The organism is [Chlorobium] sp. 445, from assembly GCA_002763895.1.
Lineage (GTDB): Bacteria > Bacteroidota > Chlorobiia > Chlorobiales > Thermochlorobacteraceae > Thermochlorobacter.
In genome coordinates this window covers 57,672-98,820 of record NSLH01000008.1, presented here as the reverse complement: position 1 = coordinate 98,820, position 41,149 = coordinate 57,672, and the positions used below count along the sequence as shown (strand labels likewise).

Below are 41,149 nucleotides of genomic sequence, written 5' to 3'. Positions count from 1 at the left end.
CACGCAAGATGCGTTTGACCTAAAGATTGCGATTCGTGCTGGAGGCACGTCACCTTCAGCCTTCCCAGACTTCATGGTCAATGCGGTGCGCAATGCAACCGAAACGGCAACCAATTTAACCAGACAAGCTGTATCTACGGTGCGCAGCTGGTGGAATCGGTTCCGTGGCGAGTAAGTCTAGAGCCATTGTTCTTTCAAGCAAGAGAGCCTGCATGAGCAGGCTCTCTGTGTTTTATGAGATTTTGTCTTACAAAACAATCTGACAGACGGGTGATGAAAGTGTTTTTATTTTTGGGGTTATGTGGGGTGCTGTGTGCGGATGTGCGTGCGCAGACCGATGCGGGGGAAGCCATTTTAGCGGTGCTCGAGGCGCAAGTAGCGGATTGGAATCGTGGAGATGTGCGGGCGTTCATGCGTGGCTACAAGGTCTCGGATTCAACGACCTTTGTATCGGCGCGGGGTGTGGAGCAGGGCTACGAGAAGATTTTGCAGCGCTATTTGAGAAGTTATCCTAACGCAGCGGCGATGGGAGAGTTGAAGTTTGAGGGCTTGAGAGTGTGGTTACTTTCTGAGAGGCACGCGGTGGTGAATGGTCAATTTGTGCTGACGCGGCGTGTGGCAAGTGGCAACGAAGAGCGGCTCAGCGGGTATTTTACACTGCTGTTTGAAAAGACGCACGAGGGGTGGAAAATTATTGTGGATCATACGTCTTGAGTTTCAAGGAGTCGGTGTGCGAGTTTGGGCATTGCGGTGGCGGCACTGTCTTTGTAGATTTCGAAGCCATGGAGCAGGCTTACGGCGGGGTTTGGGTCGATGAAGAATTTTTGAGGGGTATCAGCAAAGAGTGTCAGCAAGCCGGCGGCGGGATAGACTTGTGCAGAGGTGCCGATGACGATAAAAATTTTGGTGGTCTCAATAAGTTCGTCTAAGTAGGTGTGGCGCATATCGACGGCTTCACCGAACCAGACGACGTTGGGGCGGAGTTGGGCGCCGCATTTGGGGCAGCGATCGCCCCACTGAATGGGTTTTGTAATCGTGGATTTGAAGTCGCAGCGAAAGTGCGGGTTGCCATCGGCGAAGATATCGTAGTGGCGTTCGCACTTTTGCATGTCGGCGCGTCCGTGTAGATGCCAGACATTGTGGCAGCCGGCGCGTTCAAGCAGGTTATCGATGTTTTGGGTAATGTTGATGACCTCATACTTTTTTTCGAGCGCTGCGATGGCATAATGTGCGGCGTTAGGTTTGCAGGCTTGATAGGTGTTGAAGCGAGCGGCGTAGAAGTCGAGCACGAGTTGCGGATTGCGCTGCCAGCCTTCAGGTGTTGCCACGTCTTCGATGGCGTAATTTTCCCATAAGCCGCCGCTATCACGAAAGGTGGGGATGCCGCTTTCAGCTGAAAGTCCTGCGCCGCTAAAAATAACAACTCTTGATTTCATGGTCGAGACGGTCGATGTGGTCGATTTAATTTTAGCACGAAGAACAACTGTTGCATAGCGAAGCTTCAATACGCAAGAGTAGACTGAGAAGTTCTGGTTGCAAGTGCTAACTGCTGTTCATAGGCAAAGATACGGCAAATCGCCTAACAAGGTTAGCCTATCGGTGAAACAAAAAACAACAGGATAAGTCATTTGATTTTTTGTGCAAGAGAGCTGCTCAAGGCGGTGCGACAAGCACACCATGTGCGGCACTGAACTTGATGTGTGAGCGAAATTTCATTAAATTTTCTTTTGAGGCAGTACGAAGAGCAGTCAGAGTGAGAGTTCATCAAGGAAGTTTTAACCTTTGAGAAAGATGGGATTTTTATTCTACATCACGGACTTTTGGTATTGGCGTTGGCGCGATGTGTTAGCCTTGATTCGATCAAGGTCGCTAAGTCACACGGTGCTGCAAACGTACTATGTGAATTTTTATTTTGTGATTGCTGACACGCCGCCTTTACGGCGTTTAGCGTCGCTAATTGAGCGATGGGCATGAAGGCTTCGGCGTTGGGGCATGGGTTCATAGCATAATTCAAAGTGTGAGAACATTAAGGAGAAGACTATGAACAGACTATCAATAGGGCGATGCGAGCTCTACTACGAGGATAGTGCTGAGCGATTTGCGGAGCATCGTCATAAGCCGGCGATTTTGTTTATCAACGGCTGGGCGTTGTCGGGGCGCTACTGGCAGCCGACGGTTGAGGCGTTGCGTACGGAGGCACGCAGCATCACGTTTGACCAGGCTGGCACGGGGCGCACACGTTTTCGGGACAAGCGACCACCGTTTACGATTGAGGGTTTTGCTGAAGAAGCGGAGGCGCTGATTGAGCACCTGCAACTGGGCAAAGATGCGCCGCTGCATATTGTTGGGCACTCAATGGGTGCGATGGTTGCCGCAGAAGTCTTTCAGCGTCAGCGTCGGCGTGCCACGAGCTTGACAATTATCGCCTGCGGTATTTTCGAATACGGTGCAGTTGACTTGCGCTTTCAGTTAAAGATGCTTAGTGCTTTTATTCATGCCACGATGAAAGCCAAGAAACTCTTTCAGCTTGAGCCACTCAAGCGGGCGTTTGTGGCAAAAGCGACGGCGCGTCCGATTCCACGAGAGTATGCAGAGGTTCTGATTGAAGATTTTCTAACCGTCGATGATGAAGCGGCCACGGCGGTAGGCACCTTCTCGCTGCGCTATGATATTTCGCTGCACTACATCAAGAACTTGCTCACGGCAGAGGCGCCAATGTGCTTGATTGTAGGTGATAAGGACAAGACCATTCCGCCCGTAGGCATGAGCACACTGTTTGAAAAACGCAAGGCACATTCGGCTGCACCTACAACGTTTGTGCGGTTTCCGTCGCTGGGGCATTTGCCGATGCTGGAAGATACGCCAGCCTTTGCGCAGGTGCTACACCAATATGTGCTCTCTGGCTCAAATCAAACTGTGGAGCAAATCCATGCTGGGCATTTTCAGAATGTGTAAAGTATATTTGGGTACGAAAATCAGTTCAATAAGTTTTTTACGCTCTTTTGCGCCAGCATCAAACTATGAGTTCTTCAACATTAGAATCGCTCCCAGCGCTTTCGGAAGATGCGCGTCAAGCCCTGCGGTTAGAAATGGAGCGCGCAGGCATTGATGATGAAAAACTTCGCAAAATTCAACTGGCACTTGATAACGTCAACCGCGAGGGCTGGCGTTTAGAGCTCTCTGCCATTCCACGCCTGATGAAACCGGTTACATGGTTTCCACCAATGTGGGCGTTTCTGTGCGGTGCCGTCTCCACAGGCGCCAACTTGCTCGAGCAATGGCAAATTGTGCTGGCTGGATTGATTTTGGCAGGGCCGCTCATGTGCGCCATGTCGCAAACCATGAACGATTATTTCGATCGTGAGGTCGACGCCATCAACGAACCTGATCGACCGATTCCGGCGGGACTTATCTCGAAGTCAGCTAGCTGGATTGTAACCTTCACACTGATTGGGTTAGCGTTTATCATCTCGTACTGGATTCACCCTTATGTGCTTGTGATTTCTTTTGTGAGCGTGCTGCTTTCGCATGTCTATTCTGGACCGCCGCTGCGCGCCAAGAATAATGGCTGGTATGGCAACCTTGTTGTGGGTATCGCTTACGAGGGGGTGGCTTGGCTTACGGGCAGTTTTTCACTGACAAAAGGCTTACCCAGTCAAGAATCTATTGCAATGGCGCTAATTTTTTCACTCGGTGCTCATGGCATTATGACGCTAAACGACTTCAAATCGGTGGTAGGAGATCGAGTGCGCAAAGTCAAATCGATTCCTGTGCAACTTGGAGAGAAGCGTGCTGCCATGCTTGCCTGCGCCGTGATGAATGCCGCACAAGTTACAGCAATTGGTATACTCGTCTTCAAAGCCCAGTATGTTGCTGCAGCCATTGCACTTGGCTTGCTGTTTGTGCAGCAGCCCATGCAAGCATTGCTTATCCGTGAGCCGAAAGAGCGTGCAATTTGGTATAACTCTTTTGGCACATTGCTCTATGTGCTCACGATGATGGTCTCTGCATGGGGCATTCGTCCGTAGTGATCACTCATGTCGCAGAGGACCCTGACGGGTTTGCTTGAGCAGAAGGAGACCACATAAGGACGCACACAATAGAGATGAGCAGCACAAGTGTTGAGGCAATTCCGCCTTCAGGTCCAAATGCTCCGCCTGTAAACCAGTCTGGTCCGGCTTCCATGAGATCGAGCAGCGTACCGACTCCCATATTTTGTCCGCTGACGGCAAGCCCGAACAGATTGCCCTGCGCCCAATTCCAAGCGCTGTGAAAAGCACAGATGCCCCAGAGTGATGCTTCACGCAAGGCATACAGCGCTGCAAACACACCATAGAGCAAGAGATTGAACAGCGCAAGCAGGTCTAGATTCGGATTTATACCGTGCATCAGGGCAAAGAAAAGCGAAGAGAGCAAAATTCCTAACCAAGGGCGATAGCGTACGTTCAAGACTGGCAACATCCAGCCGCGTATGAGCACTTCTTCTGCTGCACCTTGAACGAGCCAGCCGGGCAGAAGGATAAGTAAGACGCTGGGGAGCGCCGAGAGTCCAACCCGTGAAGGATCGCTATCTTCAATTGACACATAGCCAAAGATCGCCATCAGTCCCACATTAGCGCTAAACACGAGCAAGCCAAGTAAGAAACCACGTGCATACTGCCAGAGCGCTTGGTGCCGTTCAAATCCCAAGGTAAAAAAGGGGCGTTTTTCGTAGCGCCCAATCCAAAGCCAAACGAACGCAATAAGAGCGCCAAACGACAGAGCCAGCGTCAAGCTCATCAGCAGTCCAGAAAGCCAGGGTGATAACGTGAGACTTGCATTTTCTTCCAATGCGTCCAAAGAGAAAGGGTTTGAAGAGGCGCTTAAAGCAAACCGCGCCAGTTCCACAGGCAGCGCAAAGAGAGAGGAGACAAGCACAAACACAACGCCTAAGCCAAAAACGCCCCACCAAGGAGTAAGCCGCTCGCCCTGTCGAGCTAAATCATACAACCGATTGTGTTGAATCCAGTCCAGCATGGTCTCAAGAAACGAAGAGAGGAGAAATAATCTGAAAGATAGTAAATGCGGATGACTATTCACGTAAGGTAGCGTAAAGACTGTGTTAAAAAATTTGTAGGGCGCTGCCGATGAGCTGAAGCCCTGACAGAACCAGCAGCAGTTCGACGAACAGGGTAAATTTTTCGCGACTTAATTTTTCGATGATTTTTTGCCAGTCCAGCTGCCTAAAATCATAGCGATGCCGATAAATAGTCCGTAATAGAGTTCGGTTGCGCCAAGTAGGGCATATTTGTTGTAGACAAGGCTTTTTAGGAAGTGCATCGTCAAAGCTGTGAAGGCTTCACTGGCGACGTAAGCCGTTGGAGTTAAGTTCAAGCTGAGAAAGAAGGCGGCACCAAGTGGACCGGCACTGCCTACTAACCCTGACAGGAAACCTGTCAAGCCGCCGCCCAGCAGCATGCCTTTGTCACCGAGCTCAAGTTTCTTGAGTGGGCTTCTGCGGTAGAGCACCAAAAGAATTAAAAAAATTCCGATGCCGAAGGTAATAATGCGGCTATCGCTTTTGCTAAATAAGAAACTGCCTAAGAGGGTTAGAGGGATAGCGGTGAGAAGAAAGAAAAGAATCGGGCGCCAGACGAGTTCATCTCTGCCGAACCAGACACGTGAGGCATTCCCGAAAAGTTGTCCAATGGTCAGAATCGGAACTGCAGCTTTAACGCCCACGACAGCGGTGAGGGCGGGCAGCAGAATTAAAGCGCCGCCGAATCCTGCGGCGCCAGAAAGGGTAGCGGCAAGAAAGGAAATGAAAAAAAGAAGAATCAGCTCTCCCATGTCAGCGTGGCATAAAAAGAATAATACAGGCGCCGACGATGCAGACCCCGGCGCCAATCACATCCCAAAGGTCGGGCACTTGCTGCTCAGCAAAGTATAGCCAGCATAGTGAGGCGGCGATGTAAATTCCGCCATAAATTGCATAGGCGCGCCCTGCAAACTCAACACCAACCTTCGTAAGTAAAAATGCAAACATCAAGAGAGAAAAAAGACCCGGCAGTAGCCAATACAGGGAGTGATCGAGCCGAAAGTATTTCCAGAATGCGAAGCAGCCAAAAATTTCAAAAAAGGCAGCTGCAGTAAAAATGAGAATATCTTTCATACAGATGAGTCTTGATTTTTCTCAATTGCGATGAATAAATCGCATTTGTGGTATTCAGAGCGCTGAATATAAGTTAGAACCAGATAATCCAGCCTTTTGAAGTGTGCGCAAGGTGAGCTGTAATGGAAATTCTATCGCGCTGACCTTCAAACGGCTGAATTTGATGTAAGGTATAGGCATCAATGATGACAAGGTCGCCGGTTTGATACGAGACCGTGAGATGTTCGGCTGCAAGCATCGCCGAGGTAAGGTTGCGCTGCTGTGGATAGCGAACTTGCCAGAGTTTCAAGCCGCCGCCCTGTTCAGGTGGTTGAAGCATGACAATCATGGTCAGTGCGGTGGTGTGCACAAGTGGAGTGGGGTATAACAAACCTTCGGTATCGAAGTGAATATCGCCGCCATGCTGTGCGCACCAGCCTGCTGCAGGGAAAATATGGATGCCTGGTCCGCACCAGCCAGCTCGCAATTGAACGGGCGCGCCAAGAGCTTGGCTCATCAAAGCGCAAATCTGTGATGGCATCCCAGAAAGGCATTGCTCGAGCAACTCATTAGACACCCGAGCCTGTTGAAAGTAGAGCCGCGCGCGCCGCTCTGCCCAGTGTGCATACCAAGATCGACCTAAGGAAAAATGTGCGCCATCAAAATCAGCATTCCAAAATGCACGTGCAGCGTACACCGCAGCGCTCAGAGCAGAGCATTGTTGCTCGGAGAAAACAGCCCGATAGTGAATGGCAAGATGATGGCGAAGAAGCAAAGTAACTGCGGTCTGACCAAGTGTCGAGCCGGGCAAAGAAAGAATGAGAGCGTCTGGCATGTTTAGTGGTGAGGTTCTTCAGGTGGTGGTTCAAAATAAGCGCGATGGCGTGCTTCGTAGAGGTTGCTGTGTCCGATGAGAATCAGTTGATTACTGTCTGCCAAGCGCTGCGTGCGTGAAGCCGGTAGCCCAGATTTCATACACACCGCTAGCGTTTTTGTAACCTCTTCGGCAATTGCCATTAAGAAAGGCATCGGACCAAACGGTTTCCCACGAAAATCGAGGTCTAAGCCAGCTACAATCACACGCTTGCCCTCGTTTGCCAGTTGCTCGCAGACATCGACGATACCCATATCGAAAAACTGTGCTTCATCAATGCCAACCACATCAGCGTGTTCCGACTGTGCTAAAATCTCCTGCGAATGCGATACCGCTGTTGAAGCAAGTTTTGCAGCACTATGCGAGACAATTTCATTAGCACTGTATCGATCATCAATTACTGGCTTAAAGATGGCTACATGGAGCTTTGCAATTTGCGCTCGTCGTAATCGGCGAATAAGCTCTTCTGACTTCCCACTAAACATACAGCCCGCAATAACTTCAATTCTTCCGGTGAGTGCCTTTGGACGAACGGGCTTTGCTTTTGGCTTGTGATGTATTTGTCGCATCGGCATTGATGTTCGAGTTTGTTGAGGCGTGCTTTGCGTTTGACTTATCAGAGCACGTTGAAATGGATGGCGACAAGTTGGCTGACGAAAAGGATTCTGGTAAAAGGTCGCTCAGTTTGAACATTTTTACTTGACCGCGCCGATTAGAAAGATAAACCACAAGATGCGGTGCAAAATCGATAAGCGTCTGCCGACAAGCGCCACAAGGCGGACAGAAGTTGCCGGAACTGGCAACGATGGCAATGGCTTCAAACTCGCGTTCGCCTTCACTCAGCGCTTTGAAGAGCGCAACACGCTCGGCACAAATGGTTAGGCTATACGACGAGGTTTCAATGTTGTGTCCAGTGATGATTTTGCCGTCTTTCGTTTGCAGCGCAGCACCAACCTTGAACCCAGAGTACGGCGCAATTGCACGCATCATGGCTTCCGTAGCCGCATCAAGCAAAGCATGTGGCTCTCTCATACAGTCATGGCAAAGGTTCGTCTCAAATTGAGCGAAGTTTTTCAGCAAATGCAAGCGCTAAATAAAGAAATTTGCATATTTTTTGCGTACCGTTACAAAATAAACACAATGTCGGAGCAAGTGAAACTCACCAGAGAAGCTCACGCAGCCGAACATTTTCCTAGAAAATCGCTTTACGACCATGTTCATCAAAGGCTTTGAGTGTGGACCGCTTTATACATTTGCTTACCTTGTCAGCGATGCGAAGAGAGATGAATCGGGTTTTGCCGCAGCCTGCGTAATTGATTGCTCCTACGGCTCAGCACCACTGATTTTGCAGGAAGCTGCCGTCCGACACTTCAAAATCGAGCGGATTCTCAATACACACGGACATTTTGATCATTCAGCAGATAACGCGGCACTGCAAAAGGCAACAGGCGCCCCGATTTTCATTCACCAAAGCGATGAGTGGCGACTGACAGAGCCATACAAAGAAAATTTCCCCATCCCTTTTCCGATGACCCCAACACGCGCTAGCGTATATTTGAACGACGGCGATATCATTCAAGTAGGGTCGCTGCAATTCGAAGTGCTCTACACACCTGGACACACACGCGGCGGTGTTTGCTTCTACGAAGCGCAGCATAAAGTTCTCTTTTCAGGTGATACCTTGTTCAACGGATCAGTAGGCAGATGGGATTTTGTGGATAGCGACCTTACTGCACTGGTGCGCTCACTGGCACGACTGATGAAACTGCCTGATGAGGTCAGGGTATATCCCGGTCACGGTGAGCAGACAACGATTGGGCAGGAGCGCCGAACAAATCCCATCATTCAGCAAGTATTGAGGGTCGTCAACGCGTGAAGATGAGATTTTACAAAGCGCGTTCAAGATCGTTGAGTGCATCAAGAATCTCTGCTGAATGCATCAAGCCTTGAATGAGAGGCTCAGGAATAGCATGCGCACCGTGCAACAAACCCATTGCGCCGCCCGCGATTGCACCCGTAAGACTTGCCAATCCGCCCATATTTACGGTTGAAAGAACTGTGGTTTCAAAATCGTCATGCGCTCGCAAAAACATGGCAATCGCAAACTGTGTGGCACTCTGCTCCTGCATGGCTTCGTCGAATTCTATCACCATGTCGCTGGGAAAAAATGCCATAGCAGAGAGAATCTTTTGCTGCACCTCGGGCTCGAAAATCTCGGCGAGAAGGTCGGGCGCTGAAAGTGGCAGGGCTAAGGTGCTCACGCGCTGAAAAAACTTGGAGAGTTGTGCTGCCGTCAGACTTTCTACTTGAAAGAATGCCATGGTAAAGTGCTCAAGGGCGCTGTCGAGAGCATGAGGCAAGGCACGCAAAATTGGGCGCGCATCGATAGAGTTTTGTCCTGCATGCAATCCCGTCGGTGAAGCTGTAGAGTAGTATTCGTCTGTATATCCCTTAATGCCTTTGAAGTACATGCGCACAATGTGATGCGGTTTTTTGTGCACGGGCAAGCCAAGGGCATCACCAACAAGCGCCCCAAGCACAAATCCACGCAGTTTAGAGCTGTTCATCGTGTTAGTGCGTTCATACATGCGTTTAAGACAAGGCGCGATAGATTGCCGAGACGATTAGTTTGCAAATTCATAGCCCATGTTGATGGTTTTCTCTATTGCAGGTATGCCCTCTTTCATCCAGCGTGGCATGGGTGCACCTTTAAGGTAGTGATCAAAAAATTGCTGCATGCGAATCGAAAGGTCTTTCATGTTCTTGCGTTGTGTCAGGTTATGTGCTTCGCCATTGTAGGTAAGCATCCAGACGGGCTTACCAAGCGTTTGAGCGCCATGAAGAGTTCAATGCCTTGATACCACGGCACAGCGCCATCGGCATCATTGTGCATAATGAGCAGTGGAGTTTCAATTTTGTCAGCTTTAAAGAGCGGTGAATTTTCAAGGTAAAGGTTTGGCTTTTCCCAAAGTGAGGCGCCAATGCGACTTTGTGTGCGTTCATATTGAAACATACGGCTAAGACCCGATTCCCAACGAATACCGCCGTATGCACTGGTCATGTTAGCGACAGGGGCGCCAGCCATGGCGGCAGCAAACATTTTCTTTGTGCGCGTGATAAGATATGCGGTTTGATACCCGCCCCAACTTTGCCCTTGCAAGCCTAAGCGCTGAGCATCAATATACTTGCGCTCCTTGAGCAGGGCTTGTACGCCTGAGACCACATCTTCGTAGGCGCTTTGACCAGGGTAACCAATCTTATAGGTGATGTCAGGAATAAACAGCAGGTAGCCATTGCTGGGATAGACGGTGCGGTTGACCGTTGAGCGGCTAGGCGCAGGCGGCGTGTAAAGATGCAAGCCATCGCTGCTGCGCTCGTAGTAATAGACAATCATTGGGTATTTTTTCTTAGGATCGAAGTCTTCAGGTTTATAGAGCAAGCCTTCGAGCCTCTCACCTGAAAACGACTTCCACTTGACCAGTTCGACCGTAGCCCAGTTGTACTCTTTTTGCTGCGGATTGGCATCTGAAATCTGCACAATGTTCTCAAATGCGGGTGTGGTGACGTAGAGATTAGGGAAGTCGGAGACAGTCATTTTTCGGAAAAGTAGCACATCACTGTCTTTTGCTTTGAGAAGCTCGAGCACGGCATAATCACCCATCATGAGGGCTTGAGGTGTGCCGCCTGTTGAAATGGTGAAACTGTAGTAGCCAGAGCCTTTTGTGCGTTCGTTGAAGGCTTGCAAAATGATGGGGAGGTTAGGGTTGATGCTCCGCTCTTCATCATTGAGCTTGACATATCGAAACCGAATGTTTTGTTCGCGTCCGTTAGTTAATCGTTTAGGTGTTGTTTTGCCAGTAGCATCAAATAACCAGAGATCGTAGCGGTCATAGATAAGTAGAGTATTTTCACCATCAAGCCAGCCAGCAAATCCGTAGGGATTAGGTGGACTTGGCGTATCGTGCAGTTCATTAGCAAATCGAGTGTTGATTTTTGCTGTCAAATTTACGGTGGTACCCGTCTCGAGGTGATAGGTAAGCCACGCATTTTGCAGAGCTGAATACCAGAGCAGATATTTTGCGGATGGAGAAAAATGAAGTTGGAAGGCACGCTCATTTTCACGTATCACTTTGCGTGAGCCATCTTTGAGATTCACAAGGTAAATGTCGTTGCGTACGGGTGCGCCTTCCCAGACTTTGAGATGTTTGTATTTATCATCAGAAAGTCCAATTGCAACTTCGGCATTAGCGTCTTCGGTCATGAGCAGTGTTTCCATCTCTTTTGAGGCAAGTTGCACAGCACGGGCGTCATCTAAATGAAAGACCGCAAGATAGGATCGTTCGCGCTCGCGGCTAAGGTTGCGCACTTGTTCGGGCTGCAAGTCGTTATCGCGCCAGTGCCAGATATCGACGCTGACAATTTCTTCGGGAAGTTTCGTGGTATCAGGCAAAAACGGCTTAGGCGATGTACTGTAATAGAGTTTCTTGCCATCTTTGGAGAAGCGAGGCGTAAAGAATTCGCTGACGAGCATGCCTTTCGGGATAGCAGCGTGTAGTGTGTCGAGCAACTTTACTGCAGAGTCCATACCGGTTTTCCAGTAGCACAGTGCAAAAGCACGCAAGCGCGATTTGCTGGTATCCAAGTCAGTCAGAAACGCGGCTTGTTCGCCTTGTTCATCGAGCGCAAGTCTTTTGTATCGAGCTTTAGCACGAAAGAGCGGTTGCAGGCGTTCTGTTTCCAGATCAACGGTATAGACGCCTGCTTGAAAAAGGGAGTCATCACCGGACGAGGCGAAGATGAAGCGCTTACCGTACTTTGCAAATTCATATTCCGTAACAAACGCAAAGCGTATCTCTTTGCCTGTTTTAAGATTACGCAGCACAAGCTCGGTGCCCAAGGAATCATTTTCTTCTTTTGGGCGTCGGCCTTTTGCACTGGCAGAGTCTTTCGTGTTAGAGAGTTTTTTTCATGTTGGTATGCCAGCCAGCCACCAGCTTTCTCGGGCATCTTGAAGGATTTGACACGAGCAATTTTGATAAGCTCACCTATTTGCAGAGCGTAGATGCCCAATGAATCTTTGGGCAAATTTTCGGCACGCACTTTTCGGCGTTTTTGTGCTTTAACACTATCGAGTTGGGGCTTGATTTTGAAGACCAGAAACTCTGAGTCGGCGGAAAACTGCGCGTTTTCACCGCGTTCAATTGCCTTGCTATCTTTGCTGGGCAGGGTGTGAATCATGAGCGTAGCGTCGCCTTCCTGCGGCGTGAGTGAATACGCCGCATATTTGCCATTGTTTGAAATTGTGTGTCCAGAAATGCTTTTCCAACTGTCATAGACATCATGCGTGATGGGCTTTTTAGATTGAGCAAGAAGTGGAAAGGCAATGTAGAGGGAAAGAAGTGTAAAGATGACGATTTTTTTCATTTGAGTGTGCTCTGTGTTTGACTAAACGGTTTTGAAAGATAGGTGTTTAGCGCGGCTTTTTGCAAGCGTGATGTATCTCACAGGGCTTGACCAGACGCTTTCGGTTGCCTGCCTTTTGCGGTATTTTTGCATGCCAATCGTAATCAAAACTTTCAAACTTTGCCAACTTCATCACCAACAACCAATGAAGAAACATCCATTTTTTCTGTTAGTTATCTCTGCTGCACTATCATCACTTTTAGCGGCATGTGGCGTGTCACAAGAAGCGGTGGATACCTTAGAGCGCGATAAGAAGAAGATGCAAGATTCACTCACGGCAGCAGTTCGTGCTTTAGAAGCACAGAATGAAGCACTACGCCGTGATTCAACTGCACTTCAAGCACGCTTGAGTGAAGCCGAGCTGCGCGAAAAGAAACTCCAAGAAGAAGCACAAAGAAAATTTGGCGGATCTTGAAAAGCGTGCGGGTATGCTTGAAAAACAGCTTGCCGCACGTGATGCAAAACTGCAAAAACTTCAAAATGCACTAAGTTCTGCTTTACTCAGTTTCAAAGATAGCGGGCTTGATGTCTACACCAAAGGCGATAATGTCTATGTCTCGCTATCCAATAGATTGGTCTTTCCGCTGGGCAGTACTACTATTGATGACAAAGGCAAAAAAGCCTTGGACAAACTTGCCGCAGTACTCAATGAAAACCCTGACATCAACATTCAAGTTGAAGGGCACACTGACACAACGCCTGTGACCAAACTTGAAAATGTTAAGGACAACTGGGATTTGAGTGTATTACGTGCGACGGAAGTGGTGCGTTACTTGACGCAAGAAGGCAAAGTCAATCCGAAGCGTATCGTAGCTGCAGGGCGCGGAGAGTATTACCCGGTTGATGCGCGCAATACGCCCGAAGCCAAAGCCAAGAACCGCCGGATTGAAATTGTGCTTACGCCTGACCTCAGTGAGCTAATGCAACTTGCTAAATCCAGTGCAAGCAGCTCTTCTGCACAAGGCAAAGCTAAAGGCAAGTCTGCAAAGCCTGCTTCAAAGGCGAAAGGCAAAAAGAAGAGCAAGTAATGACAGGTAGTGAAATTCTCTGCAGCGCGTCGATGTTTTGAGCCGTAAAACTTCACAAAGATAAGTTCCATGTTTACAACATCGATGCAAGCGGCAGCTAATCCTGTGCTTTTGCTTGCGGCTTTTCTTGCTATCTACCTCATTTGGGGCTCCACATACCTTGCGATTCGCTTTGCAATTGAGACCATTCCGCCGTTTTTGATGGGCGGCATGCGCTTTCTTTGTGCAGGTCTGATGATGTATCTCTTTACAGCGATAAGCGGCAGTCCTGCACCACGTGCTAAACACTGGCGGAGTGCAGGCACGCTGGGGGCATTGATGCTCTTTATCGGCAATGGCTGTGTGGTGTGGGCAGAGCAGCATATTTCATCAAGTGTGGCCGCGCTGCTGATTACCACAGAGCCGCTGTGGATTGTCTTGCTGCAATGGCTGGCACTGGGAGGCAAAACGCCAACGGCGGGCATTTGGGCAGGGCTATCACTTGGGACAATTGGGACACTACTGCTGGTCAGCGACGGGCTTTTTTCAGGCAGTGTGCACATGGATTATGCAGGCGTCGGTGCAGTGGTGGTGGCAACCTTAGCTTGGGCAGTCGGATCGCTCTATGTTACGCGTGCGGAACTGCCGCCGTCGCTGCTGCAAGCAACCTCGATGCAAATGCTGGTGGGAGGCGCACTTCAGCTTACGGTCGGCACACTGCGTGGTGAATGGGCACAGTTTTCCTTGGCGCAAATTTCGTGGCAGTCGTGGCTAGCGTTGGGCTACCTGATTGTCTTCGGCTCGATCGTAGCCTATTCCGCTTACACATGGTTAGCGCGGGTGGCACCGCCAAGCCGTGTTGCAACATACGCTTATGTTAACCCAGTGGTCGCTGTGTTTTTAGGCTGGGCAATCGGTCGAGAACATCTAACCGTGCAAATGCTGATTGCAGCGATACTCATGATCCTTGCGGTATTTGTGATTACCTCACAGTCTGCAACGAAGGCTTAGTTTTCAAGGTTGAGCGCTGCAATCTTCTCAACGGTGCGCTGCAAGTAATCCGAAACGTCTTTATACTTACGATCGCCAATCGAGACAAAAAGCTCACGCGCTTTCAGATACTCTTTTGCCTCAAAGGCAGATTTTGCGGCTTGATAGAGCTGTTCTTTTTCTGCTACGGATAACCCTTTGCTGCTGGCGGTTCTCTCCAAAATTTCATTTTTCAGACTAAGCAAGCGGCGCTGTTTTGTTGCCTCAGAGAGTCCATTTTGGGCTTCAGCATGATCGGCATCAAATAGCAGCACGCGCGTGTAGTAACGTTGTGCGCGCGCATAATCTTTAGCTTTGAGGGCGCTGTTCCCTTTCTCTAAGTTTTCTTGCAAAAGTCGCCCAATAGCAAGCTCATGTGTTTTCAAATACGCTTTTGCTTCGCTTAAATCTGGAGCAAAGGTCAAGGCACGTTTATAGTAGCTGGCAACAAGCAGGGTATCTTGTTTAGATTTTGCAGTCTTGATGAGCTCGCGGTAATTAGAAATGCTTTCAGCATAGAAAGCGTCCACTTCTTTGAGTTTGGCAAAAGACAGCTCATGTTTGAAGTCATGCGCAAGCAGCGCAAGGTCGTAGCGAGCATTTTCCAAAAGCTTGGGGTTAAGCGTTTGTTTGCCTTGTTCGAAACTTGCCACAGCGCGGCTATAGATATACCTAATTTTTTCATCGCGCGTGAATCGGGCGTTGAGTTTTTCGTCTGGTGTGGGTTTCGCGCTGCCACAGCCGATTGCCGTCATCACAAGACTGAGCCAGATAAGTGTCCTGATCGATTGCGCCAAATCATTCACATTAGTCATAGAGCACTTTGTAAAGCGATGTAATGTTAGATTTATTTTTGAGTGCTAAGCTAAACGGCTCGCTGAGTACTACAAAATTTTTGGGCAAGCGTGCTTTGACGGCTTCTGTAATGAGAATTTCGCCGGCACCTGCGGCACTGCACAAGCGAGAAGCGGTATTAACCACATCACCAATCACCGTATAGTCCATTCTATCACGCGAGCCAATGTTGCCAGCGACCACCTCACCGGTGTTAATCCCGATGCCAATTTGAAGGGAGGTAAAGAGGGGATCTTCAGCAATGAGTTGACGGGCACGCCGCTGCACAGCGACTGCCGCTTCAATTGCGCGTTCTTCTTTGCGTTTACCTCTGAAAGTTGCCATCACTTCATCGCCAACAAATTTGTCAATATCTCCGCCAATGAGGCCTATGAGTTCTACCTGCATATTGAGCAGGCTGTTGAGGTAGCGGACGACTTGCTGCGCATCGTGATGTTCTGAGAATGCCGTAAAGCCACGAATATCGGAAAAGAAAACGCATACCTGTTCACGCGTGCCACCCAAATCCATCCCTTCCGAGCGCCTTTGACGAATCAATCCAATGGTAGATTGCGAGACATAGCGCGACATCAACAGCCGCTCGCGCAGCCCTAAAATCATTTCGTTGTAAGATTGTGTAAGCTCTGCAACTTCATCGCTACCTTTCACAGGCACAGGCTCTAACTTGCCCTGCACAACCAGTTTGGTTGCGTCATTGAGGCGCTTGATGCGGCGAATCAACAGCGCCGTTACAACACTAATCACAACAAGCGACAATGCGAAACTAAGTGCGCCGAGTGTCAAATAATCGTGCCGCCGCTGAGTAATAATCGCGCTAATATGATCATAAGAAAAGACGAGTTGACTATATCCCAAAAAGACATCTTTAACAGGGGTTTTGTAGATAATTTCTTGCACGAGATAGACTTTACCATTCTCCAAGGTTTGAAATTTTTGTGCGCGCATTTTAATCGCCTCCAGATGCTCGAGCATGACCAACGAGTCGGTCAGGTCGCGTCCAGTCTTGTCGCAGTAAGCAAAATAGCGGTATTCATTTTTTTGTGGAGAGTAGCGTACAAAGAAAATCTGCTCCAGTCCCCTTACTTCTGATTCAAAGATGTTCTTAATCGTTGTTTTGAGGGCAAGCCGATCGCGTGAGCCAACTGACATGGCTTCCTCACCCATGGCATTGATGGCAAGAAAAACGGTTTTGAAATTCTCGTTGGTGTATTCGGCAAAATCTTTTTCCTCTGAACTCAGCAGTGAAGAGATGAGGTAGATGATGATAACAAGAAAGATAAGCGAAAAAGTTAAAGTGTATTTGCGCTGAAGGGTAAGGCGCAAAAGGGAATCTAACTTATGGGATTTATGGCATGCATGGCGCGCGTTACTGGATGCTAGTTCACTTAAAGCTTGTTCTTGCATTTCTCTACGCTTCAAAAAATATGCACAGTCTGCAAGAAGATTAGCAGACTACGCTAGCTAACTCAGCAGTGCAAGATAGAACTGCAAAATAACCGACAGGTAACCGTTAGTTCAGAGTGAAAGTAATGCAGGGTGCACGCTAACAGTGGAAGAATCAGAGGTGCGCTGAAGCAAATCCGAGATACGCTGCTGAAAGACAGGATGAATAGGATCGGCAAGGTCTAAAAGTGGTAGCATGGCAAACTTACGATGCGGCAGTTCAGGATGTGGAATTGTCAGCATGAGTTCATCAATCACCATATCGCCATAGAGCAAAATGTCAAGGTCGATGATGCGTGCGCTCCATCGACTGTAGTGTTCAGGGCGCCCGAGTGTGCGTTCAACAGCTTTGAGGCAGGCAAGCAACACTCTAGGTGCAAGTGCAGTTTGAATCTGCGCAACTGCGTTAAGAAACACAGGTTGCTCTTGAATACCTATAGGTGGTGTTTCATAGACACGCGAGAGCGCAAGCAAAGTCGTGTGCGGCAAGGCTTTGAGCGCACAGGTTGCCGCTTGAAGATATGCAAGCCGATTGCCTAAATTAGAGCCCAGACCGATGTAGGCTATGGTGTCAGCGTTTTCGGAAGTCAAGTTGCCGACCGTCGAGAATAATTTCTACATTATCGCCCTCGGAAATTTCACCTTGAAGAATTTTTTCTGCCAGCGCATTGACGATATACTTTTGCATCACGCGCTTGAGCGGTCTAGCCCCAAAGCTGGGGTCATAGCCAAGTTGACCTAACCAATCCTTTGCTTCAGGCGAGAGCGAGAGTGTGATATTTTGTTTTTTTGCTGTCTCCACAATGCGCTGAAATTGGATATCAACAATTGCCAGAATTTCATCGCGCGTGAGCGGCATGAAGACGATAACTTCATCAATACGATTAAGAAATTCTGGGCGCATTTTCTTGCGCAGCATCTCAAAGAGCTCTACACGCAAGCGCGAAAGAATCTCCTGACGGTTGTTATCGCTAAGCAGTTGCATTTGGTCTTGAATGAGATGCGCGCCCAAGTTACTTGTCATGATAATAATCGTGTTCTTGAAATTCACCACGTGTCCTTTGTTATCCGTCAGTCGACCATCATCCAAGACTTGCAGAAGAATGTTGAAGACATCAGGATGTGCTTTTTCAATTTCATCGAGCAAGATGACAGAGAAGGGACGACGGCGCACGGCTTCGGTAAGTTGTCCACCTTCGTCGTAGCCCACATAGCCGGGCGGGGCACCAATGAGCCGACTGACACTGTGCGGTTCCATATACTCCGACATATCAATGCGCACGAGTGCGTTTTCATCATTGAAAAGGTATTCGGCAAGGCTACGTGCTAACTCTGTTTTGCCCACGCCTGTGGTCCCAAGAAAAATGAACGAACCAATCGGGCGACGCTCATCGCTCAGTCCTGCACGTGCGCGCCGCACGGCTTCACTAATGGCGCGAATGGCATCACTTTGTCCAACAACGCGCTTATGCAGTTCTTCTTCCATGTGCAGCAACTTTTGCCGCTCCGACTGCAACATCTTGGCAACTGGAATGCCCGTCCACTTTGCCACCACTTCTGCGACTTCTTCTGCACCAATTTCTTCTTTCATCATGGCGCCATTTTTCTGCATCTCTTCCATTTTGTGCTTAGCTTCATCAAGCTGTTTTTGCAGCATTACAATGGTGCCATAGCGAATTTCTGCAACCTTGCCCAAGTCGCCTTGTCGTTCATATTCTTCGGCTTGAAGCTTAGCTTGCTCAATCTGTTCCTTCAGCTCTCGGATGCGCATGATGACTTCTTTTTCGGCTTGCCACTTGGCTTGAATGCGCTGCTGTTCCTCACGCAGGTTGGCTAGCTCCTGATCAATCTCGGCGAGCCGCTGTTCAACTTCGTTTTGCAATGCGTCTTTGACGGCCATGCTCAAAAGTGTTTAAGGTTATTGGCTTATCTGTTCGTGCGTCTCTATTTTCGGTTGTATCAAACGCTGGGTTTCAGTCTGTGAAAATACAGCGCGCAGTTGCATTTTGAAAGTCTTGCGAAGTTAAGTGCGTGGCTCTAAATTGCAAGTCTATTAGACCCAAGGCAAATGCTAAGCAAAGGCACTGTTTTATGTCAGAGATTGCATCATTTTTAAGTGAGACGCGCCGAGTTTCACCGCCGTTTTTTCTCCGCCGCAACGCGCTGATTCAAGACTACGAAGCCGATTATCGCTTTGCGCTAACAAACCCAGAAGGGTTCTGGGCAGAAATTGCCGAAAAACTGTTGTGGGAAAAAAAGTGGGACAAAGTCTTGGACTTTCAGCCGCCTAAACACAATTGGTTTGTCGGAGGCAAAACGAACATCACGCTAAATGCTTTAGACCGACACATTGTCAGTTACCGTCGAAATAAAGTTGCGCTCTTAGCGGTCTCGGAGACAGGCAAAGAGACGCTGGTAACGTATGACCGACTGTTGCGGCGCGTCTGTCAGACCGCCAATGCCTTGCGCAGCATTGGTGTGGGCAAAGGCGACCGCGTGTTGATTTGTCTGCCTAATACGCCCGAAGCTGTTTATGCCATGTTGGCGTGTGCGCGGATTGGCGCAATTCATGTCTTTGCACAGACCGCTTTAGGTGTGCAATCGCTGCGCCATCGTGTGCATGACACCGAAGCGAAAGTGGTGATTTGCGCAGATGTTACTTATCGGCACGGCAAGCGAATTCCACTCAAAGGCATTGTCGATGATGCAATTGCAAATGCTGAATCCGTTGAGAAAATCATTGTCTTGTGCCGCGATCAGCCCCGACTTGCCTTAGATTCCGAACGAGAAATTGACTTCCATGAATTTATCGATGGGCAGCCGCAGTGGATTAATCCTGAACTTGTCGACGCCAATCATCCGCTGTTTATTCTTTACACCAGCGGAACAAGCGGTGCCCCAAAAGGTGTGGTGCATGTACATGGTGGCTATATGGTAGGCACCTACTACATGGCACAAGCGATGTACGATCTTAAAGAGTATGATATTTTCTTTAACACCGAGGATATTGGCAGAATTCTGGGGCACACGTTCATCACTTACGGACCGCTCTTGAACGGGGCAACGGTCATGATGCGTGAAGGTGCAATTGACCATCCCAACATCCAAGCCTTTTGGAAACTTATTGAGCGACACGGTGTCAATATTCTTTTTAGCTCGCCGCTCACACTGCAAACCCTGATGAAGCATGGCGCGGAGGTCATCAAAAAGTTTGATCTCTCTACCTTGCGTCTGATTACTTCATCGGGAGGCTATTTAGATGCAGATGTGCACGAATGGGTTCAAAAGCATGTGATGGAGAAGCGCGGGTGCGTGCTCGATAGCTGGTGGCAGACTGAAATTGCAGCCCCTGTGCTGGGTGATTTTCTTGCCGCTGATGTCAAATTAGGCAAAGTGGGTAAACCGATGCCCGGCGTGGTCTTGGATATTGTCTCGCTTGAAGAGGGCAAGACCGTGCCGCCAAACACCAGTGGCTTGCTTGTCTTGCGTCAACCGCTGCCGCACCTTATGCATACCATTTGGAATAATGAAGAGCGCTATGCTAAGTATTGGAAACATGTCCCCGGATGCTTTAACACCGGCGACATGGCTTTCTATGACGAAGAAGGTTACTACTGCGTCATAGGCAGAATCGATGATGTCGTCAAGGTTAGTGGACAGCGTTTAGCACTGACCGAAATCGAGAAAGTCTTGCAGACACATCAGGCTATCGAGGAAGTTGCGGTGATTGGCTTGCCTGACAAAGAACTCGGTGAAAAAATTAAAGCCTTTGTGGTGCTCAAAGCAGGTCATAAGCCAACAGACGCCATGCGCTCCATTCTGCGCGATTACTTGCGGCGCGAACTTCATGCAAATGCGACAATTAGCGAGATTGAATTTCGCACAACACCGCTGCCACGCACACAAGGTGGCGCAATTGCACATAGTCTGCTCAAAGCCGAAGCGCTACGCAGCTAAACTTACTCACTACTCTGTTTTGCTGGAACGCGTAGCTCACTGGCTTTGATGGAGCGTGTCCACAGTTCCTTCCCATCCTTGTCATGAATCGAGATGGTAAGCATGCGCTCTTCGCGCTTACCTGAAAATTTCAGCAAGGCGAAGTTTTGCGTCTCTACAAGTGTGCCTGCAACGCGTAGGCTGTTGGCTTCTGTGCGCGCTCCACTGAAAATGCCCGAGGTTAAGGGCGAGCAAGTAAGATCGTAGAGCGGGTAGGTGCCCTCGCGTGGCAGCATGGAAAGTTCCGTGATATGTCTATCGCCAGTCAGAAACATCACGCCAGAAATGCCCTCCTTGCTAATGGCGTCAATTAAACGCTGACGTTCTTCGGCATAGTTTGCATACGTTTCATAGACCACAGCAGGATTGAGCACTTGACCACCAATTACGATAATCTTGAAAGTAGCATGGCTTGCTACCAGAGCATTGATAAGCCACTCAAATTGTTCCTGACCAAGAATGGTTTTTGTTCCCGTCTTGCGATCTTTGGGCGTGCGATAATAGCGATTGTCCAAAAGAAAGAAATCCACATCCCCCCAAGAAAATTGTGTGGTAATACCACGCAGGGTGCTCACCCCATACGATGGATTGCCCCAAAAGAGCTTGAAGGCTTCAAGAGCATGTTCCTTATTCCAAAAACTGCCGTCGCAATCATTTGGACCAAAGTCATGGTCGTCCCATATGGCATAGTGATGTGTAGAGGCAAGCAGCGGTTGCATCTCGGGTAAGGAGCGGGTGTGCGTGTATCGCTGCAGCATTCCCGTGCGCGTGTTCCAATCGCTTTCACGAAAGTAGGTATTATCGCCTAACCAAAGCATAACATCAGGGCGTTTGTCGGCAATAGCTTTGAAGATTTCATAGGCTTGTCCGTATGGTTTGCCTGGGCGGTCGAACTCGGCTTCGTTGATATAGGTGCAACTGCCGGCAGCAACCGTAAAGTCAGGCGGATCTGTGCGGTATTTCCACAAGACTTGTGTCTGAAACTCAAGTGGATATGGACGTTCGACTTTCTTGCCGTTGATATAAAGTTCGTATTGATACTTGCGCCCGGGTAAAACTTTATCGGCAATCAGCGCCGCCGTGAAGGCTTTGTCTTTCACGGTTTGCACTACATCTGTCTCAAAGACTTGTTTAGGATTCGTTTTGTCCCAGTATTTGAAGTGCACCTTTGCTGGCGCTTTGGTTTGAACCCAGAGCAAGACTTCGCGCATGTCAGAGTAGCCCAGCATTGGACCCGATTGAAGCAGTGAAGATTGTGCGTAGAGAATGCGTGCTAAAAGCAGAAAAACAAAGAGAACTGAAACTAAACGGTGTGTTGAAAACATATCGTGTTGTATCGTGTTGTGGTTAGATTGATAATTCAAAGATACAAAAACGGTGAGAGCTTTGGCGATACGAAAATGTAAAACTTTTAATTCTGCAATGTGGTGCATCGGGTTTGCACGACATTGCCACAAGGTATATCTTGAGATATACCACTTCCAAAAACAAATTTGTCTGAGTGTATGGCTGTTGCAGATGCATTACAGAAGTTTTCCCTGCCGTTTGCTGAAGAAGATGAACAGCGACTGCGTGCTCTTGCAGGGGACTCTCGCCTCTTGCTGGGCGCAATTAAGTCGCTGCTCCTGACAAATGCGCTGAGCTACGATGACATTGTGCGTGAGCTTCAAGCACAAAAAGATAGAACTGAACAAACAACGCCGATGCTGCAACAGGCACTTTATGCACTGAGTACGGGTGAATGTGCGCTGTTGTATGCGCTGTGCGTGGTGCTTTCGCAAGCATCAGAGCCGCTCTCCGAAAAAGACCTTAGTGCCGTATGGCAGTACCTGCCTTTCCCAGAGGTAGGTCCAGATGCCGAAGATTTGCTCTTGATATTGCTCCGACTAGGTTTTGTAGAAATGACCACGAAAAGTGGTGCCCCAAAATTTCAGTTGAATCAAGAGGTGAAGGCTGAGGTTTTAAGGCGGTTGTCGCCTGAAGACAGTGTCAGTGCCAACATTGCCTTCGTACATTTTTATTCTAATCAAACCGGTAATGACGACGAGCGCACACAAAAGTGGCAGAGGCATTTGATTGCAGCAGGCTTGCATCGGGAAGCGGTTCAACTGGCTGCAGCTTATGCACCAGCTTTGATGAAGGCAGAAAAAACGGAAGCGGCTTTAGCCTTGCTACGAGCAGCAATTCCACTGGCAAATGTGCTCAACGAAGAAGTTGAGCTCTTCTTAAGACATCAACTGGCGACGGGTGCTGCGAAACTCATGCGCTTTGATGATGCAATTGCCGAGCTGAGCATCATTGCTGAGAAATTGCGACAAGCTGGCAATACCGCTGCCGAATTTGCAGTGCGCCATCAGCTCAGCAGCGCACTGGCTGCAAAAGGCGATTACGCCAATGCACTGGCAAGCTTCCAAGACTTGATGCAAAAACAATATGACCATCATAATCCATCGGGCGTGGCAACAGCGGCGGCGCAAGTTGGACTTGTGGCACTTGCCATGCAAAACACTAAACTTGCCGTCGAGCACTTCTATATTGCCAAGCGACTGTCTGAGCAGCTAAGTGAATTCGAGCAGAAAGTAAGTGCTCAAAATTGGGAGTTTCTAAGAGAGCAACTTGGTGAAGCGGAATTTTTACGGCATTTTTCTGACATTCGCCTCTCCGCTGAAACCTACTGCGAGGCATTACTCTCGCAAAGCAAATCAGGTTAGTTCAATAACGTTGGCTTGCCCTTGCACCGGAAGGTCAGTGATGCCTTGACACTCTTAGCTTGGAAAAAATCGTATATTTTTAGTTTAACCACGTCTAATGTAAGACAGTCGGCGATTTTTCCATATCAGGAAGTTGATGCAGGTGCAATTAAAAACCCTTCTACGTCGCAGCCTAGTGCAACAGCATGGCGCATGTAGGAGATTAGACTTGTGCAAAAGATGGGTTTACTTGCCGCTGCTGTTATGTATGTGGTTATGCGATGCGACGCTTCTCCTCGCCCTTGACCCTCAAAAAAGTTTCTCACAATATGCTCACGAAGTTTGGCAGCGCGAGCAAGGGCTACCTTCAAATGCAATTCTCAGCATTTTTCAAGCCTCTGATGGCTACATCTGGATTGGCACATTTGACGGCATTGCGCGTTTTGATGGAGTCTCCTTCACGATCTTTCATAGTGCCAATACGCCTGAACTCAAAAGCAATGGTGTCTGGTCAATTCGTGAAAGCGCAGATGGGAGTTTATGGTTTGCAACCAACGGCGGAGGGCTAACACAATTCAAAGACGGGCGATTCAAAACCTACACAGTTGAAGATGGCTTGCCGAGCAATGTCATTCATCATATCTGCTCCGATAGAGCAGGTGGACTATGGATTGGTACGCGCAACGGCATCGCACATTATGAAAATGGCAAAATTATAGCGTATCAATTGCCCGGCGATGTGCAGCAAAATGCAGTCAATCATGTCTTGCTCGACCGCGAAGGTACACTTTGGGTAGGCTCTGTGGGCGGCTTGTGGAGCTTCAAAGATGGGGTCTTCAAACAATTCAATGAAAGTGATGGATTTAGTCCCGGCTCCATCTGGACGATTACAGAAGATACCATAAACCATTCGCTTTGGCTCGGTACAGGTGACCGTGGGCTCTTTCGCTATCAAAACGGCAGATTTACACTCTACACAACAGCTGATGGCTTGCCACACAATCGCGTGCTTTCCGTGCTGGTCGATGCGCAAGGCATTCTCTGGATTGGCACCTACAATGGCGGGGTATGCCGATTTCATTTGAAAAGTGGCAAAGGCGACTTCGAATCGTTCTCAAAAAAGATGGTTTGACGGACAATCAAATTCAGACCATGGCGTTTGATCATGAAGGTAGCCTGTGGGTCGGTACATATCGAGGCGGACTTAATCGCTTCAAGGATGGAAAGTTTCTGACTTACACCAGCAAACAAGGTTTGGTGGATGATATCGTCTATGGCGTGCTTCAAGATCGAGATGGGTCCTATTGGATTGCAACAGCTGGTGGAGTGAGTCATTTCATCAATGGCAAATTTGTAAACTACACTCCACAGAACGGTTTCCCTGACGACTTGGCGCGCTACATCATCCGCACGCGCAGCAATCAATTGTATTTTGCGACCTACTCTGGCTTTGCCGATACGAAAACGGGAACTTCAAAAATTTCTCAACGGGTGGCGGGGCTGGCGATAGGCTGCGTACTGTCTATGAAGATTCACAAGGGCGGATTTGGGTAGGAGGCGTCGGCGGATTGTATCGCTTTGCAGGTGATTCGCTCTACCCGCATCAGCTGCTCAACAACAAAGACTTTGCGCGTCATTCCATCACATTCATCTACGAATCTAGCGACAAATCCATCTGGTTTGGCACCGATGGCAACGGCTTGGGGCGCATTGTAGGCGATTCGCTCATCACCTATACAACAAAACAGGGATTAGCGGCAGGTGTTGTCTTCTGCGCACTCGAGCAGCCAGACGGCTCAATACTTTTCGGCACTAATGCGGGGATTTCGCGTCTGCGTCAGGGAAAACTGACGAATGTCACGATACAAAACGGGCTGTTTGCACAATCTGCTTTCTTTCTTGTGCCAGATTCAATTGGACGTATTTGGACGGGAGGAAACAGAGGAATCTCATGCTTTTCAGCAAAAGACCTCAATGAGGTGCTTGATGGGGTGCGTCCAGTATTGAGCACAGTTAAAGCGTTTGACCGCTCCGATGGCATGAAAACCAGCGAAGTTACAGGGGCTTCAATGCCGCCTCAGCAAACCACAACGGGGGAGTTTTGGATACCGACTGGAAAAGGGGTTGTGGTTATCAATCCATACCGCATCAAGTATAATCAGCTAATCCCACCCGTCAAGATTGAGCAGATTCGTACTGATAAGGAACTGATTGTACCGCGTGCTAATCTCTCCTTTCCACCCGATGTGCAGCGCTTTGACTTCCACTATACTGCGCTCTCGTTTCTTGCGCCTGAAAAAATGAAATTCAAAGTCAAACTTGAGGGCTTCGACCATGACTGGATTGATATGGGCAACACGCGAGAGATTACTTACACGAATCTTGCGCCTAAAGTTTACACATTTCGTGTCAAAGCCTGTAACAATGATCATATTTGGAATGAAGAAGGGGCAAGTTTGAGCTTCAAACTAGAGCCGCACTTTTATCAAACGATCTGGTTTATTGGGCTTTGCACGGTGAGCTTGGTCCTAGTAGGGGTTGGAGCCTGGTCGTGGCGCATTCGCCAGCTGAATCTCAAACAAGAAGAACTGCGCTTGCTGGTAGAAGAGCGCACAAAAGCCCTGCAAGCCGAAAAAGAAAACTCAGAGCGGCAGCGACAAATTGCTGAAGAAGCCAGCGAATTTAAGACCGAACTAATTGGTGTGGCGGCAAACGAATTACGCACCCCGCTCAAAAGTATCTCCGACTTTACGGCAATGCTGCTCAATGGTCAAGTGCCGCTGCACTTACAAGTGCAATATCTCAACATCATTCGCGACTTAGCCAACCGTATGACGGTTACCGTCGATAAACTGCTTGACTCGAGCCTGATTGGTGTAGAGAGCCTTGTGCTGCGCAAACGCGATATTTCTCTCAAAGGCTTAGCAGAACTTGCAGTCTTGCGCCATCAAGATTTGGCAGCAAAAAAATCGCAGCGCATCGAACTGAGCATCAAAAGCAATGCCCTAATCTATGGCGATGAAGATCGGCTCACCGAAATGGTAGGACAACTGATTTCTAATGCGATTAAGTATTCGCCCTTTGGTTCAACGATCTGGGTGACGGTAAGCGAAGAAAATCACGTCGGACGTATTGAAGTGCGCGATGAAGGACAAGGGCTAAGTGAAGAAGACAAGTTTCTGATGTTTCGCAAGTTTCAGCGGCTCTCGGCGCAGCCTACGGGCGGTGAGACTTCGGTGGGCTTAGGGCTTGCACTCGTAAAGCGCATCGTGGATTTGCATAGCGGCAAAGTCTGGGCAGAATCGCAAGGAAAAGGTAAAGGCGCAACATTTATCGTGGAACTTCCTACGGTAGAAGCACCAGCAATCAACCCGGCAAAAGTTAGTTCTTAGCCAACCATGTTTCAGGGTCATGCTTTTCTTTACCTTGCCATACCTCAAAATGCACAATCGCATTGCCACCTTCGCTTGCCATGGCAGTGCCAATTGGCTGACGCGCATCAACTTTTTCTCCTTTTGCAACGCGCACATCTTTAAGGTTCGCATAGACTGTGATAAAACCATCTGCGTGCCGCACAATGACGATATTGCCAAAGGTCGGCAGGTAACTGACTTGCGTAACTTTGCCAGTCGCTACGGCAAAAACCTGCGCATCTTTCGGCACAGAAATATCTACACCATTATTGAAGGTGACAATTTTGAGGGCTTTGTTGGTATTCTCACCAAAAGCACGTACAATGACCCCACTGCGCACGGGCCATGGCAATCTGCCGCGATACTCCTCAAAATTTTTGACCTCACCTGAAAGTGCAGGAAGATCGTCGTAGCGTGGCATGGACTTGGCGGGACTTTCGGGTTTGGCGTCAGATGTTGTCTTCTCGTTGAGTTTCCGTTGCCGCTCAGCTTGCATGGCTTTTTCTTCCAAGGCAAGCAGCCGACGAATTTCTTGTGTAAGAACCTTGACCTTTGCTTGGCGTGCTTCAAGTTCAGTTTTGAGTTTCTTCTTGTTTTTTTGAAGCTCGCTCAGAAGTTGCTCACGGCTTTTCTTGCGCTGCTCAAAAGCAGCAGTCTGACGCATTTTTTCTTCCAGCAAACGGCGGTTTTCTTGATAGCGCACCGAGAGCGTATCGCGCAGTGCGGCAACTTGATTTTTCTTCTCCGTAATATCCAAAATTTTGAGTTTACTGACTTGCTCAAAGCGTCTGATATACTCCAAACGCACGATAGCTTGGTTAAGTGAAGCCGAAGAGAAAAGAATTTCTTCGTTGCGCCGTACGCCGAACTTGTAGATACCGACAGCATATCGCGCAAAATCCTCTTTCAGCCTCTTCAACTCTTTTTCTGTTGAAACAAGGTCGCGTTCAGCTAGTGCAATCTCTTGCAAGAGTTTCTGCTGAGTTTTGTTTAATCCTTTGAGAATGACTTGATAGACGCTCAACTGCTTCTCGAGGGTCTCTAAGGCTTGCAAAGAAAGTTTTTCTTTTTCAGAGAGTTTTTTGAGAGAATGTTCATATTCTTGAATTTGCCCAGCAAGCTCTTTCATCATCGCTTGAGTTGTACGCCGCTCTTCACGCAGGGCATCCAACTCGGAAGGCCTGGTCGGCGGTTTGTTCTGAGCAAATGATACAGCGCACATTGCAAAAAAAATTGCTATCGATAATTTGCCTGCGCGTCGTATCTTAAATTTGCCTATCATTCGAGACAAGTTTGCAAATACAGTTTGCCGAATGTATATGCTTTGGAGTAAAAATTCAAATGTGCAACATACGCTGTTTCTTACAAGCGCAGGACTGCTCATCTTTCTGCTCAGTGCCTGCCGTGAGCCAGCATCAAAAGATGCTCAAGCTGTAGAAACCGCTGCGTTTTCTGTCACCCGATTTGATTCACTGAACGCTGAAAGAAAAATGAAAGAGAAAATCGTCAAAACGCCGGAGGCTTGGAAAGCCGTGTTGCCGCCCGATGTCTATCGCATTACGCGAGAGAAAGGCACAGAATTTCCATTCGTCAACAAGTACTGGAATAATAAGAAAGCAGGCATCTACAAATGTGCCTGTTGCGGTCAAGAACTGTTTAGCTCTGAGACCAAATTCGATTCAGGAACAGGCTGGCCAAGTTTCTACGCTCCGATTCGACCAGACTGCATTGAGATCGAAAAAGATTATAGCTTTGGAATGGTACGCGAAGAAGTGCTGTGCAGCAGGTGCGATGCACACTTAGGACATGTGTTTGATGATGCGCCCCAAACGCCCACAGGACTGCGCTACTGTATGAACTCTGCAGCACTTGTGTTTGAACCAAAGTGATGCGTTGAGCAAAACCTCTCAATAAGTATCTGATGACAGCTTTAGGAGAAAGAGTATGGAAGACGGAATGGAAGTTATCCTCGGCGATATTACACACGTCTATGTTGATGCGATTGTCAATGCGGCAAATCCAACTTTGCTGGGCGGTGGTGGGGTAGATGGTGCGATTCACAAAGCGGCAGGTCCAGAGCTGCGTGAAGCCTGTGCCAAACTCAATGGCTGTGAAACAGGTGAAGCGAAACTCACACAAGGCTACAACTTGCCAGCAAAGTATGTGATTCATACGGTAGGACCAGTCTGGAAAGGCGGCACCTTCGGCGAAGATGAACTGTTAGCAATGTGCTATACCAATTCATGCAAACTAGCTGATGAGCACGGTATTGAGACCTTAGCCTTCCCTGCAATTAGTACAGGTGCATACGGCTTTCCAGTTGAACGCGCTGCTAAAATCGCAGTGCAAACGGTCAATGACTACTTAGAGCATAGCCATGTACTCTCAAAAGTCTTTTTTGTCTGTTTCAGTCAACGCGATTACGACATCTATCAAAATACACTGAATGAAATGCTGCGTCAAAAAGAAATTGAGTAGTACTAAAAGCTGTGCAAATTAAGTGAAGAGGCTGACAATCTCAGCCTCTTTGTGTTTTGCGTTGCGTGAGAGTTTTGAGTTTTAGAGTGTTATGGCAAAAGAATGCCGCAAGCAATCACGGATGTCCAAAGTCCGGCTTTACCTTCTGCAGATTGGGTAATGTTGAAAGTCTTGACGATTTTGCCACTCATTTTGTAGATGTCTTCGCGTTCGTCCCAAGCAGTATTAGGATCGAACTCGATCCCAAGCGTTGTTGCAAGCATGGTTGCCGCAAGATCTTCGGCATATTCGCCTGCCTGCTTTTCACTTTCGCCGTAAGGGTGATGCTCAGAAAGGTAGCCATACTGCGTGTTGATATCTTGAGGAATTGCCACACCAATTGCAGAGGCAATAAGACGATTGTGCTCGTTCGTTGCCGCCCTTGCCATCACACAGAAGGTGATTTGTCCAGGCTGCAGAAGTTTCAAGCCTTCTTCAAGTGAAATGCGTTTGCACCCTGCAGGGAAAATACTCGACACAGTGACCAGATTGCACTTTTCAATTTTTGCGTCACGAAGTGCAAGCTCAAACGATGAGAGATATTCTTTGTGTCTGCCGACGCCTTTGGTGAAGAAAATCTTGGTTGGAACGAAGGACAATTTTATCTCCTCTACCTTTTGATGTTAACAGATTAAACCCTCACTTTGAAATTGGCGCAAAGATAGAAAAAGCAACGGAAAATTTTTCAAGTGTGCAGGTAAAAATTTGTAAGACAACTGCAGGAGAATTAAGAAAAACATGAAGCGCAATTTCAAAACTACTCTGAAGCAAGAGGCTCTATGCTGATGGGGCAGCATTAGTCTCGCCAACACGCATAATGAAGATGTCTTTGAGTGAGGGCTCAGCAAGTTCAAAGCGCGTGATATCAACATAGCTAAGATGTGAAAGGATGTCCTTCGGTGTAGTGCCATTAAGCAGTTTGAGCTCTATTGACTTTGGCGAACGATTACAGATTTCTACCTTGCCTTGTGCTACAAGCAGATCAATGAAGTTATCACTGCCCTCGAAATCCAAGTGCAAATGATTTTTACCATACGCACGCTTGATGTCGCGCACTTTACCGCTAAGCACATTCTCACCATTGTTGATGAGTACAATTGAGTCACAGAGTTTCTCGACTTGTTCCATTCGATGTGTGGAGAAAAGAATCGTCTTACCAGCTTTTTTAAGTTCGATAATCACATCCATAATCAGTTCTGAGTTAATCGGATCTAAACCTGAAAAGGGCTCATCGAGAATGAGAAGTTCAGGATCATGCAAAATCGTAGAAATAAACTGCACTTTTTGCTGCATGCCTTTGGAGAGTGCTTCGACCTTTTTTTGAGCCATGAATGAATCTCAAAGCGATGCGCCCATTGCTCAATGCGTGTTTTGGCATCAGCACGTGAAAGTCCCTTGAGTGCTGCAAAGTAAAGAAGCGTCTCCTCAACCGTCATTTTTCTGTAAAGCCCACGCTCTTCTGGTAAGTAACCAATCTTACTTTGCGACGCAGCATTGACGGGCTTGCCAAGAAATTCTACTGTGCCCGTGTCAGGATACGTGATGCCGCAAATCATACGAATGGTGGAGGTTTTGCCCGCACCGTTAGGACCCAAAAGCCCAAAAATTTCTCCACGCTGCAGCTCAAAGGAGAGGTTCTTGACAGCGATTTTGTCAGCGTAGGACTTGGTAACATTAGTAAGCTTGAGCATGGTAGAAAAATGCTTACGAGTTTATCGCGATTAACTTAGCAAATTAGCAAATACGCACAATCTTGTTTTTAGTCATAGCGGCTAACGAGAGAGAGGTCAAAACTGAAGCATAAAAAAGTGCAGAAGACTATGAGCGAGTGGCGCGTAGGATATCACCGGGAAATTGGCGCCAAATTAAGTTTTGTGCCCATGTCCAAAATTTGTAGAGCGAGGGAATGACAAAAGAATCTAGACGTGCTTTGACTTCTGTGCCACCTTCTACTTCTCGGACCCAGAATTGCAAGCGTGTAGGACGAATCCAGCGCAAACTGCCCACATAACTGCCATAGAAATACTGCAAATCACGATATTCTTTGTCGCGAATTTCTGTCAGCACGCCTGAAAACATCATCATCGGTCCATGATGTACCGAGAGCACGCCGACATGAAAGTCCGCAGGCGTATTGGGGTCAGGTGAGACAAACTCCACACGCCAAGGAAAAATCTGACTGTCGGTAAAAGTTTTTGGGTTGTTGAGCCAGCCCCAGACTTTTTCAATTGGGCGATGAACCACAAAGACATATTCATTGACATGTGCCACAAAGCCTTTCGGCGCAGCTTGGATGGCAACGGTATTCTCAGAGCGAATGTCGTCAGAGTATGGCATTGACTAATTCGGTTAATTCGGTATCGATTAGTGCTTTTGCGAAAGAAACGCAAAACATCAGCCAGAGATTCCTATTGCATCATGGGGTTTTGCTGTTGCGCTGTGCGGCTGTCTTTTCTCCCAGGGCAGCAAGTTTGAAACTTCTGCGGTGAATAGCGCATCGTCCGTATTTGCGAATCGCATCAAGATGGTCGGGTGTGGGGTAGCCAAAGTGCTGTGCAAAATGGTATTTGGGAAATTGTGCGTCCAACGCAATCATCAAACTATCCCGGTGAACTTTAGCAAGGATAGAGGCGGCAGCGATTGAAAAAATTTTTGAATCGCCTTTCACGATGGTCTGAAAAGGAATTGCAAGCGTAGACTTAAATCGGTTGCCATCAATGAGCAAAAAATCTGGACGAGGAGAAAGTTGCTCTATGGCATGTGTCATGGCTAAAAATGTCGCATTGAGAATGTTGAGTTTGTCGATGGTTTCGACATCTACGACACCAATCCCAACGGCGAGTGCTTCAGCGCGAATAGCAGTGGCAAGTTCAAGGCGTACAGATGGTGCAAGTTTCTTAGAATCGCTCACGCTTTGAAGTGCACGTGTGGGAGTATATCCATGCTCAAACATCACTGCGGCAGCGACAACAGGACCAGCAAGCGGTCCACGCCCCACTTCATCCACGCCAGCGACAAAGTGATACTTTAACCAAAGCTCTTGTTCAAACGCAGTTGTCATTGCTGTTATTTTTGATAAGGCTTGCCGAGGTCTTTCGGCGGTGTGGATTTACCGATAAAGCCCACGAGCACAGCAAGCGTAATGACATAAGGCAATGCTTGGACTAATTGCGTTGGTATGGCGGCGCTTTGCAAGTTGAGTTGTGCCGCTTCAGTGAAAGCAAAGAAAAGACTGGCTACTGCTGCGCCGATTGGTGTCCATCGCCCGATAATCATGGCAGCAAGTGCGATGTAGCCTCTTCCCGCCGTCATGCCGTCCGTGAAACTGTGTTGCTCGAAGGCAAGAAATGCCCCTGCAAGTGCTGCAAGCGCGCCTGAAATCAAGACACCTGTATAGCGCATGGCACTGACATTGATTCCCAGCGAATCTGCTGTGGCGGCACTTTCACCGACGGCACGCAAACGCAAGCCAAACGGCGTGTGGTAAAAAATAAAGTGTGAGAGCGGCACAAGCACAAAAGCAAAAAGAAAAATGGGATTGAGTAACACATTTGGGACATCAAAGCCGGCAATGCGTTCAGAATTCGAGGCGCTGCCAAAAATCGGTCTAAGAAAAAATTTAGTAGCACCGACTGCCAAGATGTTAAGCGCGACCCCACTGACAATTTGGTTTGCTTTAAGCGATACTGTGATGTAGGCATGCAATGCAGCAACAAAAAGTCCTAATGCCGTTGCCAGCATCATGCCCAGCCATGCAGAGCCCGTGAAATACTGTCCAATCACGGCGCCGAACGCCCCAAATATCATCAAGCCTTCCAAAGCAAGGTTAATGACCCCGCTCCGCTCGGAATACGTTGCGCCAACTGCCGCCAAAAGATAGGGCATGGCAATTCGCAACACTTGAAGCAAAAAATTGCGGCAAAGTCAAGCATTCGGTTTTTTTAGTTGAGATTCAGGGTTGTGTGCTGTACATGCACATTTGAGAACGCTCACCGCAAGAGAATCGCAATACCAGCGCCTGTGATACCACAGATGAAATTGACAAGATCGTTATCCATCCAGCGATAGCCTTTTTGCAGCTCGTTTTCGATTAGCGTACCATCGTCTTTCATGCTATGCGTGCGTTCTGTGATTTTCTGGCGAATCGGGTCGTAGTATTGGGCTTGCAGTGTAGCACCAAGAAAACTATCTACAAGGCTTGAAAAAAGCCCGGCGCCACCAATGAGTGCAAAGGAAGAAAGTACGCCAAGTTCATGCATTTTATCCCAATTCGAGAGCCATGCACTGGCACAAATAACTAATGCACCAAGCAAAGCGCCCAGTGTGCCAATCCATGTAATGCCGCCTGATGTGCCAGCAGGGACAGGCTTGAAGTTGACAATAGAAACCGGCTTGGGATTGCGCACAATTGTGCCGATTTCTGTTGCCCAAGTATCAGCTTGTACAGCAGCGATTGTCCCTAAGTAGCCAATGTAAATAAGGTCACGCAACCCGCTGTCGGTAACAAAAGAATACCAAATCATCAATATCCAGCCGATGCCGCCATTAGCGAACACTTGACCCATATCGCGCTGCGAGCTTTTTTCAAAGACCAGGTCATATTTCTTTTTCTGGGCTTTTCCCAGTTTTGAGAGAATTGAGGAGAGCACAAAGAAGGTCATAATTGGCACTGTCCATACAATGCCGCCCATGCTGAAGATGTTGGAAGCCAAAAGAAACGTGGCTGTGGCGCCGCTTGCGCTAAGAAATTTCAAGCTAAGTGAGGCGCGTGCCACTACGCCCGAAATAGCAACACCCAGAATGACATTCTGCACCGTCTCAATGCCCTGAATTTCCATGATGCCCAAGGGATAGGCAACTGCCAGCGGCACGAAAAGGTTATCGGCGCCGCCAGAGAGCAAGGCTTCAACTGCTGTGGCAATAAGTGCTAGTGAGAGCGAAAAGCCCAAGACCATAGCGGCATCGAGCACTTGCAATTTTGGCACATTCGGCATGAAGTAAAGCAAGCAGAGGTAAATCGTCGTGAAGCTCACGATGAACATGGTCAGTGAGCCTTCAAGCGATTTTACTGTCGAGAACTTGTATTGGTGCGGGTTTTTGACGTTCTCTCCGACAATTGCGGCAGCAGAATCGCCAAGACCAAGCACCAGCATAGCGGTTTGCATAATCCAAACATAATCGCCCCAGCAAAGCAGCGTGAGCAAAAGGAAAGAGATTGGAAAATACACCGTGCCGTAGTTTATGGTGCTGTCGGCAGAGTGATGAGCACGTGCATCGGTACCGTGTAGCGATTGTAGCCAGCCAAAGCGCACGGCAAGCAAGTTGAAGGGAATGAAAAGCAAGGGAATCAGTGCAGGATAAAAATTAGACTTGAAAAAGTACGGCGCAAAGAAAACGAAAACGCCAGTGCCGATATGTACAATTTTGCGCGTAACGCGTGTGCTTACACCGAGAAATTTTTTGAGGAGTTCACAAATGATGATAAGACCGATGATGAGCCCCAGTGCAATAAGAAACGGTGGCACATCTTCAGCTAACGGCGAGCCAAATGTCATAACTTAAAACGAGAGTGAATCTATCAGTTGCATAATGGTTTTTGCAAAGTTACGCTATCTTCTTGTGCATACAAATTTTTGAATCGAGAGCGGAAGGTCAATAGTAAAGTCAGTGCACTTAGGTGTTGCGCCCAGTAGCTTGTGTTGAGAGCGAGGCATAGATGGCATTAAAGGCTTGCACAGAACTTGGCGAATGCCCTGCGTAGTGATTGTTGAAATAGCCGAACCCGATTTCAAAGTCAAGGCTATGAATAAATTTAGCCCAAGCCGTCATATCTGCAGTTTTGTCAAAAACCAGATGCGTGAAAGGTTCTGAGAGCAATTTGCGATTGCCCAACCAGCGCACATATATAAACGATGCCGTCTGAACACCAACGCCTTTCATGGCAGGTTGGTCGGTGAGCACAAGTGCAACGTGATGTTGATGAAGTCGTGCAAAAAATCCTTCTTTGAGCCATGACGTATGGCGCACCTCCAAAGCGATGCGAAAAAGTTTGGTTGGCAGTGCAGCTAAAAAGTGCTTCATATGCTCTACACTCTCTGGTGTTGCAGCATAGTCGGGCGGAAACTGCAAGACCAAACACCCTAACTTTTCTTTGAGCAGCGACATGGTATCCAGAAAAAGTTTTACATCATCGAGCGCATTGACCAATTTCTTCTCATGTGTGATAAGCTGCGGGAATTTTGCACTAAAAAGAAAATGCGACGGAGTTTTATTGTACCACGATTCTACAACGCTCTTTCGAGGAATGGCATAAAAAGTCGAGTCAATTTCTACAGTGGGAAAACGCTGGGCATACTCAGCAAGAAAATCTTGCGGTTTGGTATGTGGCGGGTAGAAATTGCCAACCCAGTCTTTTTGCAACCAGGTAGATGTACCGATATACAGCGCTTTGGGCATAAGAACGGATGAGCATATAGCTTGCAGAGCCTTGCGTGCTACACACGGTGCGTTAGCATCAGAAAAAGTAAGCTACAGCAAAAATACCAACCATCATGAAAAGCAGAGCAATTTTTGCAGATGCACCTATAACCATTCCGACCCAAGTCCCTAAGCCAGCCTTTGCTGATTGCAGCATGTCTCGTTTTGCAAGATACTCTCCAAGCACCGCCCCGATGAAAGGGGCAAGCAGAATGCCAATGAAGCCGAACAAGAGCCCAACCATAGTGCCCACTGTAGCGCCAACAATAGCCCATGTGCTCGCCCCAACGCGCTTTGCGCCAAGTGCGGTTGAAAGAAAATCAGCGACAAAGGTCAGCATGCCAAGTATGCCAATCAGCAACAGCGGAAGCCACCCGACGCGCTCGAAGTCATCAATCCATGCGGCGCCTAAAAGTCCTAAAAACACCAGCGGTGCGCTGGGCACACCCGGCAGCACAATGCCAGCAAAACCTAACAGCACCAGCACAAGACACAACACCCAATAGACAACTTCCATAACGGCAACAAATTACGATGCAGGTCGCTTGCCTAAGGCTTCAAGAATAGCTGCAATAGCGTCATCAATCGTCAGGTCAAAGACGCCAGCTTCACCAGCAAAAAAAGCCTCACGCCAGATCCAGTAGGCTTCAAGTTCAGTTTCGCTGACCTCTTGATAGCCAATAAACATGCAGCCTGACTGTGCGACCCCCGATTGCATCAGCGGCAAATGTGCAATAAAAGGTGTAGCATGAGCAAGGTAGGCCGCATTCGGCGGAAAAATATTGCGCAGCGAATAGACAAGTAAATGCACAATCGGCTCAGGTGTGGGTAAGTCATCGAGCGTGTCAACGCGCAGTATTTTAACCATGCCAAAGGAGCCATCGCGCGCCGTAAAAGAGAAAATATCCCCTGCTTTGATGGTCATGGATGCGTTAGCTATGTTGCCAAAATTTATCAACCGCACTTGATAGTTCATTCAACGCTCTACAGTAGTAAATGAAATGCCGGTGCATATGAGCGCCTTCGGCTGTGACACGCTCATGCAAAGCATAAGTCGGCTTCATTACTTGGTCAGTACTACTCCTCAATGCGTGAGAGATCCAAGAAACTTTGATAGCGGTCAGAGATTTCAAGTGGACTAAGTTCGAAGAGACGTGCTGCCCCGAACCGCTCAACACAAAAACTTGCCATGGTGCTGCCATAAAGTACAGCTTTACGCAGCGATTGCTCGCTGATATCGCCTGTCTTAGCAAGATAGCCAATGAAGCCGCCTGCAAAGGTATCTCCAGCGCCCGTCGGGTCATAAATGAACTCGAGTGGATAGGCAGGTGCAGAAAAAATGCCGTTGTCTGTAAAAAGCAAGGCACCGTGCTCACCTTTTTTGATGATGAGTATTTTGGGACCCATGTCGCGGATAATGCGTGCGCACTTAATTAGGTTGGGTTCTTTGGCAAGTAGGCGTGCTTCACTGTCGTTAATGATAAAGACATCAACAAGTTGCAGAGTCTCACGCAACTCTTTGGGTTTGCCTTCAATCCAGAAATTCATAGTGTCGCAAATGACGAGTTTGGGGCGAGAGACTTGCTCCAAGACTTTCTTTTGCAACACAGGGTCAATGTTGCCTAAGCACACATATTTAGCTTGCTGATATTGGTGTGGAATGACAGCATCGAAATCAGCAAGGACATTGAGCTGCGTCTCAAGTGTGTCGCGCGTGTTCATGTCGTAGTGGTAGCGACCCGCCCAGCGGAAAGTTTTGCCGTTGGGCACAATTTTCACGCCGCCCAAGTCGATATTGCGCTCACGGAAGAGATTAAGATTCTCTTCACCAAAATCTTCGCCAACCACACCGACAAGATGAATCGTATCCGTAAAGAAACTAGCCGCTACTGAAATATATGTAGCCGAGCCGCCAAGTGTATTGGGCGAAGTTCCAAAAGGCGTCTCAAGGTCGTCGAAGGCAAGCGAACCAACTACAAGTAAAGACATAACAGGATAATTTGGTTGAAATGAAAGTTATGAAATTTCAAAGAGAGCGCTCTCACCAGCATCAAGCTCTACGCTCAGAAAGTTTGATGAAAGACTGAACACTTTGCCTGAGAACAAATCTTCTAGCACGGGTTTTGAGGTCGCAAGCGGAATCTTAATTCTCTCACGACCTTGCACATTAGCATTCCCGATGTAGAGCAGTTTTTTATTGCCCACTTGTCGTGTAAGAACAATCATTTCAGAATCGATATTGCTGAAAAACGTCATAGACTGTGGAGAATGATTTGCAAGGACATCCAGATATTTCTCACGTGCTACCATAGCGCGCGAGAGAAAGTCTATAAGTGGTTCTTGATGATTTGCATCTTTCCAATCAAAAGCAAAAGCACTGAACAGTGGTAATCGATGGGAGGGAAATTGCTGTAGGTCCTCAGATGAAAATCCTAAACCGGTGTTAATCGGGTAATGCTCACAAATTTCTGCGCCATTGTGAATAAACGGAATGGCAGGTAAGACAGCAGAAAGTGCGAAAACGAACTTTGAAAATGCACGTCCTGTGGCACCGCCGCCGAAACGTGCTGCTGCGCGTGGGGTATTGTGGCTTTCGGCTGTAGCAAAACTTGGAATGGCAACTCCACTGCGCGAAAATTCGCTAAGCATCTTGGCAAGATCCATAAAATTATGCATCACAAAGGGCATAGAGCCAATCACGGCGTTGTAGCCCTCAGCACGGCTTTTGGCAGTCGCCGCAAAATTTTCATCCCAGAACGCAAACTGTGGGTTTTTCTTGCGCGCGGCAGCAACCATAGATTGTTTGAGTAAGCTCGGCAAAGCATGACCCATATCAATCATGACACCATCGATGTCAAATGCTTCTTGATAGTAAGGAATAATGCCGATGATTTTTTCCCAAAGCGGCTGATTGATGTATTCAGGCTGCACTAAATTCGCATCGTACATGCGAACCGTGTTGTAAGCAATATAATTGTAACGCGGATGCGTATAGAGCTTGAGATACGTAACATCATTCCATGGCGGTTGCGTGTCTTGCGGTGGCCAATCGGCAAATGCACCCGGGATGCGGCACAATTGACCTGACCGCGTACGACCAATGTAACGCCCATTTTGCAGTTCAACGGTCTCTGGAGGCTCGGTAAAAAATGAGCGATAAATAGCGTGTGGCTCTGGCAGGTTGTAAAAGTCGCCGCGCTCAACTTTATCAAGAATCAGTGAAAGTTCTTCAGCTGTGAAAATCGGATTGCCATAACGCGCTTCATCGAGCGCGCCGGGCGGACGGTCTTCTACACGGGCATCAATCCAGTAGAACCAATCGGGATGTTCTGGAATCCAGTCGCTATCTTTTGCCGCAGTGCGGAAGACAAACTCTACAACAACGCGTATCCCCAAATGATGCGCCGCTTCCACAAAGGCACGAAATTCATCTTCCACTGAAAGACCAAGCAAAGGCTCTGAGAGTCGCTCATCGAGTTTGTAAGGATTCTTGATGGCGTAGGGAGAGCCTAAATTACCTTTGTTGCCATCGCTGCCAATGGAGGTGATAGGTAAAAGATGCACTGTGTTGGCACCTAATCGTTTGATGTAAGGCAGAAGCGCAATGGCTTTAAGAAATGTCCCCGTTTCACGAAAAGCATCAGGTGTCTCGAGCTCAAGTTGCCCATTTTGATTGTGGTCAAATGCTGTTGCCAGACGCACGAAGAGATTATAGACCACTGCAAAGCGCGACCATTCGCCGCTCTCAAAGCGAGGCGATTCTGCCCCATAGCTTTTAGCATAACGCGCCCATTCATCAGGGTTTTCACCAACACGCGCCATCTTAGGCTGCGCAAGAATGCTTTCAATAATGCTGGCATAATGCAATGCAGGATCTACAGCTTCTACGCCAAGCGTGCCTTTGTGCCAAAGTGTAGGAATGTAGTACGGATGTTCATAACGCCGAAGCGAGCGAAGTGAAGTAAGTAACTTTTGAAGTGACATTCGTTTGGTTATGTCTTTACGCTAGTTGAGTGCATGAAAAAACTGCAAAAGACTGCAAATTTATGCCAAATCCATCAAACTAGAAATTTTATGCTGAGAGGTTGTTAATTACTGCGCGTTCTGCCTACACGAGCTAACAAAAAAAGCCGAGCAAAAACTCGGCTGTTGGTGTTGATAGAAGGTCAGACACGACGATGCATGTGGTTAAGACTTTGCAGACTAAGCTGCTCAGAACAAAGGATAATCACGAAATGCCCCACAGTGTCTAGCGGCAGTTTCATAGACTTTTGGATCGATGAACTTCAAACTTTCAGGGTTTGAGAAGTCAATCGCAGCAGAAGTAGAGCGACCAGCTTGAACAATCCCATTCGGAAGATCTCTGACAATCACAAGTGGAATGTTAGCATTAAACTCGCGATTAATGATGCGGATGAATTCATTAGCGACAATGCCATGCGCTTTGGGCGAAGGATGAACACCATCCATGGAGAAAAGCCCACCGGTTGCTAGATCTGTCTTCAGCCATTCTCCATCGACTTCAATGCCACCATTGCGCACAATGTTGTTAAAAATGCCGTTGATGTCTACAAGACCGACAACACCACCTTGACCGACCTGCGCGCGAATAGCATTATTGAATTCTTGAATAGCTTGACGTGCCACTGCTATTTCGCCATCATCCAAAATAAACTGGTTAGGCAGTGGATTTTGCGGTGAGAGTGCAAAAGGTGCCGTGGTGACAATGTTAAGCGTCTGGCGAATAATTGTGTCTTGCTGCGCGGCAGGCAAAGTGCGAATGGCTGGGTTTGCTGTCGCCAAGATATTCACCCAATAGCTACGCGCAAACACACCATTTGTAGCGCCAATCTGCTGAATGGCAGCTGAACCTGTAAGCAAAATGAGCGCACGCGTCGGATTGCCAATGTCGGTTGTAGCAAGTTGGGTCGGTACGCCAATTGCAGGATTAGCTGGAACGGTGCCGCCACGTTGATAAAAAATGCCTGGAATTCTATTCACGGTCAGCAGCGTGCGTAGGAGCGGACCCAAGGTGGTGGTAAAAGGAATCGCTGTAACATCAGGAATGTTGGCGACGATGATTTTCGTATTGGGAATACGGCGCAAACTATCAAGTGCGCGGTTGTAGAGCAAGGTAAAAGTTGCAGTGGGTGTAGGTGCAGCAGGACTGACACCGCCACTAGTGGCATATCCTAACACATCATTATTGCCGAGCCAGAATGTAACGAGTTTATCGCCTTGCTGCGGGGCAAGCA

At 48.1% G+C, this 41,149-nt stretch carries 42 protein-coding genes and 2 pseudogenes (1 of these 44 running past the window's edge); 15 read left to right on the top strand and 29 right to left on the bottom strand.

Annotated features, from left to right (window positions below; translation table 11 throughout):
• Positions 1-273 precede the first annotated feature (273 nt).
• A complete protein-coding gene (locus tag CMR00_05050) occupies positions 274-714 on the top strand; it encodes a DUF4440 domain-containing protein (GenBank protein PIO48490.1) in 441 nt (146 codons plus the stop codon).
• Here the strand turns inward: CMR00_05050 and CMR00_05045 are convergent.
• The gene (locus tag CMR00_05045; GenBank protein ID PIO48489.1) at positions 702-1,436 is read right to left on the bottom strand and encodes a silent information regulator protein Sir2; all 735 of its coding nucleotides are present in this window, start codon (positions 1,434-1,436) and stop codon (positions 702-704) included. The genes CMR00_05050 and CMR00_05045 overlap by 13 nt on opposite strands.
• 604 nt (positions 1,437-2,040) lie before the next feature.
• Between CMR00_05045 and CMR00_05040 the strand changes: the two genes are divergently transcribed.
• Both CMR00_05040 and CMR00_05035 read left to right on the top strand, forming a co-directional pair.
• Complete coding sequence (locus CMR00_05040; GenBank protein ID PIO48480.1) at positions 2,041-2,955, top strand: alpha/beta hydrolase; 915 nt, start codon at positions 2,041-2,043, stop codon at positions 2,953-2,955.
• 65 nt (positions 2,956-3,020) lie between these two features.
• On the top strand, positions 3,021-4,028 hold the full coding sequence (locus CMR00_05035) for a bacteriochlorophyll/chlorophyll a synthase (protein ID PIO48479.1): 1,008 nt from the start codon (positions 3,021-3,023) through the stop codon (positions 4,026-4,028).
• Between the two features lie 7 nt (positions 4,029-4,035).
• On the opposite strand, the gene CMR00_05030 is transcribed toward CMR00_05035, so the two are convergent.
• The 6 genes and pseudogenes from CMR00_05030 to cdd form a co-directional block, all read right to left on the bottom strand.
• Entirely contained in the window at positions 4,036-5,016 is a 981-nt protein-coding gene (locus CMR00_05030) for a CPBP family intramembrane metalloprotease domain-containing protein (protein ID PIO48478.1), read from the bottom strand.
• Positions 5,017-5,101: 85 nt separating this feature from the next.
• Positions 5,102-5,829, bottom strand: a pseudogene (locus tag CMR00_05025) (permease).
• 1 nt (position 5,830) lies between these two features.
• Positions 5,831-6,151 (bottom strand): hypothetical protein, encoded by a 321-nt coding sequence (locus CMR00_05020; GenBank protein PIO48477.1) that lies wholly within the window; start codon positions 6,149-6,151, stop codon positions 5,831-5,833.
• 73 nt (positions 6,152-6,224) lie between these two features.
• The gene (locus CMR00_05015; GenBank protein ID PIO48476.1) at positions 6,225-6,965 is read right to left on the bottom strand and encodes a hypothetical protein; all 741 of its coding nucleotides are present in this window, start codon (positions 6,963-6,965) and stop codon (positions 6,225-6,227) included.
• Positions 6,966-6,967: 2 nt separating this feature from the next.
• Positions 6,968-7,573, bottom strand: coding sequence for a thymidine kinase (locus CMR00_05010; protein PIO48475.1), 606 nt, complete (start codon positions 7,571-7,573; stop codon positions 6,968-6,970).
• Positions 7,506-8,036: a cytidine deaminase gene (gene cdd / locus CMR00_05005; GenBank protein PIO48474.1), complete on the bottom strand. Its 531-nt coding sequence runs from the start codon at positions 8,034-8,036 to the stop codon at positions 7,506-7,508. The genes CMR00_05010 and cdd overlap by 68 nt, the downstream gene beginning before the upstream one ends.
• Positions 8,037-8,042: 6 nt before the next feature.
• Between cdd and CMR00_05000 the strand changes: the two genes are divergently transcribed.
• Together CMR00_05000 and CMR00_04995 are read left to right on the top strand one after the other, a co-directional pair.
• Complete coding sequence (locus CMR00_05000) at positions 8,043-8,237, top strand: hypothetical protein (protein PIO48473.1); 195 nt, start codon at positions 8,043-8,045, stop codon at positions 8,235-8,237.
• Positions 8,218-8,880, top strand: a complete 663-nt coding sequence (locus CMR00_04995) for an MBL fold hydrolase (protein PIO48472.1) — start codon at positions 8,218-8,220, stop codon at positions 8,878-8,880. The genes CMR00_05000 and CMR00_04995 overlap by 20 nt, the downstream gene beginning before the upstream one ends.
• Positions 8,881-8,890: 10 nt before the next feature.
• Here the strand turns inward: CMR00_04995 and CMR00_04990 are convergent, their stop codons facing one another.
• The 4 genes from CMR00_04990 to CMR00_04975 are packed head-to-tail and all read right to left on the bottom strand — an operon-like array spanning position 8,891 to position 12,428.
• Positions 8,891-9,592, bottom strand: coding sequence for a hypothetical protein (locus CMR00_04990; protein PIO48471.1), 702 nt, complete (start codon positions 9,590-9,592; stop codon positions 8,891-8,893).
• Between the two features lie 36 nt (positions 9,593-9,628).
• Complete coding sequence (locus tag CMR00_04985; GenBank protein ID PIO48470.1) at positions 9,629-9,811, bottom strand: hypothetical protein; 183 nt, start codon at positions 9,809-9,811, stop codon at positions 9,629-9,631.
• Positions 9,778-11,646, bottom strand: a complete 1,869-nt coding sequence (locus tag CMR00_04980) for a hypothetical protein (protein ID PIO48469.1) — start codon at positions 11,644-11,646, stop codon at positions 9,778-9,780. The genes CMR00_04985 and CMR00_04980 overlap by 34 nt, the downstream gene beginning before the upstream one ends.
• Positions 11,647-11,651: 5 nt before the next feature.
• The gene (locus CMR00_04975) at positions 11,652-12,428 is read right to left on the bottom strand and encodes a hypothetical protein (protein ID PIO48468.1); all 777 of its coding nucleotides are present in this window, start codon (positions 12,426-12,428) and stop codon (positions 11,652-11,654) included.
• A 184-nt stretch (positions 12,429-12,612) separates the two neighbouring features.
• On the opposite strand from CMR00_04975, the gene CMR00_04970 reads away from it, so the two are divergent.
• The 3 genes from CMR00_04970 to CMR00_04960 all read left to right on the top strand — a co-directional run bounded on the left by CMR00_04970 (position 12,613) and on the right by CMR00_04960 (position 14,485).
• Positions 12,613-12,882 (top strand): hypothetical protein, encoded by a 270-nt coding sequence (locus CMR00_04970; GenBank protein PIO48467.1) that lies wholly within the window; start codon positions 12,613-12,615, stop codon positions 12,880-12,882.
• Positions 12,883-12,895: 13 nt separating this feature from the next.
• A complete protein-coding gene (locus CMR00_04965; GenBank protein PIO48488.1) occupies positions 12,896-13,495 on the top strand; it encodes a hypothetical protein in 600 nt (199 codons plus the stop codon).
• 69 nt (positions 13,496-13,564) lie between these two features.
• The gene (locus CMR00_04960) at positions 13,565-14,485 is read left to right on the top strand and encodes a hypothetical protein (protein ID PIO48466.1); all 921 of its coding nucleotides are present in this window, start codon (positions 13,565-13,567) and stop codon (positions 14,483-14,485) included.
• Here CMR00_04960 and CMR00_04955 read toward each other — a convergent pair.
• From CMR00_04955 to CMR00_04940, 4 genes are all read right to left on the bottom strand, one after another.
• Entirely contained in the window at positions 14,482-15,318 is an 837-nt protein-coding gene (locus CMR00_04955; protein PIO48465.1) for a hypothetical protein, read from the bottom strand. The genes CMR00_04960 and CMR00_04955 overlap by 4 nt on opposite strands.
• Positions 15,311-16,762, bottom strand: a complete 1,452-nt coding sequence (locus CMR00_04950; protein ID PIO48464.1) for a hypothetical protein — start codon at positions 16,760-16,762, stop codon at positions 15,311-15,313. The genes CMR00_04955 and CMR00_04950 overlap by 8 nt, the downstream gene beginning before the upstream one ends.
• A gap of 111 nt (positions 16,763-16,873) precedes the next feature.
• Positions 16,874-17,392: a 2-amino-4-hydroxy-6-hydroxymethyldihydropteridine diphosphokinase gene (folK, locus tag CMR00_04945; GenBank protein PIO48463.1), complete on the bottom strand. Its 519-nt coding sequence runs from the start codon at positions 17,390-17,392 to the stop codon at positions 16,874-16,876.
• On the bottom strand, positions 17,373-18,701 hold the full coding sequence (locus CMR00_04940; GenBank protein ID PIO48462.1) for a chaperone protein ClpB: 1,329 nt from the start codon (positions 18,699-18,701) through the stop codon (positions 17,373-17,375). Before CMR00_04940 ends, folK begins: the two co-directional genes overlap by 20 nt.
• A gap of 191 nt (positions 18,702-18,892) precedes the next feature.
• Between CMR00_04940 and CMR00_04935 the strand changes: the two genes are divergently transcribed.
• The gene (locus CMR00_04935; GenBank protein ID PIO48461.1) at positions 18,893-20,758 is read left to right on the top strand and encodes an acetate--CoA ligase; all 1,866 of its coding nucleotides are present in this window, start codon (positions 18,893-18,895) and stop codon (positions 20,756-20,758) included.
• Positions 20,759-20,760: 2 nt separating this feature from the next.
• Here CMR00_04935 and CMR00_04930 read toward each other — a convergent pair whose 3' ends face one another.
• On the bottom strand, positions 20,761-22,122 hold the full coding sequence (locus CMR00_04930) for a phosphodiesterase (protein PIO48487.1): 1,362 nt from the start codon (positions 22,120-22,122) through the stop codon (positions 20,761-20,763).
• 180 nt (positions 22,123-22,302) lie between these two features.
• On the opposite strand from CMR00_04930, the gene CMR00_04925 reads away from it, so the two are divergent.
• The 4 genes from CMR00_04925 (at position 22,303) to CMR00_04910 (ending at position 26,879) form a co-directional block, all read left to right on the top strand.
• Complete coding sequence (locus CMR00_04925; protein ID PIO48460.1) at positions 22,303-23,508, top strand: hypothetical protein; 1,206 nt, start codon at positions 22,303-22,305, stop codon at positions 23,506-23,508.
• Positions 23,509-23,644: 136 nt separating this feature from the next.
• Positions 23,645-24,619: a hypothetical protein gene (locus CMR00_04920; protein ID PIO48459.1), complete on the top strand. Its 975-nt coding sequence runs from the start codon at positions 23,645-23,647 to the stop codon at positions 24,617-24,619.
• On the top strand, positions 24,556-25,041 hold the full coding sequence (locus CMR00_04915) for a hypothetical protein (protein PIO48458.1): 486 nt from the start codon (positions 24,556-24,558) through the stop codon (positions 25,039-25,041). The genes CMR00_04920 and CMR00_04915 overlap by 64 nt, the downstream gene beginning before the upstream one ends.
• Before the next feature lie 14 nt (positions 25,042-25,055).
• A complete protein-coding gene (locus CMR00_04910; protein PIO48457.1) occupies positions 25,056-26,879 on the top strand; it encodes a hypothetical protein in 1,824 nt (607 codons plus the stop codon).
• On the opposite strand, the gene CMR00_04905 is transcribed toward CMR00_04910, so the two are convergent.
• Positions 26,869-28,284 (bottom strand): hypothetical protein, encoded by a 1,416-nt coding sequence (locus CMR00_04905; GenBank protein PIO48456.1) that lies wholly within the window; start codon positions 28,282-28,284, stop codon positions 26,869-26,871. The genes CMR00_04910 and CMR00_04905 overlap by 11 nt on opposite strands.
• A 106-nt stretch (positions 28,285-28,390) precedes the next feature.
• On the opposite strand from CMR00_04905, the gene msrB reads away from it, so the two are divergent.
• Positions 28,391-28,789 carry a peptide-methionine (R)-S-oxide reductase gene (gene msrB, locus CMR00_04900; GenBank protein PIO48486.1) on the top strand — a complete coding sequence of 133 codons (399 nt, stop codon included), beginning with the start codon at positions 28,391-28,393 and terminating at the stop codon, positions 28,787-28,789.
• Between the two features lie 55 nt (positions 28,790-28,844).
• The gene (locus CMR00_04895) at positions 28,845-29,378 is read left to right on the top strand and encodes an O-acetyl-ADP-ribose deacetylase (protein ID PIO48455.1); all 534 of its coding nucleotides are present in this window, start codon (positions 28,845-28,847) and stop codon (positions 29,376-29,378) included.
• 89 nt (positions 29,379-29,467) lie between these two features.
• Here the strand turns inward: CMR00_04895 and CMR00_04890 are convergent, their stop codons facing one another.
• The 12 genes and pseudogenes from CMR00_04890 to CMR00_04835 form a co-directional block, all read right to left on the bottom strand.
• Positions 29,468-30,016, bottom strand: a complete 549-nt coding sequence (locus CMR00_04890) for an arginine decarboxylase, pyruvoyl-dependent (protein ID PIO48454.1) — start codon at positions 30,014-30,016, stop codon at positions 29,468-29,470.
• Positions 30,017-30,194: 178 nt separating this feature from the next.
• A pseudogene (locus CMR00_04885) lies at positions 30,195-31,108 on the bottom strand (ABC transporter).
• Between the two features lie 127 nt (positions 31,109-31,235).
• A complete protein-coding gene (locus CMR00_04880) occupies positions 31,236-31,754 on the bottom strand; it encodes a hypothetical protein (GenBank protein ID PIO48453.1) in 519 nt (172 codons plus the stop codon).
• A gap of 79 nt (positions 31,755-31,833) precedes the next feature.
• Complete coding sequence (locus tag CMR00_04875; GenBank protein ID PIO48452.1) at positions 31,834-32,478, bottom strand: ribonuclease HII; 645 nt, start codon at positions 32,476-32,478, stop codon at positions 31,834-31,836.
• A gap of 5 nt (positions 32,479-32,483) precedes the next feature.
• Positions 32,484-33,302, bottom strand: coding sequence for an ABC transporter permease (locus CMR00_04870; protein PIO48485.1), 819 nt, complete (start codon positions 33,300-33,302; stop codon positions 32,484-32,486).
• Positions 33,303-33,406: 104 nt separating this feature from the next.
• Complete coding sequence (locus CMR00_04865; GenBank protein PIO48451.1) at positions 33,407-34,972, bottom strand: hypothetical protein; 1,566 nt, start codon at positions 34,970-34,972, stop codon at positions 33,407-33,409.
• Positions 34,973-35,090: 118 nt separating this feature from the next.
• Positions 35,091-35,873: a hypothetical protein gene (locus CMR00_04860; protein PIO48450.1), complete on the bottom strand. Its 783-nt coding sequence runs from the start codon at positions 35,871-35,873 to the stop codon at positions 35,091-35,093.
• A gap of 58 nt (positions 35,874-35,931) precedes the next feature.
• Complete coding sequence (locus tag CMR00_04855) at positions 35,932-36,411, bottom strand: hypothetical protein (GenBank protein PIO48449.1); 480 nt, start codon at positions 36,409-36,411, stop codon at positions 35,932-35,934.
• Positions 36,412-36,423: 12 nt separating this feature from the next.
• Positions 36,424-36,870, bottom strand: coding sequence for a hypothetical protein (locus CMR00_04850; protein ID PIO48448.1), 447 nt, complete (start codon positions 36,868-36,870; stop codon positions 36,424-36,426).
• Between the two features lie 101 nt (positions 36,871-36,971).
• Complete coding sequence (locus CMR00_04845; GenBank protein PIO48447.1) at positions 36,972-37,883, bottom strand: sugar kinase; 912 nt, start codon at positions 37,881-37,883, stop codon at positions 36,972-36,974.
• A 27-nt stretch (positions 37,884-37,910) separates the two neighbouring features.
• Complete coding sequence (locus CMR00_04840) at positions 37,911-39,878, bottom strand: alpha-amylase (GenBank protein ID PIO48446.1); 1,968 nt, start codon at positions 39,876-39,878, stop codon at positions 37,911-37,913.
• A gap of 228 nt (positions 39,879-40,106) precedes the next feature.
• Positions 40,107-41,149: the 3' portion of a hypothetical protein gene (locus tag CMR00_04835; protein ID PIO48445.1), read on the bottom strand. 628 nt of this gene lie beyond the right edge of the window; 1,043 of the gene's 1,671 nt are visible here — the last part of the coding sequence; its start codon lies beyond the right edge, outside the window; it ends in the stop codon at positions 40,107-40,109.

What these genes read in the sequence shown, in the direction of transcription:
- CMR00_05050 (PIO48490.1), top strand. Translation starts at nt 274, where the DNA reads ATGAAAGTGTTTTTATTTTTGGGGTTATGTGGGGTGCTGTGTGCGGAT.
- CMR00_05045 (PIO48489.1), bottom strand. Translation starts at nt 1,436, where the DNA reads ATGAAATCAAGAGTTGTTATTTTTAGCGGCGCAGGACTTTCAGCTGAA.
- CMR00_05040 (PIO48480.1), top strand. Translation starts at nt 2,041, where the DNA reads ATGAACAGACTATCAATAGGGCGATGCGAGCTCTACTACGAGGATAGT.
- CMR00_05035 (PIO48479.1), top strand. Translation starts at nt 3,021, where the DNA reads ATGAGTTCTTCAACATTAGAATCGCTCCCAGCGCTTTCGGAAGATGCG.
- CMR00_05030 (PIO48478.1), bottom strand. Translation starts at nt 5,016, where the DNA reads ATGCTGGACTGGATTCAACACAATCGGTTGTATGATTTAGCTCGACAG.
- CMR00_05020 (PIO48477.1), bottom strand. Translation starts at nt 6,151, where the DNA reads ATGAAAGATATTCTCATTTTTACTGCAGCTGCCTTTTTTGAAATTTTT.
- CMR00_05015 (PIO48476.1), bottom strand. Translation starts at nt 6,965, where the DNA reads ATGCCAGACGCTCTCATTCTTTCTTTGCCCGGCTCGACACTTGGTCAG.
- CMR00_05010 (PIO48475.1), bottom strand. Translation starts at nt 7,573, where the DNA reads ATGCGACAAATACATCACAAGCCAAAAGCAAAGCCCGTTCGTCCAAAG.
- cdd (PIO48474.1), bottom strand. Translation starts at nt 8,036, where the DNA reads ATGAGAGAGCCACATGCTTTGCTTGATGCGGCTACGGAAGCCATGATG.
- CMR00_05000 (PIO48473.1), top strand. Translation starts at nt 8,043, where the DNA reads ATGGCAAAGGTTCGTCTCAAATTGAGCGAAGTTTTTCAGCAAATGCAA.
- CMR00_04995 (PIO48472.1), top strand. Translation starts at nt 8,218, where the DNA reads ATGTTCATCAAAGGCTTTGAGTGTGGACCGCTTTATACATTTGCTTAC.
- CMR00_04990 (PIO48471.1), bottom strand. Translation starts at nt 9,592, where the DNA reads ATGTATGAACGCACTAACACGATGAACAGCTCTAAACTGCGTGGATTT.
- CMR00_04985 (PIO48470.1), bottom strand. Translation starts at nt 9,811, where the DNA reads ATGCTTACCTACAATGGCGAAGCACATAACCTGACACAACGCAAGAAC.
- CMR00_04975 (PIO48468.1), bottom strand. Translation starts at nt 12,428, where the DNA reads ATGAAAAAAATCGTCATCTTTACACTTCTTTCCCTCTACATTGCCTTT.
- CMR00_04970 (PIO48467.1), top strand. Translation starts at nt 12,613, where the DNA reads ATGAAGAAACATCCATTTTTTCTGTTAGTTATCTCTGCTGCACTATCA.
- CMR00_04965 (PIO48488.1), top strand. Translation starts at nt 12,896, where the DNA reads ATGCTTGAAAAACAGCTTGCCGCACGTGATGCAAAACTGCAAAAACTT.
- CMR00_04960 (PIO48466.1), top strand. Translation starts at nt 13,565, where the DNA reads ATGTTTACAACATCGATGCAAGCGGCAGCTAATCCTGTGCTTTTGCTT.
- CMR00_04955 (PIO48465.1), bottom strand. Translation starts at nt 15,318, where the DNA reads ATGACTAATGTGAATGATTTGGCGCAATCGATCAGGACACTTATCTGG.
- CMR00_04950 (PIO48464.1), bottom strand. Translation starts at nt 16,762, where the DNA reads ATGCAAGAACAAGCTTTAAGTGAACTAGCATCCAGTAACGCGCGCCAT.
- CMR00_04940 (PIO48462.1), bottom strand. Translation starts at nt 18,701, where the DNA reads ATGGCCGTCAAAGACGCATTGCAAAACGAAGTTGAACAGCGGCTCGCC.
- CMR00_04935 (PIO48461.1), top strand. Translation starts at nt 18,893, where the DNA reads ATGTCAGAGATTGCATCATTTTTAAGTGAGACGCGCCGAGTTTCACCG.
- CMR00_04930 (PIO48487.1), bottom strand. Translation starts at nt 22,122, where the DNA reads ATGTTTTCAACACACCGTTTAGTTTCAGTTCTCTTTGTTTTTCTGCTT.
- CMR00_04925 (PIO48460.1), top strand. Translation starts at nt 22,303, where the DNA reads ATGGCTGTTGCAGATGCATTACAGAAGTTTTCCCTGCCGTTTGCTGAA.
- CMR00_04920 (PIO48459.1), top strand. Translation starts at nt 23,645, where the DNA reads ATGCAGGTGCAATTAAAAACCCTTCTACGTCGCAGCCTAGTGCAACAG.
- CMR00_04915 (PIO48458.1), top strand. Translation starts at nt 24,556, where the DNA reads ATGCCGATTTCATTTGAAAAGTGGCAAAGGCGACTTCGAATCGTTCTC.
- CMR00_04905 (PIO48456.1), bottom strand. Translation starts at nt 28,284, where the DNA reads ATGAGCAGTCCTGCGCTTGTAAGAAACAGCGTATGTTGCACATTTGAA.
- msrB (PIO48486.1), top strand. Translation starts at nt 28,391, where the DNA reads ATGAAAGAGAAAATCGTCAAAACGCCGGAGGCTTGGAAAGCCGTGTTG.
- CMR00_04895 (PIO48455.1), top strand. Translation starts at nt 28,845, where the DNA reads ATGGAAGACGGAATGGAAGTTATCCTCGGCGATATTACACACGTCTAT.
- CMR00_04880 (PIO48453.1), bottom strand. Translation starts at nt 31,754, where the DNA reads ATGCCATACTCTGACGACATTCGCTCTGAGAATACCGTTGCCATCCAA.
- CMR00_04875 (PIO48452.1), bottom strand. Translation starts at nt 32,478, where the DNA reads ATGACAACTGCGTTTGAACAAGAGCTTTGGTTAAAGTATCACTTTGTC.
- CMR00_04870 (PIO48485.1), bottom strand. Translation starts at nt 33,302, where the DNA reads ATGCCCTATCTTTTGGCGGCAGTTGGCGCAACGTATTCCGAGCGGAGC.
- CMR00_04865 (PIO48451.1), bottom strand. Translation starts at nt 34,972, where the DNA reads ATGACATTTGGCTCGCCGTTAGCTGAAGATGTGCCACCGTTTCTTATT.
- CMR00_04860 (PIO48450.1), bottom strand. Translation starts at nt 35,873, where the DNA reads ATGCCCAAAGCGCTGTATATCGGTACATCTACCTGGTTGCAAAAAGAC.
- CMR00_04855 (PIO48449.1), bottom strand. Translation starts at nt 36,411, where the DNA reads ATGGAAGTTGTCTATTGGGTGTTGTGTCTTGTGCTGGTGCTGTTAGGT.
- CMR00_04850 (PIO48448.1), bottom strand. Translation starts at nt 36,870, where the DNA reads ATGAACTATCAAGTGCGGTTGATAAATTTTGGCAACATAGCTAACGCA.
- CMR00_04845 (PIO48447.1), bottom strand. Translation starts at nt 37,883, where the DNA reads ATGTCTTTACTTGTAGTTGGTTCGCTTGCCTTCGACGACCTTGAGACG.
- CMR00_04840 (PIO48446.1), bottom strand. Translation starts at nt 39,878, where the DNA reads ATGTCACTTCAAAAGTTACTTACTTCACTTCGCTCGCTTCGGCGTTAT.